58 protein-coding genes (1 of these 58 running past the window's edge) are annotated in these 57,671 nt (G+C 42.8%); 24 read left to right on the forward strand and 34 right to left on the reverse strand.

Annotated features, from left to right (window positions below; genetic code table 11):
• Window positions 1-170 precede the first annotated feature (170 nt).
• The 3 genes from GQF01_RS01890 to GQF01_RS01900 form a co-directional block, all read right to left on the reverse strand.
• A complete protein-coding gene (locus GQF01_RS01890) occupies window positions 171-2,153 on the reverse strand; it encodes a 5'-nucleotidase C-terminal domain-containing protein (protein ID WP_161405202.1) in 1,983 nt (660 codons plus the stop codon).
• Window positions 2,154-2,331: 178 nt separating this feature from the next.
• Complete coding sequence (locus GQF01_RS01895) at window positions 2,332-2,493, reverse strand: hypothetical protein (protein WP_161405203.1); 162 nt, start codon at window positions 2,491-2,493, stop codon at window positions 2,332-2,334.
• A 216-nt stretch (window positions 2,494-2,709) separates the two neighbouring features.
• The gene (locus tag GQF01_RS01900) at window positions 2,710-3,261 is read right to left on the reverse strand and encodes a TetR/AcrR family transcriptional regulator (RefSeq protein ID WP_161405204.1); all 552 of its coding nucleotides are present in this window, start codon (window positions 3,259-3,261) and stop codon (window positions 2,710-2,712) included.
• A 104-nt stretch (window positions 3,262-3,365) separates the two neighbouring features.
• Between GQF01_RS01900 and GQF01_RS01905 the strand changes: the two genes are divergently transcribed.
• On the forward strand, window positions 3,366-4,346 hold the full coding sequence (locus GQF01_RS01905) for an SDR family NAD(P)-dependent oxidoreductase (protein ID WP_161405205.1): 981 nt from the start codon (window positions 3,366-3,368) through the stop codon (window positions 4,344-4,346).
• A 108-nt stretch (window positions 4,347-4,454) separates the two neighbouring features.
• Here the strand turns inward: GQF01_RS01905 and GQF01_RS01910 are convergent, their stop codons facing one another.
• The gene (locus GQF01_RS01910) at window positions 4,455-4,790 is read right to left on the reverse strand and encodes a nuclear transport factor 2 family protein (RefSeq protein WP_161405206.1); all 336 of its coding nucleotides are present in this window, start codon (window positions 4,788-4,790) and stop codon (window positions 4,455-4,457) included.
• A gap of 162 nt (window positions 4,791-4,952) precedes the next feature.
• Here GQF01_RS01910 and GQF01_RS01915 point away from each other — a divergent pair, with 162 nt between their 5' ends.
• Together GQF01_RS01915 and GQF01_RS01920 are read left to right on the forward strand one after the other, a co-directional pair.
• Window positions 4,953-5,378, forward strand: a complete 426-nt coding sequence (locus GQF01_RS01915; RefSeq protein ID WP_161405207.1) for a MarR family winged helix-turn-helix transcriptional regulator — start codon at window positions 4,953-4,955, stop codon at window positions 5,376-5,378.
• 76 nt (window positions 5,379-5,454) lie between these two features.
• Window positions 5,455-5,796: a DoxX family protein gene (locus GQF01_RS01920; RefSeq protein ID WP_161405208.1), complete on the forward strand. Its 342-nt coding sequence runs from the start codon at window positions 5,455-5,457 to the stop codon at window positions 5,794-5,796.
• A 53-nt stretch (window positions 5,797-5,849) separates the two neighbouring features.
• Here the strand turns inward: GQF01_RS01920 and GQF01_RS01925 are convergent, their stop codons facing one another.
• Both GQF01_RS01925 and GQF01_RS01930 read right to left on the reverse strand, forming a co-directional pair.
• Window positions 5,850-6,758 (reverse strand): haloalkane dehalogenase, encoded by a 909-nt coding sequence (locus tag GQF01_RS01925; protein ID WP_161405209.1) that lies wholly within the window; start codon window positions 6,756-6,758, stop codon window positions 5,850-5,852.
• 133 nt (window positions 6,759-6,891) lie between these two features.
• Window positions 6,892-7,746, reverse strand: coding sequence for a helix-turn-helix domain-containing protein (locus GQF01_RS01930; RefSeq protein WP_161405210.1), 855 nt, complete (start codon window positions 7,744-7,746; stop codon window positions 6,892-6,894).
• A gap of 187 nt (window positions 7,747-7,933) precedes the next feature.
• Between GQF01_RS01930 and GQF01_RS01935 the strand changes: the two genes are divergently transcribed.
• The 7 genes from GQF01_RS01935 to GQF01_RS01965 all read left to right on the forward strand — a co-directional run bounded on the left by GQF01_RS01935 (window position 7,934) and on the right by GQF01_RS01965 (window position 17,060).
• Entirely contained in the window at window positions 7,934-8,899 is a 966-nt protein-coding gene (locus GQF01_RS01935) for a right-handed parallel beta-helix repeat-containing protein (RefSeq protein WP_161405211.1), read from the forward strand.
• Window positions 8,900-9,077: 178 nt separating this feature from the next.
• Complete coding sequence (locus GQF01_RS01940) at window positions 9,078-9,860, forward strand: response regulator transcription factor (RefSeq protein ID WP_161405212.1); 783 nt, start codon at window positions 9,078-9,080, stop codon at window positions 9,858-9,860.
• Window positions 9,857-11,578 (forward strand): sensor histidine kinase, encoded by a 1,722-nt coding sequence (locus GQF01_RS01945; protein WP_161405213.1) that lies wholly within the window; start codon window positions 9,857-9,859, stop codon window positions 11,576-11,578. Before GQF01_RS01940 ends, GQF01_RS01945 begins: the two co-directional genes overlap by 4 nt.
• Before the next feature lie 115 nt (window positions 11,579-11,693).
• Complete coding sequence (locus GQF01_RS01950; RefSeq protein ID WP_235958803.1) at window positions 11,694-12,653, forward strand: ABC transporter permease; 960 nt, start codon at window positions 11,694-11,696, stop codon at window positions 12,651-12,653.
• Between the two features lie 30 nt (window positions 12,654-12,683).
• Window positions 12,684-13,571 carry a carbohydrate ABC transporter permease gene (locus GQF01_RS01955; protein WP_161405214.1) on the forward strand — a complete coding sequence of 296 codons (888 nt, stop codon included), beginning with the start codon at window positions 12,684-12,686 and terminating at the stop codon, window positions 13,569-13,571.
• A 3-nt stretch (window positions 13,572-13,574) separates the two neighbouring features.
• Window positions 13,575-15,182 (forward strand): type 2 periplasmic-binding domain-containing protein, encoded by a 1,608-nt coding sequence (locus GQF01_RS01960; RefSeq protein ID WP_235958806.1) that lies wholly within the window; start codon window positions 13,575-13,577, stop codon window positions 15,180-15,182.
• Between the two features lie 42 nt (window positions 15,183-15,224).
• Window positions 15,225-17,060: a glycoside hydrolase family 97 protein gene (locus GQF01_RS01965; RefSeq protein WP_161405216.1), complete on the forward strand. Its 1,836-nt coding sequence runs from the start codon at window positions 15,225-15,227 to the stop codon at window positions 17,058-17,060.
• A gap of 296 nt (window positions 17,061-17,356) precedes the next feature.
• On the opposite strand, the gene GQF01_RS01970 is transcribed toward GQF01_RS01965, so the two are convergent.
• Window positions 17,357-17,788: an SRPBCC family protein gene (locus GQF01_RS01970; protein ID WP_161405217.1), complete on the reverse strand. Its 432-nt coding sequence runs from the start codon at window positions 17,786-17,788 to the stop codon at window positions 17,357-17,359.
• 134 nt (window positions 17,789-17,922) lie between these two features.
• Between GQF01_RS01970 and GQF01_RS01975 the strand changes: the two genes are divergently transcribed.
• From GQF01_RS01975 to GQF01_RS36565, 5 genes are all read left to right on the forward strand, one after another.
• Window positions 17,923-19,374: a spore germination protein gene (locus tag GQF01_RS01975; protein ID WP_161405218.1), complete on the forward strand. Its 1,452-nt coding sequence runs from the start codon at window positions 17,923-17,925 to the stop codon at window positions 19,372-19,374.
• Between the two features lie 18 nt (window positions 19,375-19,392).
• Complete coding sequence (locus tag GQF01_RS01980; RefSeq protein ID WP_161405219.1) at window positions 19,393-20,487, forward strand: GerAB/ArcD/ProY family transporter; 1,095 nt, start codon at window positions 19,393-19,395, stop codon at window positions 20,485-20,487.
• Window positions 20,484-21,578, forward strand: coding sequence for a Ger(x)C family spore germination protein (locus GQF01_RS01985; RefSeq protein ID WP_161405220.1), 1,095 nt, complete (start codon window positions 20,484-20,486; stop codon window positions 21,576-21,578). The genes GQF01_RS01980 and GQF01_RS01985 overlap by 4 nt, the downstream gene beginning before the upstream one ends.
• An 86-nt stretch (window positions 21,579-21,664) precedes the next feature.
• Complete coding sequence (gene gpmA, locus GQF01_RS01990; protein ID WP_161405221.1) at window positions 21,665-22,378, forward strand: 2,3-diphosphoglycerate-dependent phosphoglycerate mutase; 714 nt, start codon at window positions 21,665-21,667, stop codon at window positions 22,376-22,378.
• Between the two features lie 130 nt (window positions 22,379-22,508).
• Window positions 22,509-22,631, forward strand: coding sequence for a hypothetical protein (locus GQF01_RS36565; protein WP_268894315.1), 123 nt, complete (start codon window positions 22,509-22,511; stop codon window positions 22,629-22,631).
• 84 nt (window positions 22,632-22,715) lie between these two features.
• Here the strand turns inward: GQF01_RS36565 and GQF01_RS01995 are convergent, their stop codons facing one another.
• Window positions 22,716-22,859, reverse strand: a complete 144-nt coding sequence (locus GQF01_RS01995; protein WP_161405222.1) for a hypothetical protein — start codon at window positions 22,857-22,859, stop codon at window positions 22,716-22,718.
• A 136-nt stretch (window positions 22,860-22,995) separates the two neighbouring features.
• Window positions 22,996-23,163 (reverse strand): hypothetical protein, encoded by a 168-nt coding sequence (locus GQF01_RS02000; RefSeq protein WP_161405223.1) that lies wholly within the window; start codon window positions 23,161-23,163, stop codon window positions 22,996-22,998.
• Window positions 23,164-23,274: 111 nt separating this feature from the next.
• Between GQF01_RS02000 and GQF01_RS02005 the strand changes: the two genes are divergently transcribed.
• Window positions 23,275-23,694 carry a hypothetical protein gene (locus tag GQF01_RS02005; RefSeq protein WP_161405224.1) on the forward strand — a complete coding sequence of 140 codons (420 nt, stop codon included), beginning with the start codon at window positions 23,275-23,277 and terminating at the stop codon, window positions 23,692-23,694.
• 69 nt (window positions 23,695-23,763) lie between these two features.
• Window positions 23,764-24,195, forward strand: coding sequence for a hypothetical protein (locus tag GQF01_RS02010; RefSeq protein WP_161405225.1), 432 nt, complete (start codon window positions 23,764-23,766; stop codon window positions 24,193-24,195).
• A 142-nt stretch (window positions 24,196-24,337) separates the two neighbouring features.
• On the opposite strand, the gene GQF01_RS02015 is transcribed toward GQF01_RS02010, so the two are convergent.
• From GQF01_RS02015 to GQF01_RS02055, 9 genes are all read right to left on the reverse strand, one after another.
• A complete protein-coding gene (locus tag GQF01_RS02015) occupies window positions 24,338-24,772 on the reverse strand; it encodes a NucA/NucB deoxyribonuclease domain-containing protein (protein WP_161405226.1) in 435 nt (144 codons plus the stop codon).
• A gap of 194 nt (window positions 24,773-24,966) precedes the next feature.
• The gene (locus GQF01_RS02020; RefSeq protein WP_161405227.1) at window positions 24,967-25,116 is read right to left on the reverse strand and encodes a hypothetical protein; all 150 of its coding nucleotides are present in this window, start codon (window positions 25,114-25,116) and stop codon (window positions 24,967-24,969) included.
• Window positions 25,117-25,524: 408 nt separating this feature from the next.
• Window positions 25,525-25,809: a hypothetical protein gene (locus GQF01_RS02025; RefSeq protein WP_161405228.1), complete on the reverse strand. Its 285-nt coding sequence runs from the start codon at window positions 25,807-25,809 to the stop codon at window positions 25,525-25,527.
• Between the two features lie 312 nt (window positions 25,810-26,121).
• The gene (locus GQF01_RS02030) at window positions 26,122-26,919 is read right to left on the reverse strand and encodes a lipid II flippase Amj family protein (RefSeq protein ID WP_161405229.1); all 798 of its coding nucleotides are present in this window, start codon (window positions 26,917-26,919) and stop codon (window positions 26,122-26,124) included.
• A gap of 507 nt (window positions 26,920-27,426) precedes the next feature.
• Window positions 27,427-27,744, reverse strand: coding sequence for a hypothetical protein (locus GQF01_RS02035; protein WP_161405230.1), 318 nt, complete (start codon window positions 27,742-27,744; stop codon window positions 27,427-27,429).
• A 169-nt stretch (window positions 27,745-27,913) separates the two neighbouring features.
• Window positions 27,914-28,507 carry a chloramphenicol phosphotransferase CPT family protein gene (locus GQF01_RS02040; protein ID WP_161405309.1) on the reverse strand — a complete coding sequence of 198 codons (594 nt, stop codon included), beginning with the start codon at window positions 28,505-28,507 and terminating at the stop codon, window positions 27,914-27,916.
• Window positions 28,508-28,873: 366 nt separating this feature from the next.
• A complete protein-coding gene (locus GQF01_RS02045) occupies window positions 28,874-29,662 on the reverse strand; it encodes a hypothetical protein (protein WP_161405231.1) in 789 nt (262 codons plus the stop codon).
• Window positions 29,663-30,021: 359 nt separating this feature from the next.
• Window positions 30,022-30,348 carry a serine hydrolase gene (locus GQF01_RS02050; protein ID WP_161405232.1) on the reverse strand — a complete coding sequence of 109 codons (327 nt, stop codon included), beginning with the start codon at window positions 30,346-30,348 and terminating at the stop codon, window positions 30,022-30,024.
• A 29-nt stretch (window positions 30,349-30,377) separates the two neighbouring features.
• A complete protein-coding gene (locus GQF01_RS02055) occupies window positions 30,378-31,427 on the reverse strand; it encodes an alpha/beta fold hydrolase (protein WP_202556002.1) in 1,050 nt (349 codons plus the stop codon).
• A 371-nt stretch (window positions 31,428-31,798) separates the two neighbouring features.
• On the opposite strand from GQF01_RS02055, the gene GQF01_RS02060 reads away from it, so the two are divergent.
• From GQF01_RS02060 to GQF01_RS02070, 3 genes are all read left to right on the forward strand, one after another.
• A complete protein-coding gene (locus tag GQF01_RS02060; protein WP_161405233.1) occupies window positions 31,799-32,245 on the forward strand; it encodes a hypothetical protein in 447 nt (148 codons plus the stop codon).
• 1 nt (window position 32,246) lies between these two features.
• Window positions 32,247-32,471 (forward strand): helix-turn-helix transcriptional regulator, encoded by a 225-nt coding sequence (locus GQF01_RS02065; RefSeq protein ID WP_161405234.1) that lies wholly within the window; start codon window positions 32,247-32,249, stop codon window positions 32,469-32,471.
• A 68-nt stretch (window positions 32,472-32,539) separates the two neighbouring features.
• Complete coding sequence (locus GQF01_RS02070; protein ID WP_161405235.1) at window positions 32,540-33,250, forward strand: DUF4386 domain-containing protein; 711 nt, start codon at window positions 32,540-32,542, stop codon at window positions 33,248-33,250.
• A 601-nt stretch (window positions 33,251-33,851) separates the two neighbouring features.
• Here the strand turns inward: GQF01_RS02070 and GQF01_RS02075 are convergent.
• From GQF01_RS02075 to GQF01_RS02085, 3 genes are all read right to left on the reverse strand, one after another.
• Window positions 33,852-35,546 carry a hypothetical protein gene (locus GQF01_RS02075; RefSeq protein ID WP_161405236.1) on the reverse strand — a complete coding sequence of 565 codons (1,695 nt, stop codon included), beginning with the start codon at window positions 35,544-35,546 and terminating at the stop codon, window positions 33,852-33,854.
• Between the two features lie 122 nt (window positions 35,547-35,668).
• The gene (locus tag GQF01_RS02080; protein ID WP_161405237.1) at window positions 35,669-38,461 is read right to left on the reverse strand and encodes a hypothetical protein; all 2,793 of its coding nucleotides are present in this window, start codon (window positions 38,459-38,461) and stop codon (window positions 35,669-35,671) included.
• A 656-nt stretch (window positions 38,462-39,117) separates the two neighbouring features.
• Window positions 39,118-39,687, reverse strand: a complete 570-nt coding sequence (locus tag GQF01_RS02085; RefSeq protein WP_161405238.1) for a TetR/AcrR family transcriptional regulator — start codon at window positions 39,685-39,687, stop codon at window positions 39,118-39,120.
• 144 nt (window positions 39,688-39,831) lie between these two features.
• Here GQF01_RS02085 and GQF01_RS02090 point away from each other — a divergent pair, with 144 nt between their 5' ends.
• A complete protein-coding gene (locus tag GQF01_RS02090; RefSeq protein ID WP_161405239.1) occupies window positions 39,832-40,761 on the forward strand; it encodes a ketopantoate reductase family protein in 930 nt (309 codons plus the stop codon).
• A gap of 396 nt (window positions 40,762-41,157) precedes the next feature.
• On the opposite strand, the gene GQF01_RS02095 is transcribed toward GQF01_RS02090, so the two are convergent.
• The 4 genes from GQF01_RS02095 to GQF01_RS02110 all read right to left on the reverse strand — a co-directional run bounded on the left by GQF01_RS02095 (window position 41,158) and on the right by GQF01_RS02110 (window position 45,244).
• Window positions 41,158-41,820 carry an NAD(P)H-dependent oxidoreductase gene (locus GQF01_RS02095; RefSeq protein ID WP_161405240.1) on the reverse strand — a complete coding sequence of 221 codons (663 nt, stop codon included), beginning with the start codon at window positions 41,818-41,820 and terminating at the stop codon, window positions 41,158-41,160.
• Window positions 41,821-41,851: 31 nt separating this feature from the next.
• A complete protein-coding gene (locus GQF01_RS02100; protein WP_161405241.1) occupies window positions 41,852-43,261 on the reverse strand; it encodes an MFS transporter in 1,410 nt (469 codons plus the stop codon).
• 4 nt (window positions 43,262-43,265) lie between these two features.
• Window positions 43,266-44,012 carry a DsbA family oxidoreductase gene (locus GQF01_RS02105; RefSeq protein ID WP_161405242.1) on the reverse strand — a complete coding sequence of 249 codons (747 nt, stop codon included), beginning with the start codon at window positions 44,010-44,012 and terminating at the stop codon, window positions 43,266-43,268.
• Window positions 44,013-44,107: 95 nt separating this feature from the next.
• A complete protein-coding gene (locus GQF01_RS02110; RefSeq protein ID WP_161405243.1) occupies window positions 44,108-45,244 on the reverse strand; it encodes a Gfo/Idh/MocA family protein in 1,137 nt (378 codons plus the stop codon).
• A gap of 209 nt (window positions 45,245-45,453) precedes the next feature.
• Here GQF01_RS02110 and GQF01_RS02115 point away from each other — a divergent pair, with 209 nt between their 5' ends.
• Window positions 45,454-46,059, forward strand: coding sequence for a TetR/AcrR family transcriptional regulator (locus GQF01_RS02115; RefSeq protein WP_161405244.1), 606 nt, complete (start codon window positions 45,454-45,456; stop codon window positions 46,057-46,059).
• A 229-nt stretch (window positions 46,060-46,288) separates the two neighbouring features.
• Here the strand turns inward: GQF01_RS02115 and GQF01_RS02120 are convergent, their stop codons facing one another.
• The 5 genes from GQF01_RS02120 to garD form a co-directional block, all read right to left on the reverse strand.
• Window positions 46,289-47,056: a nucleotidyltransferase domain-containing protein gene (locus tag GQF01_RS02120; protein ID WP_161405245.1), complete on the reverse strand. Its 768-nt coding sequence runs from the start codon at window positions 47,054-47,056 to the stop codon at window positions 46,289-46,291.
• Between the two features lie 457 nt (window positions 47,057-47,513).
• Entirely contained in the window at window positions 47,514-48,248 is a 735-nt protein-coding gene (locus GQF01_RS02125) for an SDR family NAD(P)-dependent oxidoreductase (protein WP_202556005.1), read from the reverse strand.
• A 39-nt stretch (window positions 48,249-48,287) separates the two neighbouring features.
• Window positions 48,288-48,464: a hypothetical protein gene (locus GQF01_RS02130; protein WP_161405246.1), complete on the reverse strand. Its 177-nt coding sequence runs from the start codon at window positions 48,462-48,464 to the stop codon at window positions 48,288-48,290.
• A gap of 124 nt (window positions 48,465-48,588) precedes the next feature.
• Window positions 48,589-49,329 (reverse strand): SDR family NAD(P)-dependent oxidoreductase, encoded by a 741-nt coding sequence (locus tag GQF01_RS02135; RefSeq protein WP_161405247.1) that lies wholly within the window; start codon window positions 49,327-49,329, stop codon window positions 48,589-48,591.
• A gap of 392 nt (window positions 49,330-49,721) precedes the next feature.
• The gene (gene garD, locus GQF01_RS02140) at window positions 49,722-51,257 is read right to left on the reverse strand and encodes a galactarate dehydratase (RefSeq protein WP_328803382.1); all 1,536 of its coding nucleotides are present in this window, start codon (window positions 51,255-51,257) and stop codon (window positions 49,722-49,724) included.
• Window positions 51,258-51,385: 128 nt separating this feature from the next.
• Between garD and GQF01_RS02145 the strand changes: the two genes are divergently transcribed.
• Window positions 51,386-52,306 carry a LysR family transcriptional regulator gene (locus tag GQF01_RS02145; RefSeq protein WP_161405248.1) on the forward strand — a complete coding sequence of 307 codons (921 nt, stop codon included), beginning with the start codon at window positions 51,386-51,388 and terminating at the stop codon, window positions 52,304-52,306.
• A gap of 201 nt (window positions 52,307-52,507) precedes the next feature.
• Here GQF01_RS02145 and GQF01_RS02150 read toward each other — a convergent pair whose 3' ends face one another.
• Genes GQF01_RS02150 through GQF01_RS02165 form a run of 4 tightly spaced genes read right to left on the reverse strand, consistent with a single transcriptional unit; the run spans window position 52,508 to window position 55,377 of the window.
• Window positions 52,508-53,059, reverse strand: a complete 552-nt coding sequence (locus GQF01_RS02150; protein ID WP_161405249.1) for a D-glycero-alpha-D-manno-heptose-1,7-bisphosphate 7-phosphatase — start codon at window positions 53,057-53,059, stop codon at window positions 52,508-52,510.
• Window positions 53,056-53,760, reverse strand: a complete 705-nt coding sequence (locus GQF01_RS02155; RefSeq protein WP_161405250.1) for a nucleotidyltransferase family protein — start codon at window positions 53,758-53,760, stop codon at window positions 53,056-53,058. Before GQF01_RS02155 ends, GQF01_RS02150 begins: the two co-directional genes overlap by 4 nt.
• 4 nt (window positions 53,761-53,764) lie before the next feature.
• Window positions 53,765-54,349 carry a D-sedoheptulose-7-phosphate isomerase gene (locus tag GQF01_RS02160; protein WP_202556009.1) on the reverse strand — a complete coding sequence of 195 codons (585 nt, stop codon included), beginning with the start codon at window positions 54,347-54,349 and terminating at the stop codon, window positions 53,765-53,767.
• Window positions 54,350-54,351: 2 nt separating this feature from the next.
• Window positions 54,352-55,377 (reverse strand): GHMP family kinase ATP-binding protein, encoded by a 1,026-nt coding sequence (locus GQF01_RS02165; RefSeq protein ID WP_161405252.1) that lies wholly within the window; start codon window positions 55,375-55,377, stop codon window positions 54,352-54,354.
• Between the two features lie 207 nt (window positions 55,378-55,584).
• Here GQF01_RS02165 and GQF01_RS02170 point away from each other — a divergent pair, with 207 nt between their 5' ends.
• Window positions 55,585-57,671, forward strand: the 5' portion of a protein-coding gene (locus GQF01_RS02170) for a glycosyltransferase (RefSeq protein ID WP_161405253.1). It continues 55 nt past the right edge of the window; the window shows 2,087 of its 2,142 coding nt (coding positions 1-2,087); the start codon lies at window positions 55,585-55,587; its stop codon lies off the right edge, out of view.

A 57,671-nucleotide genomic window follows, 5' to 3' on the forward strand; every position in this document is an offset into this window, starting at 1 on the left:
ACTTTTGACTCCTTCAGTACCATTCTGATACCTTTGAATGGCCTTCAATTTCTCATCTAAACTGAAATTAGACAAAAAAACTGCACCTCCATTGTTAGTGGTGTCTAACAAATGGGGTGCAGTTCACTGTGGGATAGGCTGCCTTTAGCAATTGAGCTTACTAATTGGAATTACTGATTAAGAAGAGACGAGATGACATGTGCGACTTCGGCTCTTGTTGCTGCTTCCTTAGGAGCAAAAAGATTGTCTGGCCTGCCGCTTAGTAGCCCCGCTTTAGCCAAACTAGACACAGCCGGTTTCGCAATAGCAGTAATTTGGGCATCATCTGAAAAAGGCGATACTTCCGTGGATGTCAGCTGTTTGCCAGTTTTGGTTTCATAGATCCACTTCATCGTAAGTGCCATTTCTTCCCTAGTAAAGGGACTTTTCGGCTCTGAACCAACTAATCCAATTGCTTTTTCAACAGTCATTTGATCAACATTAAGAGCTTTGGCAAGGAAATCGGTAACTTCACCGTGTGTGACCAATTGAGTTGGAGCATAGCGTACATTGTCCACACCGCCGATGATACCTTTGTTGCTGAGTTGATAAATTTCCTTTGCTGCCCAATGATCAGGTGCGATGTCCACAAATCCCTTCACATGGATGCGACCTTCCGCTTTCGCTTGAATCGTTTCGAACTTTTTGGCGTAGGCCACAAGTAGTTCAACATCGGTAAGGGCTTCATTTGCTCCCACCAAAGTTTTCGCATCGCCGAACATGGTGTATTTATCTCCGCCTGTATACATGTAGTTGGAGAGAGCTAATTTATAGACCTGCTGCTTGTTCAAAGGCTGACCATTTATCGTTACATTTTCAACTCGTTGGCCAACGGGTTTGGTCGTATCGTACGAGTAGCTGGTGCCTGCAGATACCTGTAGAAAACCGCCTGCAAGCTTATCGACTGCGGAAACGCTCGTTTCGAGGGCAGCAGCTACCATATCTCCGGTCACTTCTGCTACCACAATTTTGTTGCCGAATGGCAGAATCGATTTCGCGTCTTTGAGTGTAAAATTCCCTTTGGTAGAACTTGCACGGATACCGCCGCCGTTCGCAACTGCGATATCGGTCTTATAGTAATCCTTATAAGCATCAGCAATCAAGTCGCCAATCGCCGTTTCTTGGTAGCGAGATTCATGGTTGTCCCCATAGATCAAATCATTTTCGGATATCGCGATCGTCTTATTTAATTCTTGATCAAGTTTGGATTGGTAATCCTTAGCCAGCGCAGCAAGCTTATCGTCTTCTTGAACAGTTTCATCTACCTTCAGGATCTCATTCCCGAGAATTAGTTGACCATCTGCTGCTTTACTTACATGGAGACGAATGATAGAACCCATATTACCTTGAGGTGAGAAAATATATCTTTTTCCGGAGCCATCGAAGTCATAGACGAACGATTTTTCTTCTGCTTCTTCTTCTGTGAAAATAACACGGATGTCCGGCACTGCCTGTAAAAGCAACTTATCTTCTTGAACAGACTCTTGGGTTAGAGCGACGATTAAATCAGGTTTTTGTTCTTGTTTCAGCTTCTCAACAGTGGCTTTGGCGGATTCAATGACATCAGATTGATGAACATTATCGTCCTGAGTCGTAGTATCCATCGCCGTTGTAAGACTGATGACGCCAATGCGGATGCCTTGTTTCTCATAAACTTTATATTGTGGCACATTGCCAAAAGGCTTACCGTCTTTTCCAGTTAGATTGGAAGAGACCCATGTGAATTTCGAGGCTTTGACTAACTCAAGTGTATTGGCAGTGCCTGCATCAAAATCGTGTTGTCCGAAGTTAGCGAGGTCAATCGGGATTTGATTGAATGCTTCCACCATCGGAAACCCTTTGAATACACCTCCAAACAGTGTTCCTCCGCCGAGATCGCCGCCGAATGCTATGATTTTGTCGCCCTGTATACGATCAATCAATGTTTTAATCCTCGCCACTCCACCACGTGTGCCGAGTTTGTCGACAACGGGATTGATTTCATGACCGTCGTTGAAGTACAGAAATGAAACATTGCCTGCAGGTAATGACTCTGCGTGGACGGTTCCATTGCTTCCGTGCGGCAGTGTGAGGAGGATAGAGGAAAGTAGGATGACAGGAATGATTTTCTTCATGGAGTACCTCTTTCTTTTCTAGTTTTATGGGCAGTTACTTTTTCCGCATGGTTAACTTTACCTTTTCTATGTTTGGGAGATGTATGTGCGTTATGAAGAATTGGTAAACGATAGCGTAAAAAACACGAAAGAGGCTGTCCGATCAAACGGCAGCCTCTTTCGTTAACTAGTAGATTTATTAAGATTTCTTTATTGTGTAGAATCCATACTGTTCGATTTCATCTATTGCCTTACGTCCAAAAGACTCAATAAGTTCATCGGCTCGGATTTTCGTACCTCCAAGTGCAATCCCGTCCCAGCGTACAATTCTTCCGTCCTTAACCAAATAATACTCATCCATATTGTAGCCTCCCAAATAACATTTTGGAAATCCGTTTATTCGCGTACGCAGAATAATCTGCCTATCCGTATTTTAACATTATTTTGCATTCCATGCACCCTGGAAAGCTGGGCCTGCTGGCCCAGTGGAGATATCGCTTTCGCCAATCTCCGCTATGTAACCAAAGTAATAAAAGGTCAACCATTCATCTGGCTGACCTCATTCAGCATCGCGGCCTTACTTACTGAAAAAAACGATTTGGAGCAAGTCCTGAATCAAATGCCTAAGCTCAATCGAACTCTTAGAAACTGTTTTATACCCTCGTAATGCACCTGTAACGAGTTGTGCCAACCTCGCTGAAGATACTCCATTTGCTGAACTGGGGTGAACTTCAAGTAAGGTAGACAGCAATGCTTCCAGTTTTCCATAGCTTGTGTCTAGCGCCTCCCGCGCAAACTGATACGAGCTGTCTGTTATTTCTTTATACTCCGGTGAAAGCAGTGAATTATCAAAATCACGAATCGACCATACTTCAAGCGCATACAAAATTTTCTCTTCCGTTGTTTGTTGGGACAACAGACCCTTATTGATCTCCTCCAGGAGAATATCGCCGTGATGAACAATCGCGGCGTTAAATATTTCCTCCTTACTTTTAAAATACAGGTAGAGACCTGCACGAGAAATACCTGCAGTCTCAGCAATTTCATTCATTGATACCCGTTTGTAACCGAACTTGAAAAACACCTTTAAAGCTACGGCAACTATATCCAATCTCTTATTAGTATCCATATCTCTATTTTAAACACTTTACAAACTTTGTCCACTTGTATAGTATAGACATATAGACATTTTATGATTTATGTCTAAAAACACTTTAAAGGAGCAAACAACCTATGATGACCGAACAAAAACAATTGCTATCTGGATTCGGGCCCGACACGACCGCTCAAGAAGTGCTTGCTGGACAAGACCTTAGTGGAAAAGTGGCCATTGTTACTGGTGGACATGGAGGAATTGGTTTAGAAACAACGCGCGCGCTGGTAAGTGCGGGTGCAACCGTCATTGTCGGCGCACGTGATGTGAATAAAGCACAAGAAGTTCTTGCTTCACTGAAAAATACTGAAGTAATCAAGCTCGACCTTTCGAATCCCGCTTCCATCGATGAGTTTGTCGCTATCTTCCTGCGTTCGAATCGCGCGCTTGACATTCTGATTCTGAATGCAGGTGTTAGCTTCCCACCGACAATAAAAGACGCGCGGGGATTTGATACCCATTTCGCGACGAATTACTTGGGACATTTTCAACTGACGATAGGTTTATGGGAAGCGCTGAAGCGCTCGGGGAACGCTCGTGTCGTTGCGCTTTCGTCGGTAGGCCATATGACAGGGCCAATCGATTTCGATGACCTGCACTTCACTAAGAGGTCATACGACAAGGCTGTTTCTTATGGTGAGTCGAAGACTGCGCTATCGTTGTTTGCTGTTGAACTTGATAAACGAGGACGCGAGCATGGCGTGCGCGCTTTTGCGGTTCATCCAGGAGCTATCCTGTCTGGGTTGACGAGACATTTGAGCAATGAGGATCTAGCAGCATGGGGCGTGATCAGGCATGAAGATGGTACCTTTACCTCATCCGGTGGCTTCAAAACAGCTGAACAGGGCGCCGCTACATCTGTATGGTGTGCAGTTAGCCCGATGCTATACGGCAAAGGAGGCGTTTATTGCGAAGACGGTGATATCGCGGAGATCGTACCGTCAGATAGTCCGATGTTTCGAGGTGTCCGTTCGTGGGCGATCGATCCGGCGTCTGCCGAAAGGCTTTGGACGATAAGTGAGGAGCTTCTGAACATTCCTCAAGGAATCATTCCTCGTTAAATTAGCGGGAACGCTAAAGAAGGAGCAAGCCTAAGTGGCTGCTCCTTTTTGGGTTCTGAGGATAATAAAGAATAAAGAAGCACGATAAATGGTAAGACTATTTTAACATCAATTCCTCAGAAACCAGACCTTAATAATGATATCATCCTTAACTTCATACATGGCCACTGCTTCCAAAATGGCGCCGTCTGCTAATCTGCCCGATATTTGCTCATGATCGATGACATATTTGCCGTGAATGATCCTTTTATCCACCGTTGCCAACATATCAGGGTAGGTTTCAAATAATTTTTGATAACGTGATCTCATAGCCTCTTGGCCTTCCATAGTAAGCGTGTCAGGAAAGTCATATATTTTCACATCTTCACTGTAGCATCCCATGAACAAGTCGATATTTTTATCGTTATAAGCTTGTAATTGTCTTTCTACTACTGAGTTTGCCATGTTCTTTCCTCCAAAATGATTGTCATTGTCAGTAGCTAGTATAAACGAATTAGACACTTAGTAGAAGTGGTGGGTTTACCTTTCCATTTGACAAACAAACGTATTTAAGATATTTTATATGCTATAGCATGTATTAATTTGATAGAGAAAGGAGCACCTATCATGGATTTAAATAATCTCACTGGTTTTCTTGTTCATCGTACAGATTTAAAAATGACTAATTTTTTCACGAAATTGCTTAAACAATATGAAGTAACGCCAGAGCAATGGGGGATCATCCTTGTCCTTGATACAGAAAGAGCAACGAGCCAGAAAGAGCTTGCTGAAGCCATTGATAGAGACCAAACCACAGTTGTGAGGATGATTTATTCGCTTGAAAAGAAAGAAATTGTGAGAAGAATACAGAATGATTCGGATAAACGATCTCATAACTTGTACCTTAGTGACAAAGGGATGAGTCTCAAAACCAAACTTATGCCCATTGTAACAGCAGCTCATGAACATATTACCAAATATTTAAGCAACGATGAGATTCAGCAGTTACATGACCTGCTTGCTAAACTATATTCAACTGTAAAAGACGAATAAAGCATCGGCACCTCAAATATATGCTATAGCATATAAATTATAAAAGATTAAAACCAGAAGGTGAGTGATAACAGGTATGATCATTATTATTTTACAAATTATATTGGGTATTTTCTTTATGTTCACAGGAACGAGAATAATCTCAGGCAAAATGGCCAACGAGTTTAGTCGATTTGGGCTTCCGTCCTACTTTAATTTCTTAACAGGATTTTTTGAAATCATAGGCTCAATTGGCATGATAGTAGGGATCTGGTATCCGATCGTAGCACTATTATCCGGATTACTTCTAGGAGCGACAATGCTGGCTGCAGCCTTCACTTTGGTTGTAATCGCGCGTGATCCATTTACAAAAGCGATTCCAGCAATCGTGTTATGTCTGCTTTCATTCGCGATTGCCCTTTATCATTTAGATCTCTGAAAGTGAATCTAAAGAGCGAGAAGAGGCTGCCGGATCATACGGCAGCCTTCCTTTCACACTTGGCTAACTTGTTGATACCACCGTTGCAGTTCTTGACCGATGTCATGGGGGTTCTCCTCAACTAAATGATGGTAACCCTTGCCGATATCAAAAGTTGTCAAATTCTGTAGATTTGACTTGCACCAGCTAATTTGCGGTTCGCGAATGGTACATCCAGGAGCAGCGTAAAACAGGATTTTCGGTATAGAGGTCTCTGTGAACCATGTATTGCGTAAAAGCACGGCTTGTACGACTTCACTTGGTTTACCTTCTATAGGTATTTGGTTTGGAAACACCCACATCGGTTTTCTTTTGTCATGATTCTTGAAAGGCTCGCGATAGTGCTCATGTTCGTCTGCAGTCAAAGTCCGGTTCATGATGATCGTAGGCATACCTTCAACGAATACGCTTTTATCCCGCATCAAAGGCCATCCTAGCTCGGGATCGCGCAGCGTCTGAAAAAGCTCTTTCGCTTCAGCAGGCGTAAACGCTGTCCAAGACGGACATGGATATAAGGCTTGCGGTTCAATCATCGCAACGGCTTTCACCTGATCCGGGTGATTCATAGCATACTGTAAACCAATCGCCATTCCCCAATCATGCCCGACGAGAACAAAATTCGTAAGACCTAATTTTTCGATAAACTGGCTAATATAATCGACATGCTCCAAGAAAGTGTAGCCAATATCTGGCTTATCGGATCGTCCCATCCCAATCAGATCGACAGCTATACAGCGGGCGGATTGCTGAAGATAAGGAATGATATTTCTCCACATGTAGGACCATGTTGGGTTGCCGTGCAAGAATAAGATAGGATTTCCTGACCCCTGATCGATATAATGCAATTGTTGACCATTTACCTCAAGAAAACGGGACTCGAAGGGATAATTTATTCCAATTGGAAGGTTCACATGGTTAGACATACTGCCGCAGCTCCTTTATATATGATGTTTCTACGTGATAATTGTAATCTTAAAAATAAGATACCCCATTGTAGAAAAGCGTCAATTTATAAAAAGTGAAAAAGTATTCCAATTGAAAAAGGGAATGCTTTTCTTATTGGTACATGGTATCTTTCGAGTCTGAAAGTCTGTTGTTTTCGCCAAAAGTTTGGGCCAACTCCGGCTGAACTTCATGACGGAAAAATTGTTCAGGCGAACAACCCGTGAACGCTTTAAAGTCGTGTACGAAATGAGCATGATCCGTGAAATTGCAAGCTTGAACGATATCCAGGTAATCGCGGCCAGACTTTCTCAGATGAATAGTGTGCTGGAAACGAACAATATTGGCAAATTTTTTGGGTGTGATCCCGATAATATCGTTAAATTTGCGTTCGAGCGTCCGTTTACCCACAAAAAAATCCTCCGCCAACTGCTTAATCGAAACATCCCCATTATGCGCTTGAATCTGTTTGGCGACTTGCAGAATCAATCGTTCTTCCGATTCCTGTTCCATAACCGATACCAAGAAGGCTTGTACAAGGGCAATTCGACCGTGCATATTCGTTGCTTCGCTAAGCCGCTCCTCCATCTCGGAAACCAGATGCTTCGGGAAAATAAGTGAAAGATCTAGGTTAGCATCCCGAAAATCGTGAATCGGATAGGAGGTGAAAGCCTTCAAACCACCTGGTTTGAACCGCACAATGATCGTTCCGACACGTCCAGTGCTTACATATTCCTTGAACGTAGTTTGCAGACCTGTTAAGCCGCTAGTACCTAATAAATTCTCTTTATTGTTCTCAATCACTTTCATTCGATTTCCATATTGGATGCCAATAACGGCAAGTGTTGAAGGCAGAACCTTAACGGGGTTCCGATTCGCATAATTGATCGAGTTAAAGTCCTCTTGAACCAAAAGGCTGTCAATATAATCGCTAAGCTGCGAAATGGGGCGGAATTGTTGTAGCAACATAGGCAAGCATCCTTTCTAAGTCCGGCAAGACCCTATAATTCTATAACAGTTATATTCAAAATCAAATGCAAGGATTTACTGCGAATTAAAAATAGTAAGTCATGTAGTCTATTGTTCCTGTCTAAGCAGCATCGCTCTGAATTTACTATATAACAGATAGTTAATTCTTATCGATTGAGGTGATAGAATGGCACTCATTGAGGTATTTCCCAATAGCCCGACAGCCATACAAGATGCGGTTACCTTATCGAATGAAGGCGATGTTATTTTGGTACATAGAGGTGTGTACCATGAAAATGTACAAGTTTCCAGTGTGAAAAACAACATTCGGATCATCTCCAAATATAAATATGGTGCAATTCTTGATGGAAACTGTATGCTGCTTGAAGCATTTGAGTTAAATAGTGTTGCTGGTGTAGAAATTTATGGTTTTAGAATTAAAAACTACCTTTCACGTGGTATTCAGCTTATTAGTGCGAAATCCAATCATATCCTTAGTAATAAAATAAGCGATATTGGCGGGGGTGTTAATCCGGTTGGTATTTATGCTACTAATTCCGTGGGTAATCTGTTCATGAAGAATGTCGTAGAGCGAATCGGAAGCACGGGATCTGGTACAGGTATTACACTTCAAGCTGTCACTGGAAATTGGGTGATTAAGAATAAGCTCAAGCACAATTCAGCGCATGGTATTGAGATCATAGATGGCAATCACCATGCGATTGTGGGCAATCAGATATCCAATAATAAAGGGGACGGAATTCTGGTGAATTGGTTAGATAATAACCTTATTTATGATAATAAGATAACTAACAATGGAAATAACGGAGTGAATGCGCAGTGCACAAATACGATCATTTTGAATAGCAAAATCAAGGGTAACCGCGATAATGGCTTGCTAATTTCGTTTAATTATAACTTTGCTGGATTTAATGAGATCAAAGAAAACAAGCAAAGCGGTATTCAAGTTTCCTCTGATTTAAATGACATTCAGAATAATAAAATCGAAAAAAATGAAGATAACGGCGTAGTCATTCATGATCCACATACAGCAAATTTGGTGTTCGAAAATCAGTTCAAACGCAATAACCCTCATAATATTAAAGATCAAGGCGAGAACAATACGATTATACAGAATACGATCAAAGAATAAGCATCATCCAAGGGGAGCCAAACAGGTTGTCGTAGTTATCACTGCGGCAGCCTGTTTGGCATACAACGAATCATAAAAAAACACAAAGGCCTTAAATTTATCACATGGCGTGTAGCATTCAATCCCTGTATGATCAAGTAACCGTTAATGGGCAAATATGGATGCGGATGGTGGTTCGATGTACAAAGCTCTGATTGTTGACGACGAAAAAATTGAACGCGAAGGCATCAAATTTTTAATAGAAACAATGGGGCTGAACCTGACAACGGCTGAAGCGGAAAATGGCGTCAAAGCCTTGGATTATTTACAAGCACACGAAGTGGATATTCTGTTTACGGATATTCGTATGCCATTTATGGATGGGCTGGCGCTTGCATCGCAAGCAAAGAAGCTTAACCCCAAGCTTAAAGTTATTATTGTAAGCGCATTCGGTGAATTTGAGTATGCCAAACAAGCCATTCAAATCCATGTCATTCACTATTTGCTGAAGCCCGTTGAAGTAGCTGAGTTTCTGGAGGTTGTCACTCAAGTTGTTACGTTATGCGATGAAGATCGGGAACAAAGGGAACAAACGCTTAAGCTTCAGCAAGTAAACGAAATGGGAAATCGTTACGTTCAGCAATCGTCTGCGGAGTCACCCAGGAAGGTGATAGGTGAGGTAATAAAGGTTATTCACCGCGATTATGGACAGGATATCAGCCTGGATTCTTTGGCGGAGAAAGCATGCTTGTCTCCGAGCTATTTGAGCCACCTTTTCAAGAAAGAAACAGGTGCTAGTCTTGTGAAATATATAACTTGTTACAGGCTAGACAAAGCGGGTGAACTGCTCCGGAGTACCAATAAGAAAATCTCCGATATTTCCAATGAAGTGGGCTATACGAACTTTGCTTATTTCTGTTCCATATTCAAAAATTATTACGGGAAAACTCCCGCCAAGTATCGGGAAGGGGATCCCGCATGAGCCGCTGGCTGGACGTGCTTAGAAATATGCGCTTTAAACAAAAGCTCATTCTTTCGTACCTCGTTGTAAGCTTGATTCCTCTGGCTTTGCTTGGAACCTATTCGTACAATCAATCCAAGCTGTTCATCCAAAGACAAGCGATTCAAGGCTTGCAGAATACCGTTGCAACGTTGGCAAGAGGGATGAATGATAAGACCGAACAGGTTGAGCGGACGGTCGATTCTGTCGTTATGAATACAGGTCTACAGCGCATTTTTGGTACAAATTATACAAGCCTTACGCTTCTTTCCGAGGACCTCAGAAATTATGTGAGTCCCTATTTTAGCATGATCAAAAATATGAACACGGACATCTTGCAGCTCACCGTATATACATCTGGCAGTATGCCTGAGTATGGTGAGTTTATTCTTTCGTTGAATCGGATTAAGGAGACGAGCCAGTGGTATAAGGACGGTGTAGAGCTTAAGAAAACGGGATGGTTTCTTGAAGGCACGGAACTTGCTGTATACAGACAGTTTCCAACGATTCTATATAATCAGATGACCGGTATCCTGTACTTGAAGCTGAACATAGAACGTTTTTTTGATTCGCTTACTTCGGTGACAACAGCGCAGTCCGCACGGGAGGGAATATTTATCTCCGACCCCAATAATCGTATCGTTTACTCCAAAAACAAAGATTCTATGGCCATTCAAAAACAGATGCTGCAGAACCCAAAACGCTCCACGGGTATGATCGAAGTGGGTGGGCTTCCTTACATCATGATTCAGGAGCCTCTTCATCAAGCCAATTGGACTCTTTATTATTATATACCCGTACAGGACATTTCCATGGATGCGACCAGTATAGTAAAAGCGACGATTGCGCTCATACTTACCTGCATGGTCCTATTAGTTGCGCTTATATCGATATTTTCACATTCCATGATCAAACGTATATATCATCTCAATAAATTAATGAAGCAAGTGCAATTGGGTAATTTGCAAATGGATATCCGAAGCGAGAGCAGGGATGAAATCGGGGAGTTAACGAATCGCTTCGGCGTTATGCTGCGACGTATTAATGAACTGGTGACGGAAGTCTATCAGAACAAGCTTATTCAGAAGGAAGCGGAGTTTAAGGCACTCCAGGCTCAAATTAATCCGCATTTTTTGTACAATACGTTGTCAGTTATTAACTGGAAATCATTGAAGATAGGTGCTACGGATATAAGCCATGTCGTTACAATGTTATCTAGATTTTACCGGACTGCTCTAAATCGAGGGGAAAGCTTGACCACTCTCAAAGATGAACTGCAGAACACACAGTCGTTCCTAGAAATTCAGTTAGTGATGCACGATTACAGCTTTGAAGTCAGCTACCAGATTGATGACGAGATTTATCAGTACGACACGGTGAATCTATCGATTCAGCCGCTTGTCGAGAATGCGATCGTGCATGGGATTGACCAAAAGCAAGAAGGCGGCGGTAAGCTGACGATTATGGCTCTGGCAAACAAGGACGCGATTGAAATTCATGTAACGGACAATGGACCTGGTATCGATAAGATGCTGCTCGGCGAAATTCTGATTAAACAATCTAAAGGGTATGGATTAAAAAATGTAAACGAGCGGATAAAATTAGTGTTCGGAAAAGAGTATGGCATTGATGTGATTAGTGAAGTAGGACGAGGCACGACGATGAAAATGACGATTCCGAAATATAGAAATACGAAATAGCAATAAATCGATATTTTTCTAAAAAATGAGATAAATCAATAAAAAAAGTGCTGTGCTATAGTAAATATCAAGTGAATGCGCATTCATTTCATAGCATGGGAAAGGAGAGGTCATCTTGCAGGATTCTGTTGTTGCTAACCAGAGAACCAAAACCATGTCCAGAACGAAAAGCGAATTCAGTCGGAAATTAAAAGGCTATCAAGTTCTTTACTTTATGCTGCTGCCAGGTTTGCTTTATTTTATTCTTTTTCACTATGTCCCGATCTATGGTGTTGTTCTTGCGTTTAAAAATTTCAAAATCATGCAGGGCATTTTGGCTAGCCCATGGGTTGGATTCGAGCATTTTCAGAAAGTATTTGCGGATCCGAACTTTTACCGAGTTTTAAACAATACCCTCATAATCAGCCTGTATAAAATCGTATTTGCGTTCCCAATTCCGATCATATTTGCCCTCCTATTAAGTGAAATAACGAGAGAACGGTTTAAAAGGCTTGTTCAGACGATCTCCTATTTACCTCATTTCATGTCTTGGGTCATATTGGCAGGGATATTCATTAGCATCTTCTCGCTGAACGGTCCTGTCAACGCGATTGTTAAACTCTTCGGTGGAGATCCTGTCCTATTCATGGCTGACGATCGATATTTCCGTTCCATTCTGGTCATGACGGACATTTACCAAGGATTCGGTTGGGGCTCCATCGTTTATTTTGCGGCGATAGCCGGGATTGATCCGCAGCTTCAGGAAGCAGCTATTATGGATGGTGCCAATCGTTTTAAAAGAATGATCTATATTACGCTCCCGATGCTGTTACCCGTCATCTCCATTATGCTTATTCTTCGAATGGCCCATGTACTGGATGCCGGCTTCGATCAAATTTTCAATATGTATAACCCCAAAGTGTATGGGGTTTCTGACATTCTCGATACTTTCGTGTATAGAAAAGGGTTGCTGGAAACGAATTATAGCTACGCGACAGCGGTTGGACTTTTTAAATCCGTCGTAGCCCTTGTTCTAATCGTGCTTGTCAATAAAGCGGTTCACATGATGGGAGGAAAGGACCATACCCTTTGGTAATCATGCACGAGGGATGGAGGACATCTGCCTATGAGATATACGAAACAAACTACCGCAGAGAAGATCGGTGAATTCTCACTCTACCTGGTTATGATTGTGATCACACTTATCACCTTGTACCCTTTTTGGAATCAAGTGGTAACGTCGGTTAGTGCTGAGAACACCTTATACACAACCGGGATGCTGCTTCTTCCGAGCAAGCTTTCTTTTGAAAGCTACCATGTTATTTTTCAATATAAAGCGATCTGGTCCGGTTATGGCAACACGATTCTTCGAACGGTTCTGGCCGTAAGTCTAAGTTTAACTTTTACCGCGTTGTTCGCTTATCCATTATCCAAAAAAGATTTGCCCTTCAACCGAGGCATTACATCACTTGTTCTGTTCACCATGCTGTTCAGCGGAGGTTTAATTCCTAATTATCTGCTCATTAAGAAACTGGGCATTTATAACTCCATTTGGGCTCTTGTATTGCCTAGTATGATCAGTGCGTTCAATGCATTAATTATGAGAAACTTCTTCCGATCCATTCCGGAGAGCTTGGAAGAGTCTGCGCGTGTGGACGGAGCAGGGTACTTTTTTATTTTTCGTAAAATCATAGTGCCTCTATCTAAACCGGTATTGGCTACTGTCGCCTTGTGGATTGCCGTACAACATTGGAACGCTTGGTTTGATGCATTAATTTATATCACTGACCCGAAGAAACAGGTGCTGCAGGTCGTCCTTCGAAAAATCATCGTAGATAACAATATGGATCAATTGAACGCAATGCTGTATCAGTTCGATCAGAAGGACATGTTCTCTACGCGCCAGTTGCAAGCTACGGTCATTATGTTTTCGGTCATTCCTATGTTGGTAATTTATCCATTCGTGCAAAAGTATTTTGTTAAAGGGATCATGATCGGTGCCGTGAAAGGATAAACAATGGGGATAGAAAGGATGATTACATTGAAGAAGATGATTCCAGTGGCATTAGGTGTAGCCTTGTTTGGGTCAGTTCTGGCTGGTTGTTCGACGGAAAAAGGCTTAAATGGGGAACAAAGTACAGCACCGCAGGTTGATAAAAAATTTAAGTTGAGCTATTTAAATCAAAACTACGATAAAACCGTCAAAGATTCTTATGCCATCAAATATGTAGAGAATAAATTTAATGTTGAAATTGAACAGCTTCCAAGATCGAAAGATAATTACAAGGAAGAGTTACTGCTAAAAGTGGCTTCTGGGGAAATCCCAGACGTTTGGGTGGATTTAGGTTTTCCCGAATATGAGAAACTGGTGAATCAGGGAGCTGTTGCCGAAATTCCGCAGGAGCTTATCGAGAAGAATGCCCCCAATTATTGGGCTTGGTTAAAGAAGCATCTGGGTGATGATCCTTTGAAGCTGTACAAGAGAGAGGGCAAGAACTATTCCATGCCGATCATCCAGACACTAGGGCCCGACCGTACGGTAGTTGGATTGCGTAAAGATTGGTTAGACAATGTTGGCATCACGAAGAGTCCTGAAACTTTGGAAGAATTCGAAGATGCTTTGCGCAAATTCCGCAATAACGACCCTGACAAAAACGGTAAAAAGGATACCTACGGTTGGACGGGTCAAGCTGTTGGTGTGAAAGATATATTTAGCCCGGTATTCGGAGCCTTCGGCGTATTCCCAGGCACTTTTACAGACAAGGATGGTAAAATCGTGCGGGGAGAGATTGAGCCAGGAGCGAAACAAGCGCTGACGATTCTCAATAAATGGTACAAGGAAGAACTGCTTGATCCCGAATTTGTTTTGAACAAAGGTCAGAATGTTGACGATAAAATTATTTCAAGCAAAGCTGGAATTGTAACCGCTTCCTGGTATCAATTTATTACGAAGGCCGCTTTTTTTGATGGAAAATATTATGATAAGCTTCGTGCCAATGTGCCTGCTGCTAACTGGGTGTTAACTGCTGGACCCAAAGGTCCTGACGGACAACAGGGCACCGTCCAATTGAACCCAATCGCAAGCTCGGGCGGCCAATTCGGCAAACATATGGAAAATGATAAAGAGAAAATGGCCAAGTATTTGCAGGTTGCGGATGCTACCGCTTTTGATGCGGAGACTTTTGAGAATATTGTGTATGGGGAAAAAGGAAAAACCTACAATAAAGGCGAGAAAGGTGATTATAAGTATCTTCCTCCATTCGATAAAGAAGAAGAGCAGATTAAGTTCGGAATCGGTCAACAATATACGTTCCTGGGCAAATCATTTAATGATTATGACTTCCAGACTCCCTATATGACCCTTAACGAGTTAATGTCCTTGCGGAAGGCCTCCGAGCATATTGGCAAAGGAAAATATGATATTATGCAGCCAATTGCGATTGCAGCTTATAACGAAAACGTCGATGCATTGGATCAAATGACACTGAAATATTACATCGATATGATTACGGGTCAGCGTCCTGTAAGTGATTTCGATAAGTATGTAGAAGAATGGAAAAAAGCAGGCGGTTCTAAGGTAATGGCCGAAGCCCAGAAGAAATATGAAGAAAATTTCAAGAAATAAATTGGCGCGATGATATCAAAGATTGGAAGGAAGGTGTTGTCGATGAACGAGGCAGTTCAGTCTATACGTAAGCAGATTTGGCACCTGTCATCCCCGGATGGCAGGCTGCAGGTCAACGTGATGTTGAGTGATCAAGGAAGCTTGTCCTATCAAGTGGAAATAAACGGTACCGAGTTGATTGCCACTTCTCCACTAGGAATTATTACAGACCGGATGGCTTTTACGGAAGGTTTAGAATTCATTGGCATAGCCTCTACAGAAATTAATGAGAGCTATTCGATGCCACATGGAAAAATGAAACATTGTGTCCATCAAGCCAATGAGATGGCGCTTCATTTTACTAAGCGTACGCATGCACTGCAGGTGTTCTTCCGGGCTTACGACGATGCGATTGCCTTCCGCTATCAAATGCCGGAAGAAGGTTACCTTCAGATACTCTCGGAACCAACGGGATTCGCGCTTCCTCAGGATCGTCTAATCAATGTGTGGGCGCAGAAGTTCATGGAGTGCTACGAGCGGACTTATGATCATAGCATGCTTGAGCTAATGGAAGAGGACGGCTATGCGATGCCTATGCTGTTCCAGATTGGCAACGATGGATGGATGCTTCTTAGTGAAGCCGGGGTCTACGGCAGCTACTGTGCTTCTCATCTGAAAGTAAGTAAGAAACATCCGCGTTTGCTTGAGCTTGCTTTTGCACCGGACCAGGAGGGACCGAATGTTACGGAGGGACCCTTCGCTACCCCTTGGAGAGTAGCCATCATCGGTGATGAGCTTTCGACGATTGTCGAATCCATGGCGGTCTTTCATTTGAATCCGCCGAGCGTGATTGAGGACATGTCTTGGATTCGTCCAGGCCGATCCGCCTGGTCATGGTATTCAGACAGTGCTTCTTGCAGAGATCAGGAGAAGCAGCTCCGATTCATTGACTTCGCAGCTAATATGGGATGGGAATATTCCTTGGTGGATGGCGGCTGGGACAGGGAGGAGAGCACGGTCAATGTGCCTGAATTGATCGAGTACGCGGAGACCAAAGGTGTTGGTATCTGGTTATGGAGTCATTTCAAAGGGCTTAAAGAGGAAGAAATGTGCCGGAGCAAGATGAGATTGTGGTCAAGCTGGGGTGTGAAAGGTGTCAAAGTCGACTTCTTCGACAGCGACTCGCAAGAACGGATTCAAGTGTATGATAGAATTGCTGAAGTAGCGCTTGAGAATCAACTCATGATCAATTACCATGGAGCAACGAAGCCCTCTGGCGAACAGCGGCGGTGGCCACATGTGATGACGAGGGAAGGTATATTTGGTGCGGAGTATTGGAAAAATCCGTTGAACGAAGGACCGAATGCTGTGCATAACTGTACGGTGCCTTTTACCCGCAATGTAGTCGGCTCTATGGACTATACACCTGTCACGTTCACCAATTTAACCCGCACCGGTCATTGTCATCAATTAGCGTTAGCAGTATTGTTCGAATCTGCCGTGCAAAACTTTGCAGACTCTATTGAAGCTTATGAGCAAAGTGCAGGGAAGCCTTTTCTACAGCAAGTGCCCACAACTTGGGATCAAACACTGCTGCTGGAAGGATTTCCGGGGCGATACGTCACGATGGCACGTCGGAGTGGCTCCGATTGGTTCGTAGGCGCAATCTGTGCAGCTAGCGGAAGAACTGCTTGTGTGAACCTCGATTTTCTCGAGGATGGGGTAGTCTACATAGCGGAGATATACGAGGAAGTGTTCGATAAGCTGGATCATTATCGGTTTAAACATGCCACCGAAATAACAATTCGGCATGAAACAGTCACCAAGAAGGATTCACTTCTTATGAAATTGCGAGTGAACGGTGGCAGCGTGATCCGGATTGTAAAAGCTTCTAATTGAAATCAAATACACCTATATTTGTGTCAAGAGTTAGCGACGCAAATGTAGGTGTTTATTCTATTTATTTTCATGTCGACATTTCATTGGTTACCAAGGGATTTTCTTACGATGCAAATACTATAACTTGGACGCTTCAAGTTGTACCCGAGCAGCTTGACTCCATGTTAGCTAGAATTCGTGTTGTGCTGGAAGATCATCAAAACTTTGAGGAGATAGTACCTCTCTGGTATAGAGAGCGTTAGTTCAGCAGGCGACAGGTCATGTCTGCCGCCTGCTGAACTAAATTCATGCACTTATTAATGCACTAGCGCTGCGCGTAGTGTCGTGATTCCGTGTTCAAGATAGCCTTTGAGACAAGTTAACGTATATACCCAACCTTCTTTGTTGCCTACAAGTAGTGGGACAGCATCCTTGTCATCTGCAAAACCTTCCTCGTTTATTTCAACTAGCGTGTTGCTCTCGTCTCTAACCGTGAAAGTTATGGAGACGAGGTGTACATCATTTCCATATTCCCATTCGAATGTAATTTTCTTATCAGTCTCAATTTCTTTAATTATAATTTCGCCATCTGCGTTGTATTCATCATAGCGCAGCTTGATTGTCTTGCCAGATGCCCAACGTTCGGAACTGGAAGAGAACCAGAAATTACCTATTTGATCAGGATCAACAAATGCTTCAAATACGTCATGAGCAGGCTTTGTAATTAGCATTTTTGTTAAATTGTTCATTCGTTACCCTCGCTTTATTCGATTAGTCAGAAGTAATACTGTTCCTCTGTATAGTATAAACACTTGTTTGTATAATTTTCCACTTAAAGTGACACAATGAGGTGAGAAATTATTTGAGAAAAGAGTGATTAGAAGTGAATTCATTCCCTCAATTATGGAAGGAGCTGAGCCAATCAGCGGATTTCGTATGCTACGAACATCGAATGAGTTCTAATTCTTTGTTCATCGGTTATTTTAAATCTCTCATAGAGCCGGATGTCTTGCATCAGCACATTCTGGGCTGTTTGAGCAGTAGAAAGGACCTATCCTTTGAGGATTTGTACACTTTAATACCCGTAGCTGAGAAAGAAATATCTTCCGATTGGGATCTCATCCAGAGCAAACTTTATATGGGATATGTAGCCATTCAAAAAGGTCAACACAGCCAACATTGCATTATGGTCAACGCGGCTGCATCCAAAGGGCGCAGTGTAACCATACCCGAAATCGAATTCACAGTGGAAGGACCGAGAGAAGCCTTTGTTGAATCTTTAGACGTCAATCTTAACTTGATTCGCAAGCGGGTTCCTTATCCTGACTTACGTGTAAAAGAAATCACCATAGGGGACATATCCAAATCAAGAGTTGCGATTGTTTACATAGAAGGAATAACGAACGAACAATATTTAAATACTTGCATTCAGCGCATACAGGATGTTCAATTCGATCAAGTTACAGATAGCACGTTACTTCAACAAATGATTGAAGATAATTCCAATTCCATCTTCCCACAAACCATTGGAACTGAAAGGCCTGATTACGTTGCCTGGGCCTTATCTTCGGGGCAAATATGCGTATTGAAGGACGGATCTCCCACGGCTTTTTTTGCGCCGGTCAACTTATGGCTATTTTTTATTACGTATGAAGATTATTATTTGCCATGGATCATTGGCTCAGCATTACGGATGATCCGCATGTTATCTGTCCTGTTTTCCGTCTATGCCTCATCCTTCTATGTAGCTGTTATGACCTATCACGGTCAAAGTATCTCTACGATATTCTTGCCAACAATCGTTTCCTCAAGGATCAATGTACCATTTCCTCCAATCATAGAAGTAATTATTATGGAGCTTGTTATAGAGTTGTTACGGGAAGCAGGAGCCAGATTGCCTACGAAGATTGGTCAAACCATTGGTATTGTTGGAGGTATTGTGCTCGGTACTGCAGCAGTTGAAGCTGCCCTTACGAGTAACTTTTTATTGATTATTGTAGCGTTATCGGCGTTGGCTTCGTTCACAACACCTATCTTTCGAATGAGTGCGACTATTCGAATTCTTCGCTTTCCCTTTATCATCGCAGCACAGATATGGGGACTACTTGGTATTTTTATCTGTACACTTGCACTAGTTGCACATCTTTTGCGACTAACATCACTCGGTATGCCTTACTTGGTGCCTTTTTATCCTTTCCGTACATCCGATTTATATGATACAGTGATTCGTCCACCTTATTCAAAATATCATCATCGATTTAGCTTTTTGAGATCACCAAAACCTGAAAGATTCAATAAGAAGAATGCTAACTTAAAAAGAGACATCGATGAATGAATCAGCTCTGGGAGTGAAATGAAGATGAAGTCAACGGAACATCTGCGATTTACCATATCACCCTATCTGGTATTCGTTTTGATTCTATCGATGCAGTTCGGACCTGAGTATCTCTCCATGTCTAACAGGCCGATTCAAATAACCGGCCAAGACACCTGGATATCTGTCATCCTTTGCGGTGTCAGTTTCCAAATCGTGATTTGGATGATGTATCGAGTTCTTAGCCATAATGAGACGGATCTTACCCATATTCATCAACAATTTTTTGGAAAATGGGTGGGAGGAGGGCTTAACTTTCTCTTTATCCTTTACTTCCTGCTGAACGCAAGTTTTCAACTGCGTTTCTTTATAGAAATCATACAAGTCTGGTTATTTCCTGATCTTAAAACATGGTCGTTGGCACTAGTTATGCTCCTGCTTGTTTATTATATTGTTGCGGGAGGTTTTCGAGTCATCATCGGTATATGTATGTTCAGCTTAGTACGAATTGTGACCTTAGTGGCCATGTTTTTTCCAGCGGCGATGTTTCATTATAACAATTTAACCCCCGTATTCGATCATTCGTTAAAAGATATCATCCAAGCAGGTAAGGAGATGACCTTTCCCTTTTTAGGCGTAGAGATCCTTTTATTTTGTTATACATTCATTAAATCACCAGAAAAGTCTCATAAATGGGCCTATTTAGCTAATATAACTACAACCGTTTTTTATCTTCTAATCATTTTCTTTTCGTTACTTTTGTTCAAACCGGAACAATTAGCAAATGAAATATGGCCACAATTGACTAAATACAAATTTATACATTTTCCATTTATTGAACGATTTGAATATATCGGAGCTGCCTCACAGATCCTATGGATCATTCCAATCATTTGCCTCAGTCTGTGGACTTCAAGTCGAATATGTAAATTTGTTTTTACAGTGAAACAATTGTCTATCTTACCGGTTTTATTAATACTGGTCTTTATTGCAGTTAGTATTATTCCAGGGCGTAGTCAGACGGAAAGTGTTCAAGCATTGTTATCGAAGACCGGATTTTACTTGGTTTATGCCTATATACCATTTGTATTTATATTTGACTTTGTCAGAATGAAAGTGAGAAGAGCTGTATGATGCGGTTTTTTTACTTATTATTGCTCATTAGTTTCCTTCTGACGGGGTGCGTAAAACAAGAGGTTTTAGAGAAAATCACCATTTCGTTTGTATGCGCCTTCGATGAAGCTTCTGACGATGAAATTGAATTTACCTTAGCAGTGCCTAAGTTTCAGCCCGGCAAATCTGGCGTCGTTTCCAATAACTTGTTTTCTAAAGTGGGGCATACAACTAGGAACATTACAGAGTTAATGGAAATGCAATTAAACCGGCCAATTAAACCTGGAAAACTTTCAGTGATTTTAATTGGTAAAGACTTAGCAGCCAAAGGTTTAGCAGACAAATTGGATGTGATCTTGCGCGATGCTCAGGCATCACGAAAGATCTACATAGCTATTGTTGATGGAAAAGCGAAGGATTTACTGGAAGCGGATTTCAGTTTAAATGAAGAGAAAGGGATGTTTCTCTATCACTTACTCGATACCAACATACGTACGGGACATCTACCAAGGCAGAATATTCATGATTTTGAGTACTCCTATTTAGGCAAAGGCTTAGATCCTTTTTTACCACTTCTTACTTTGCAGCAAAATAATCGTGTTCAGATCTCTGGTTTAGCTTTATTTAAAGGTGATAAATATATCATGTCATTAAACGAATACCAGATGAGAGTCATGAAACTTCTTCTAGGCAATGAGCGGTACGGTACCCTTGAAACAAAGCTGGAAAATGGACCTTACATTGCTGTGAAAAATATAGCTTCAAAAGTGGATTACCAAATCGGGGAAGAATCTGAGAAGGCGGAAACGAAAAGTCCTAAAGTGACGATAAATCTTAGCCTAAAAGCAGAAGTTATTGATTCAAAGGGGATTCAATTAACTACCCAAGAGCAACAGAAAATCAAAGAGAGTCTAGAAGAGGATTTAACAGAGACGGGAAGGGATCTTCTGCAGCTATTTAAAAAAGAAGGAATTGACCCGCTGGGACTAGGTGATTTCGATAGAAGTAAAACACGAAAGTGGAACGAAGAAGCGTGGATAGAAGAGTATCCAACGATGAACATTAAATTGAATGTTAAGGTGAATCTTACAGAGATGGGGATTCGGAAATGATTTATGTGAACGAACGAGAAAGAAAATGGGGAAAGTAATCCTAAAAAAACTAGAATACCGTCAGTCGGTATAGAAAGGACTTTATTATGATCAAACTTGTGCTCATTCGACATGGTCAAAGCCAGTGGAACGTTGAAAATAGATTTACCGGATGGGCTGATGTCGATTTAACGGAGAGTGGGTTAACTGAGGCAAGGAAAGCGGGCATAATCCTAAAGAACCATGGATTCATCTTTGATGTAGCCTACACATCTGTTCTGAAAAGAGCAATTAGAACCTTATGGATTATTCTGCATGAAATGGACTTGATGTGGGTCCCCGTTTCCAAAACGTGGAAGTTAAATGAAAGGCATTACGGTGCTCTTCAAGGATTAAATAAAGAGGAAACAGCCGCCAAGTTCGGTAAAGATCAAGTGAATATTTGGAGAAGATCGATGAATGTGAGACCACCTGAGCTTGCCGCGGACGATACGAGAAATGAGACTTCAGAGCCCAAATACCAGGAAATAAAGGAAGGCGAATTCCCGCTTACGGAGAGTTTGTTGGATACGGAGCAAAGGGTGTTGACATATTGGCATGAAATCATTGCACCAACCCTTAGAACAGGCAAACGGGCAATTATATCATCCCATGGAAATACGATAAGAGCATTAGTACATTATCTTGATCATATATCTCCAGACGGGATTGCAAGCTTAAATATCCCCAACGGCATTCCGCTTATTTATGAACTGGATGATGAGTTAAAACCGATTAAACGTTATTATTTGGGAGGCGAAGGCGATAAAGACAGCAGTTAGGTAGAAGTTGGTGTTTAGAAGTTTGGTGTTTGATGCTGGATGACATGTTCACAAAACCCGTATTTTATACATATGTACACAATTGTGTTTTAAGGGGTACATCGATATTTTCCACTGTGTTCCGATAAATGTGACAAGAATCTATTCCGATTCAATTCTCCGATTCTTTAAGTTAAGTTTTGAACAAGTATTTGCCCCCTATACAACGTCAGCAGCCGGCATTATTAACCGGCTGCTGCACTGTCCCATTTAACTTAACGTGACCTTGTCTTATTCATGATACAGTAGTAATGTATTTAATGTATCTAAACCTTAGGCTGCTCCTAATTACTATGACTCACTTGTGTTCGACGAGCGCATCCAGCTGATCCTGTGTCACTTTGCCTGTATCGTATAAATTCCGCGTCTTCTCGTGGTAACGAAGCGTCTCCGTTGCGCTTTGCAAATCCTTCGCGAGCTGTTCCTTCGTTGCTGCAAGCACAGCGATTTGCTCTGCTGCAGGGTGCTAATTCGGGATTGCGCTTGCTCCGTTACCTTATGCGCCTGTTCAACAAGCGCGACGGCCTAGAGCAAATCCTACGAGCGGCTGCCCGCCTTCGCCTCTTCCCACTTCGCCTTCACTGCTTCAACAGCTGCGGCCGCTTCCTCGACCTGAAGGGCCGCCATTTTACTTCCTCAACCGATAATTGCTGAACCGTTCCGCCAAGCTCGTTTTGAATCGGGACCCTCCCAAGTACTGCAGCTCCTTCGCTTACTCGATCCTGCTTTAATTTGCAGATCTCCATCCATACATCCTCCATATCGTAAAAAAATGCTTATTCGTCTAATCGCAACACCGTCGCTATGAATATACTGTCTACGATCCGAAACTATGAACGTAAGAGAGAGTGATTCATATGGCGCCTGTACAGACTTATTACACATACCTCGATCCGAAGTACAAATTCAGCCTCCAAATCCCAAGCTGGTGGAAAAATTACATTGTCGTTAAAAGAAGAAGCCTGCCTCGTAATAGCGACAACATCATTTACATCGTTTCGTTCAACTTTAAGTACAAAGGAAAGGTGTATATCGATGCATTCAGCCTCGTCGTGTTCCGAATGACGCTCCGAAAGTGGCGGGAGGACGGCTATGACGAGTCGCCTTATTCGTTTCTTAAATCGCGAAACGGGCTTATTTTTGCGGGTTCGGTGCCGGGAGAGCCGCCAGACGAATTTTTCGAAGATGAGAAAAAATATCGAATTCCAAGTCGCCTGCTGAGCCGTATGGTCAACGATGACGTTCCAAAAATCGAGAAATCGTTTAAGTTTGTATAAAAACGGTAAGGACTCGCAACAGTCGAAACCCGCCAGAAATGGCGGTTATTTGGGGAAAGGATGAGGAAAATGGAAAAGATGACTTTCACGTACCGCGACCCGAAGTATAATTTCAGCATCGACATTCCTACCTGGTGGAAAAAATACATTGTCATTCGCACACACACACCGCCAGGCAATAGCTATAATGTCATTTACGATGTAACGATTGACTTTAAATACAAGGGAAAGGTATATATCAGTCCATATAGCCTCCTCGTATTCAAAATGAGCCTGAAAAAATGGCGTGAAGGCGGCTATGATAATTCCTATTATAAGTTTATCACATCACAAAGAGGACTTATCTTTGCGGGTAACGTACCGAGCGAGCCCCCTAGTGAATTTCTAAAACAAGACGGGTCTGACTATGATTACAAAAAATACGGCACACCGCTCCGCCTGCTTAGCCGTATGGTGAATGAAGATGTTCCGAAAATCAATAAATCGTTCCGGTTTGATTAAAAGTTAAAAATTTCCGGCCCTGCAATTGCAGGGCCGACAGGAAGAATGTTGATTAAGTTTCATCTATCGTTCGCCGTTAGCGGAATTCGCACCCGAATAACTCTCAGGTGCTTTCTACTTTATTACTTATTTCAAAGCTAATTCACTTCACTACAATCAAAATTCTTGTTCCATTCTCATATTTCTCTAGCTGATTGGCAATCCAAGACCCAGCTCCACGATTATCAGCAGGGGTTACATACTCTATATCTGCACCTTTCCCACCTTCAGCACACATAGCCATAGGGAATTTATCGCGATCATAACCCTTTTTAGTTGGAACGCCTTTGAGTGATTCTTTCCTGTTTTCTTCTGCACCTTTTCGGTCAATCGTGCAGATATTTGATTCTCCATGTTCTTTGGCTGCCTTAATATGTGCCGCGGTCTCAGGGAAACGATCTGATGGTATAGCGACTGTGTATTGGATTGAAGTATCGTTAGATGTAGGGGAAGTACTTAGTAAATGATTCTTATAATAATATGACAAACCAAGTTCCAGCAATATGATAAGTGTCAAATATATTCTGAACTTTGTCATATCATTCGATATCTACTTCAAGTTCGAGTTGTCCCTTTTCTGGCATTACTATTTGAATGTTAATCGATGTACCATCTTCTAATACAAGAACTAACTCTTCCTTGTATTCCTAAATTGAAGCTGCAACAATCTTCTTATTGAGTATCTTATCGAACATAAAGCTCTCTCCTATGAAACTAGTATTTCAAAACCTATTAAATCGTTCCTTTGAGCATTTTCTCAAGTCTTACTTTCTCGGATTCGATTTCCTGAATCCTCTCATCCAATTTATTTCTCTCCGCTTCGGCACTCTGTTGCTCATCAATTAGTTCTGCTAATTTTAGTTCAATTTCGAATTTTGTCATTTAAGTTCAGCTCTCCTTTAAGGTTGTTAGGCGATAAATCCCACAGCGATGGTTTTGACGTAGGAGTTGTCAATTCGGTAGAATTGTCGAAGATCCTTTATGAAAGACTAATAGCTTTTTTCAGTCAAGCATATCCCATACGCACCCAAATGCCGATGCCATTTTCATTTTTGTTCATTAAAAACACTACACACAGAGATTATACTACCCTCCATTATTTCTAGAAGATATCCCCAGTATCCTGCCATTAGCTGAGAAGACTACCGATTTATTGAAACTACAGCCTTCTCATGATGTTCATTGAGCTATAGTTCGCCGTTAGCACCATGATTCGTGCCAAATGCCAGAATGTGAACATGATGTTATTCCATGTCGCTACCCCTACCTACAATCAAAGCAAACTTACAATCACTCCTTAATCTTTCGTGCGATGATTTCATAATTCTTAGCCAATACCCAACCATTCATTCCATATGCTGACATAATAATAATGTATTTATAACCACCTTCAATTAAGGTTTGTTCCATTTCATCATCTGAATCATACATCATTGGCCATCCAGAGGATTTCTGCTTTCTTAATAGTTCAGAATTTCCTTTGATAAACTTAGGAATATCTGATTCATAAATTTCAAGAATAATACTGCCTTTCAATTGGTGTTCAAAAAAATGATTAAACACTTCAGTAAACACAATATCCGTTTCCTCAAATCTCCGACCTTGGGCCGTCGGGAATGAGTTCAAGTTCTTGTCAAAATCGGGAATGGGATCAAGTTCTTGTCACCCGACATGCCATAATTCAGATAATGATTCAAACTGTTTGGATCAAAGCCACTTAAATTAATAAGTTCTCGCCTCTTATCTCAAAGTGAGCAGATAAACGTCTCTCCTGTCTTCAGACCAGCAGAATAACACCACATACTGGAACTATCGTTCTTTCGTTAGCTCAACGTTTATCTGTTGTCCCCGATTATTACTAATTCAGACAATTAGCCTCTATAAATTCTATAAGTATGGGACAATTGTTTTTATCCAATATGCTGCAGGTATTAATATTATTTGTGCTAATAACGTACCACAAAATCTTGAGAACATAAGAGCACCAAAAACTTTATTAATTGATGATAACTTCGCTTTTTTACTCAGAGCTTTATCTGTCAGTAATGCAACTTGCGGATCGATCAGTAAAGTCAATAGAATAGTAGCCACTCCGTTTATTAGTCCCGAAGATTGAGAAGCCCCAATGCTATACTGCCCAGGTAAAAATGTTGCATATAAAGCTGCCAATACGCCTACGGTATAAATAGCGGTCACAAAACAGTTCATAATCATCAATCGCTTCGGGAGCCCACCTGCACGGAGACGTTGAACCATTTCCCACTTCGGCATTCGAAAATGATAGAAAGAATGTTGAATGACATCAACTCGGAGTACGTTTTGAATCATTTTCGGGACTGATCCGGCTTTCTCCAGATGTGATACCATACGTCCAGCTAATGCTGTAATAGTAGGATATAATGCTATTGCAAGTAGAGTACCAAGGGCAGCAGCAGTTAATATAATCCTAAAGCTCCCAACTAAGTTATACTCTAAATGCTTCTTGGCAAAATCAACGACTTTGCCGGTCATCGTTCCCTGAGCAATATTTGACGTTCTCGATATAAGAACAATCATACCCGTTAAAGAAAGTGCTATTGCTAACTTTCCTGATCGAATCCCCGCCATTCTCACCGCGTATGAGAGTGTTTCAGCAGAATGGATAATCAACGTAAGCAACGATATTAAAACTATACGTTCAGTCATTGTGAATGGCCTCCCCGTTTGTTGCTTTTATTTATAAATCTCTCTCAAATTTAACTTCCTTACATATAATAACCTAGCTATTTCTTCCAAAAAAGAGAAACTCGCTTAATATTTATTTCTTATTTTGTTCTTAGTGCCAACTCCGTTATCCATGACCTTGTATTATGAGGTCTCCACATCTTTTAATTAGATCTTAAAGTTCGATAAAAAAAGCAGGATGCCGTGGCACCTGCTCATTGATAATCTTATTAAACAAACGTTCCCCGTTAGCTTAAATCTCAAATTGTCTTTTATGATATTCCATACCCAAATGTGCAAAAGGAAAATGGTCCACATATGATTCTTCTACATAAACCATACCATCATTTCTCCTCATGAGGTATGGTTTTTCACCGTTTGATTCTAAAACAAAATTACCTGTAAATATTTCGAGTAAGGGACAGCTGCCTGCCGTGGCGAGCTGTCCCTTGTTTTTGCACTATCGTTTTGCGTTAGTTCAATCGCTGACTAACTTTTACTTTCAGAACCAATACTCATTTTGCTTAGATAGTCATCTAGATGCACATAAAATTTATCGAATGCTGCTTCATCATCAATGCAATTACTTTGTATTATTTGTGCCCAACTATGGACTCCATGGAAATTATAAATATCCTCTATATATTCCTGAAATCCGGGCATATTGTAATAATCCCCTTCAATATCAAACAAACAATACTGATAACCATGAAGAAAGTGCCAAAGAGGTATTAACGACTTTGTTCCGATAAATAAACCAGGTTGTTCTTTAATTTTATTTAACAGTAAAATTAACCTACTATCCAAACTAAAGCTATCATTCCTTATTTTACCACATATATTGGAAGTAACTGCCCATTATTCCAACGGATAACGGCAGACGATCGTAACTAGCTACCATCGTTATTGAACTATAGTTTCTCGTTAGCTTAAGGACCGAGGGTCAAATATGTTGTTATCTGATTGATTCGCATTATTATGAAACACTAATCTCTTTTTTACTAATTTTTTTAAATGCAGAGTAATCCCGATCAGACTTAATAAAACTTAATATCTTTTCGGCACACTCTATTGGATTCAACTCTTCAGTATTTACTTCAAGGTCATATTCATTAAAACGATATACTTTGCTAAACTGTGAAGCTGCTAGTCCAATCTGTCTATCTCCTCTTGCTTGCTCTCTTCTTATGAGTTCTTCTTTCGAGCATATTACTCCTATAAATAATGTTGGCTGATCAAAAAATTGATCAAGAAACGCATTAAACCTTTTGTCATTGTTGAGTACAGTATCTGCTACTACATTAAAACCCAATTCTAATAACAATTTAATTGTCGCAAGGTACAATGTGAGAATGGAATCATCAAGTATTTGTGAGACAACTTGATGATCTATTCCTCTTGGCGGTTCATCTGGAAATTTATTATTAATAAAATCATTGTAATTATTAAAAAAATCATCAATTGATAAATGATAAAAAGGAATCTCTTTCTGATTTATCAATTCTGTCGATATGGAGGTCTTTCCAGAACTTGAAGTTCCATTTAGAAAAACTAATATCCCTTGCTTCAAATTAATCATCCCTTCAATTAATAATCATTGCATATCTTTAAGATAACGACCATACGAGCTTACTTGTTATGGGTTCTTCTTCTAATTTCATCCAATAGCAAAGCTAATCTAATCTCTATTCACCATACTACTAATAGCACTTTAATTAGTAAATCTACAATTTTCCATAGAATAGATATACACTTTTCCCCTATATGCATGTACACTTTTTTAAAATAGTGCTACTACAAATAATTAATTGCCAATGTGACTACTTGCTTACTGTCATGTAAATCGAGACCACGGCATAACTGCCCGTTAGCACAGCGAACAAAAAACGGATGCATTGGCAATGTGAATTAAACTGTTATTTGCTTATCCTCAGAATTAACTTTTCGATTTAATTTCAATCGTTTCATTCTTTGGTCTTACCCAACGTTCACCTTGAGGGAGGTTAATCTTATACCAAGTAATTACATTAGCGGGTAACGGAGCATATTGCCACTTAGCAATTGCTTGTACAGTGCCAGACTCCAGTATTTCTCCCTTGCCATCTTGTTCATAAGGTGTTAAAAAAACGGTCTCAGATCCCATTAACTTTAGTTTAAAATCGATTGTTTCGGCATGAACATCCTCCATTAGGGCTGGATTTACAATCCATTTTGGTCCCAACCACGTATCAACTTGATACCACGTTCCAGCTTGCCCAGCTGCACTCATGGCATTTATAACGTATTTTGGTCCGTAACGTATTGTAGAAGTAGAGAGTATCCCTTGAGGTGCAAGCATTAAATTTGTTTTAGTATTGATGTCTGGCTGGTTAAATAAACTTACCGTGTTTAAGAGCGTTAGCGTGCTCTTTCTTTCCTCAAAAAAGCCATATATGACTTTATCATCATCACGTATCCAACGTTCTCCTAGCCAAGTCTGCACCTTTAACCAATCCTCAGGACCTATTTTGTCATAGAAACTGAAAGGTGAGTTCGGGGCAAGCTGCACATTCTGATAAGGCGATATGGCACCAAGATGATTGCTGCCTCCATCATCTTCAGAATATAAGTTTGTTTCTTGGATAATAACAAAGTTCATGGGGGGTGCTTCAGCGTGTGTAGGATACGTTGAGCTCATAGTCAACAAGAAAGTCGTTAGGACTAGACCAATAAATTCCTTTTTCATTCTAACTACACTCCTTTATAATCTTGATGACAAAAGGCAATTGCAGAACTCTGTCACTTCACAAATACCAATAAGTATGCACCCTAAAATTTTCCATTATAGAAATAGACGCAAAATTCATATATAAAGTTTCGAAATAAGAGCTCAGTTAGAACTTTATTAAACTGCCCGTTAACGTAATGGAAGCTACCGTTCATGCCGGCAGCCTCCATTAGTTGTGTTTATTGAGCTATAGTTCTGCATTAGCGTAGAAAAGTTCTGTCGCTATGTATTTTTATCTGGATAATTTTCAAGATCTTCTCTAATTTCTTTTAAAATGAACAAAAAAGTGACCCACAGCAACGGGCTGTGGGTCATAACTATTTATATTTTAAAGGGGGTGATGGTGTAAACCTCTTTAGATTTTCATGAACACTTAGAACTCCTTGTTCTTGCAACATCAATATAGCCATCGCGATAAACTCTTTCGTTATTGATCCAATTCTAAATTTTGTTTCCGTAGTATTTATTACCTGGTGCTCTCGGTTCGCGTAACCATAACCTTGATTAATTATGATTGCATCACCTTTTGAGAGTAGCGCACTTCCGCTAAATTCATCTCTACTCTGTAATGTGGATAATAACTTATCTAACTGATGTCCGAATAAATGACGACAAGCTCCCAAACGGCGAAACGCGGCAGCCATTCAGGGGCTAGTAGTGAAGCAGGGAGGGTTTAACGGAAAAACTCTCTGAACAGCTTAATGGCGGCTTGCGGGTTCTCCTCCATGATCCAATGTCCAGTTTTCTCCAGCTTCACAGTCTTTGAATTCGGCGCATGCTCTTTTAAGAACTGCTCCAGCATACCGTAACCGGACACGCCACCGATACCGAGCGCGGGCACGGACAGCGGCTTGTACGTTTTAAGCGTTTCGATATCATCCCTAAACGACTTGTACCATTCATTACCGGCACGAAGCGCATCGGGCTGGGAATAAGCTGCGAGGTAAACCTCGCGTTCCTTCTTGCTGAGCGCATCCTTGGTGTAGCCCATATAATCGTAAATCCAATTATAGACGAGATCGAGTTGTTTGCCCTGCAGCATCTGCTCTGACAAGCCAGGGATAGTATTAACAGCAAACCACCAGTAGAACTTAGCTCGTTCGGGGTTGCTCTCGTCGTACACGCCAGGAGGCGGCAAGATGGGGATTTTCAGGAAGTTATCGTTCGGATGGGAAGCATCCATTAGGACGACTTTCTTCGTGGCCTGCGGGTAATTGGCTGCATATGCGTAAGCGATCGTCGCTCCGATATCATGTCCTGCGATGTTGATGCTCTTGTGGCCGAGCGCTTTGGCCAATTCATAAATGTCCTTTGCCATCGTCTTCTTGTCATAGCCCGACTGAGGCTTGTCCGAGCTGCCCATGCCCCGGTATTCCACGACATAGACATGATAGTACTTGGCCAGCTCCGGCATCATTTTACTGAATGAATACCAAGTTACAGGCCAGCCCGGCAATAGAAACAGCGGTTCGCCCTTCCCGCCCTCGACATAGTGAAGCTTAACGCCGTTCGCTTCCATGTAGCCGTTCTTGAAGCCCGGAAGCTCTTTGATGAGCTCCTCGTCGGAATACGCATTACCGTGCATTGGCTCTCCTGCAGTGGTTATTGCCATTTTCTTTGGATTGACATCGGCGGCGCGAGCGCAGGCCGAAAGCAGCATAAGCGCCGTGATCAGCAGTATTGCCACGCACTTGGCCGGCCATCTCAATTGGTTCCCGAACATCGTATTCCCCTCCTATGTACATTCATCAAGGTTATGCTCATACGCTTAACTTACATCTGCTATCATTTCCCTTATCGAACAACGTATGCAGAGCCTAACAAGGTTATTTGACTGGGTGTCGATTGAAGACGTCTGAAACCATAGCTATGGTTGTAAAATTGAGGTCCAATTCCCGAAAGGCGGCTCAAATTTATAAACACTCATAATTTTGGTAAGGGTTTTTACGATCTAATCTTATAATGTCTTCACGTATTGATCTTTCAGCCATCAATCATGTAAATAAAACTTGACTTTATGGTTAATAATGGTAATAATATGTATATAAAACTTTACTTTATGTAAAAAATATTATACAGGAGGCGAATACCACTTTGACCTATCAAGAAAAGAAGAGCATTGTATCGTTGATCAGCACCATACTTATTTTCGGATCTTATTACTTGTACATGTATCCGCAGTTCCCAGAAGGGACACAAGAGTCGACGGAAACCTTTCACTTTTGGGGTTCTTTCGTTCTGATGCTGATGTTGGTTTCAATAATTGCTCATATCATTATCAGCATTATTTTTAACATTATCTTTCGAATAACGACCAAAGAAAAGGAACCGAAATTTGCGGATGAATTAGATAAGCTTATTGAATTGAAAGCGAACCGAATTTCTTTTTTCGTGTTTATTATCGGCTTTCTTTTTGCCATGGTTTCGTTGGTCATAGATCAGCCGTCGCAGGCAATGTTCATGATCCTGATTGCCTCCGGATTTCTCTCTGATTTAACCGGTTCAATTACAAAACTTTATCACTATCGGAAAGGAGTCTAATATGGGCAAAAAACTTGTCAGCAATCACATACGAAAATTACGATTCAACCATGATGAAATGACCCAACAGCAGTTGGCTGACAAGGTGGGCGTAACCAGACAAACGATTGTGGCCCTAGAAAAGGGCAACTACTCCCCCTCTCTTGAATTGGCTTTTCGTATTGCTCTCGCCTTCAACTTACCTTTGGAAGAGGTATTCTTTTACGGGGATAGCACACAGATATAAGAACTAGGAATATAGGAATATCATTACTCATACTGACTATGTATTTAGAGTGAAAAAGGAGGTAAATAATGAATTCAAACAAAAAAACTGCAAAAATTGTGGGAGTACTTTTTATACTTGCAGCCGTTAGCTCGATGATAGCTGCTTTTGTTTTATACAAACCTATCCTAAATGATCCCGATTACCTGATTCAAGGTTCTAAACATGCCAACCAGGTGATACTGGGAGCGCTTATGGAGTTAATACTTGTTGTATCAGCGGTTGGTACTGCAACTACAATGTTTCCGTTATTAAGAAAGTATAATGAAACGATAGCTCTTTGGCATCTTTGCTTTAGGTTTCTTGAAGCGGTTATCATTACTGTTGGTGTAATCAGTGTATTGTCTCTGGTGACGTTAAGCCGGGAGTATGTAGCCACAGGAGCCTCGGAAATAGCCTCTTTCCAAGTTTCAGGCACTTTATTAAAAGCGATACATGACTGGACATTTATGCTTGGCCCTCTTTTCATGCTGGGCATCAACACGATGATGTACAGTTATATTTTTTATAAATCTAAGCTCGTACCTAGGTTTATATCCTTATTAGGTATGACAGGCGCAACTCTTGTTTTTATTTATGCCTTGTTAGTCATGTTCGGTGTAATTCAACAAGTATCTGTTTGGGGTGCTATTTTAGCGCTACCAGTAGCAGCCAATGAAATGATTCTCGCGGTATGGCTCATCTTGAATGGATTCAATGAGAATGCACTTGCTTCTATGCCACGTAAATCAACCCATTAGCTGAGAAGGCTGCCGTTCTATGCTGTCGGCAGCCTTCTAATGGTGTAAATTGAGCTCATAGTTTTCCGTTAGTTAATAAGGCAACTGTACGCACTTACTGAGCAAATATACTAATAAATAAAATAGCTCCAAAAAAAACCGAAGTCGCGAATATGAGAAAGTCACCTTTAACTTTGTTTAGAATTGCTCGAATTGTACGAATGCCTTGTCATTAAACATTGGATTGCCTAATATATCACAGAAATCATACTTCTTACCCCTTTTATTATATTCTTCTACCGCTGGAGCAACCCAAATATCTTTCTTACTCTTACCTTTAAATGTTGCCAAGAACTTTATCCCAACTTGAGGACATAAAAAGAAAAAGCCGCAACACATGCGACTTTTAATATAACCATGTTCTTGTCAACCGACACATCCGTTATCCGGACCAGAATAACAAATTTCTCCAAAAAGAGTACAAATCAAAGTAGGCTACCTCTACTCCCACGGACAATGGCAGCCGATCATGTACCGGCTATCGTCAGTTTAATTCCCTGCTCAAAATCGAAAACACACTTCTTAAGAAGCGAGGCGTGTTTTTCCACGTGAATTCCACCGTTTATTTTCTCCGAGCTGCAGCGTAACCAATGCCGATTTCGTATATTTTGTTGTGTGCTTTTTTTCCTGCCTCTTTGTCTTTGGCATCTACAAATTGAGGTATATTTGATTTTTCTGGAGAGGCTGATTGTAAATATGTGTTAGACATCCTAAGCCAGCTCACTTGATCGTCATTTCCTTCTTCAATCCATCCTGATTTACCAGATCGTGGGGCGGAAATTCTCCTCTTGTCGATTACGCCAGGCAAGTCTTGTAAACTTAATCCTGCCTCCGCATATACGAACTCCAATCTTCTTATCATAGTCGTACCTGTTTCTTTGCGCCAGTTATCCCAGGTCTTAGTTGTATCGCTTCCAATCTTAGGCTGACCATAGACCCCACCACTATCCCTTCCCACCCCATCAATTACCCATGTGTTGATCCAATTACTATTGCAATATTCATTGCCGCCTCCATATAACGAGCGAGAGAATTTCTCAGGCCATTTTTGATAAGATTTAGGGGCTGCTAGTAACAACGTAGGGATGACCGCTGCACTATGGCAAACTACTGTTGTAATGCATTTTTCAGGAAAGCCTACGGGGCCCATGATTGAACGGGCCTCCTCTATTCTTGGATATGGAGGTTGCAAGCGTATTTTGCTCGTTCCCATATACTGCCGGCTTAATGTGAGCTTATTGCTCCATAGGAACCGTAGTACTTCAGCAATTAATCTACCGGCACCGTCACGATGAGTGAATGGGTCACGAAGCACTCCTGAACCATCGTTCAATAAAGGCGGCGATATGGTGATTACGATCGGCCCATAGGGTCCTTGAAACAAGTCCTTCCGAGAGGCATATAACTGATAAACAATTTTGTATTCAATTAAACTGCGATTTGAGGTTAATTCTACATATGCCTGCCTGCATTGGCTCAGTTCATATTCACCCTTGTTTTTGTTTTTCGGTATTTGACCCTCATTAGCTACACAACCATAAGGATAGATGCCAGTAAAATTCCGTTCATCGGCCGGATACCTCGGAGAAGATGTATTCGGGAGGATTTGCAAAACAACGGGAGGAGAATCTCCCATATAGTTGTGGGGTGCCCACACCCCAATTAAAAATCCAGGGCCTGAAAACTTCCCATATTCGAGCACGAGCCAGTTCCCTCTATCCGCGAGTCTGACAGGAATCTTTTCTGTTTTAAATCGATCCCAATCTGGACTATTCGGATCTCCGATTGCAGGCTTCTGAAGGACTCTCATGTGAACATCTGCGTTTAGCAAGTTAACTCCCCGATAAATATTATCTGTTACCAATACGCCCATCGGATTAAACGTAGGCTTTACGATCGTATTTTCTGGAATGTTCACTATAGGTGCAAATCGAATGTTGCCGATCGGGATCTGCAGGTTTACGTTCATGTCGTTTTCAGTGAGCAGCCAATCAGGTTTAGTGCAAACCCATCGAAATGCCGGTGTTTCTGAATTGAACTTTAATGTTCCCCATTCGGAAATGTAATCTGACGATTTTACTGTAATATCTATCATGGTAAACCCCGGTTGGAGATCAATCGTCGTTGGCGTTCTCAACTCTTCCAGAGATTGTATTGCATCAGCACCTCGCCAGATTTTTACCTTTACGGATGCATTAGAAATAAGCTGATTGACAACATTTCGAATTTCAATGGTTATTCTAGAAGGAGTCGGCATTTTGGCATGCACCCTTATAAGTTATTATTCTTCATCAAGGACTAATTTGGTAGCTTCATAGTCACCGCTAAAATCTGGTCTCTAGGCAACATAGTTATAGATTGCGAGTTCGAAAACACTTGCTAATCTTCGTCTTCGACGAGCAGATTCATCGGCTCGTATTCGACAGCGACAATCTGGTCGGTAGGCAGGATAGTAATCGCTTGGGTGAACGGTTTGGAGGAATCCAGACTTTCGTCGAAGCCTCCGGCCAAATGGCTGAATCCATGCTCATAGACTTGGTCGGATTCCAATACGCTTTTGAAATTGCGATTGGCTTGCTCCATCTCATCGGCGACGATCTCGAGTACCTCGCCAATTTTCTTGTCTACGAATCTTGATTCGGTCCCAAGATAATCGTTGTCCCAACCGTCATTCTCATGATCGTTAATCGACTTGAGCCAATTGAGGGCTGCCTTCTCTCGTCCCGAACGAATGGGAATAACCGCTTTGACCCACGGGGCATTCAAGAACGCATTGCGCAGATTATCGCCATCCAGCTGAAGCAACCAGCCTAATGAGCTCCCCAATCGAGCCGCAGACGATTCTTCGGTAATCCGATAATTCGCGTCGCGGCTATTCTTGCTGTCCGTCCATTTTACGACGTCTTTCTCGGTCAGAGTAATCGGAGTTTGGTTCGTAATATTATTGATATCCGTGCTCGTGGTGATTAGGTCCGTCGAGAGGCTCATCTGCGAGGAATGCATGCGCGGCATCCACCATTCCGGCGCGACGAAATACAGCATGCCGTCTACATCGAAGAGCGAGCGGACGATTTCGGAACGCACGTGAGCCAATCGATCGTTCGCCGGATTGTTAGAGCTTTTCTTTAAGTCCCAACTATCCAACATGAGGCGTTCTATTAATTTCCGATAGACGACTATACGTTCTTCTTCGCGCAGATCCCAGGAAGGACGCGGCTTAATATTGCTGGCGTCGCTAATTCGTTTGCGAACGGCATCAGCATAGGCTTTGCGCGTAATTTCGTTCCGATCGGAATCGTATTTGCTCCTGTTAGTAGTGTTCACCATTATCACGGCATCTTTTGCGGCTTGACTAGGTGTATAGACCATCTCGAAGTCCAGCTTCACGAAGTTCTCGCCGGCAAAGTGCACTTGATCCAGAACGATATGGAGATTATTATCCCCTACGATATCAGCCGTACGAACGACCGCCCTTTGATGAGACGGAACTCCCTTCAACCGAATGCTGTTTTTATCTAATTCGTAGTCCTGTTTCGGAGGCGCATCAAGCGTGCATGTGAATTCGATAATGAGCTGACTGTCATTGTCGTCCCCGACATCGTGTCTGCGGCCGAGCAGCGGGCTTTTGTCATCAGTCGGGATCGCATGTCCTTGGAATAAATACATACATTGATTATCGTGGTAGTCGAGGATGGGCATGTAGGGAAAAGGAACGGTGAAAGTCTTCAGTTCGTTCGTAGGAGGTGGAATTTCAACAGGCACGGACAGATTGGATAAGTCGGGTGATTCGCTCATGTGCACCAATTCGGCCAAGCCCAATTGCGCGCCCGGATCGTCGATGAACATTTGCCAGCAAAGCTGCTGCCCGATGTGTTGCGTTTGGACGCCGATTCTCCTCATTTTGCGTCTGAGCTCGTAGTTGATCAAGGTATTGTTAGGATTCACGATAATGTGCCTACGGCTGGTCATATCCGTCACTTCGGTCGTCGTTTTGAACGTGGATTTGAAACTTTGCTTGATTTCGTTGGACAATTTATGGGTTTGCTCCCGGCTTTGCTTGTGCATCGTTTCTTTCGCGTTCGATTGGTTGGTTTCATTGCTGAAGTTCGCCGAGGCCGTGCTTTGTCCGAAGAAGGTTTTACCGGTCGTGCTCGCCGAGACGCCCATCTTCGTGCTGCTGCGGTTTTCAGCCTTGACCGCGTCGCTGATCTCGTCTTTGTCCGTGGTATCGTCATCCGACCGACTGGTCGTTTCCGTAGAAGACTCCAACGTACGTTCGATGACGGTTTTGCGCGTGCTGACTTCATAGAGCTCGATCGTCGTGCCCGGTGCCAGCCATACGTGCTCCACAGGCTCGCCGAGGAACGATCCCAGATCAAAGAAGCATTGGCGGAACAAATCGATTCTACCGATAGGCGACAACGCGCCGTCTTTGTTCCTAGGGTCGATCGCGGCTAACGGGTCGAGCAGATTGGCCAATGGATCGTTTGATCGGAAGATGTCGCTGATCGGAGCGGCCGTTTTGACATCGAATAGCTTCGTTAAATCATCTGGGCTAAGTCCGGCCTCCTTATTTATGCACATGAGCAAAAAACCGGCGATCTGCGACTCGTATTTCATAATCTCCAGATACTTCTGTCTGTACTTATTGCTTAGTACGGCTGCGGATTGATGAGTACGCGCCGCCTCAAAATTCAATTGTTCTTTAACGAGCGCGGTCAGGGTCTGGCTAACGGTACGCAAGGCGGTCGTATGTTCATCTTTCAGCTTAAGCTCTTTGACGATCTCCTCCCATTGGTCACCCGAGGGAAGCTTTCCATTATTGGCAGGCGCATCTATGAATGCTTGAACCTTCTCTCTTAGCAAGTTAAACAATTCGCTCTTCAGATCTTTGGTCAGGAACACTTTATAAGGAGATTTCTCTTTTCCCGGAAGCAGCGACGTAATTTCGAATACATCCAAAGCGTCGCTGATAAAATTCATCGATTCGGGAGCAATGCGACCGTCAAAAATCTGCTTCATGCGAGAATCGACGACGAGTCCACCGCGCTGGATCCATTGCTTGGTCAGCTTGGACTCCCATCCCAAGAACGGCGTGAAATTCCCGTACATCTCGCTTGCGTACGGAGGTGTGCCATTATACTTCTCAATACCTTTATCAAGCTTGATCATGAACGTCATCTCCCCTTGAATTGGATGATACATTTTGGATCAGCACAACTTCAGGTTACTTGAAATCAATTGAAAAAGGTGTCGAAACTAGGAATGGGTAGGAATAAAGATGGGATGCGGTTTGAACAAATATTAGTTGACATGCCTCGGACATCTTCGATATGCTTGCAAAATTCCTTCATTAGTTCTTAATCTAGTTGTCAGTTGATCAAACCACAAATAAAAAATCACTCCATGTTTCGGAGTAGAATTTATTACTTGATCTCGTCTATTATGAATTAATTTATTAAAAAATTTAAATAAAGCTCTTTATCATTTATACTCATTCTCGGTTCACTCCACATAAAATGCTTTTTACAATCTTTCCGAGGTTTCACATAACGTTGTTGTATTCACGAACCTTCTCTGGCTTAGGCCGAATAGCGGCGGGTCCGACGCACTTAGCCAGTGCAGGGTTTGTCTGCCTGATCTACCTTCTCCGAAATGCCTCGGGCAGACCAAGGGGCATTAGCCCCTCAGTGTGAATACGGTGTTATATGCTGTTGCCGTCTTCTTTGAGTTGCATACATACGATCTTTAGTTGCTCTTCATATTCTTTCTTATCGAATTCCAATTGTTTTAAATTAGTGTAATCCCAATACCCTTTTGATCCGCCTTTACCCTTCATTGACTGTGCCAAAGATATAATACGGTTTTATCCCATTTGCAAATAGGCTATCGATCAGCTTGACCAATTCTTCCGACGATAAATCTTTGCCGTTGCGTATCCAAAGGCGAAACAAAGATATTAATGTTGATATGTAAAACTCAATTAGGTATGGCGCTAAGTTATCATTTGTTGGAAAGTCCGCAATCAATCTCTCAAAGGGAATTTCTCTTTTCAGGCGTTCAACAAAATGAACAGAACCATAGTCACCCAAGAGGGCTTTAAGGACTGAAATTTCTTCGGTATTTTCCAAGCATTGAAGTGCATCTTGGAAAGTATGCGTAGAAAACTCTCTGCTTGTTATCTCCACGTTAATGGATTTCAAAACATTCTCTTCAACGTAGTCCAACAACGCATAGATATCTGTAAAGTATTGATAAAATGTACTGCGATTATATCCTGACTTGTTAGCAATCTCTTGAATAGATATTCTTTCAATTGGTTTTTGGCTATATAAATCACAGAATACATTTATAAATGTTTGCCTTGTTTTGTCCGTAATTTCAGGTTGCTTGTTCATTATTTGCCTCTTTTCTGTTCAATCGATTATCCGACAGATATTAAAAATTTGATGGTTGATGACCGTTTAGTGAATGCATAAAATATTATACAACACGTTGTTGGATCATCAACAAGGATTATCAACTATTATAGGGAGGCTAACATGAGAATTTTATTCTTCGGTAGAGGTGTAATATCGACCCAATATGCGTGGGCTTTTGAACAGGCAGGGCATACAGTTGATTTTTACGTTAGAAAAGGAAGAAAAGAAACCTTCGGAAGCAGTATAGAGCTTGAAATGTGGGACGCACGAAAAGGGAAAAAGCTCATAAAAGAAAGCTGGAACGTCAAACTACATGAGGAGATGCTTCCAAATTATGATCTTATTATTGTGAGCGTCAACACGGAACAACTTTCGGAAGCTGTACAATTCCTATCAACTGCTGCAGGAAATACCCCTATCCTTATATTCAATAACATTTGGCAAGATTTGAAATCATCGATCGAACCATTGTCTATGAACAATGTTGTCTTTGGCTTTCCCGGAGGAGGCGGCGGCATAGCGGACAATAGGCTTAGAGGTGGCTTTTTGAAAATGATATTTCTTGAAAAACCACGGGCAGGCACTGAGTATGTTAACCAATTGGTCAAGGAATGCTTTGAAAGTGCCCATTTTAAAATTAGTTGGGTAAAGGATATGCAAAACTGGCTATGGAATCACTTTGCCATGAATGCAGCTATGGAGACCGAGGTGTTAAAACGGGGAAGTTTTCCAGCGCTCTTGAACCATAGGGACTCATTTGCAAATGTTGGGTTAAATATGAGAGAAATGATCCCTCTACTTAAAGCAAGAGGTGCAAAGCTTGATGCCATTTCTCTCCTGCTGACTAAAATTCCACCGGTACTTCTCGGCACACTTTTTAACAAGGTTATTTTTGTAAAAGGCAGCTTACCGCGACTTTTTGTGGAATACAACAACAGCAAAGCAGGTTTTGCGGTACTTGAAGTTGTGAGAGCAGCAAACAAGGTAGGCGTACCTTTGCCACGTCTTAGATTGGCATTTGAAAATACCGAATATGCAAAAGAAATATAATGAAGCCTTCGATGGTTTCTAGTGTAAGCCAAATCTGCTTCTTGGCATAAAAATACACGCCCAAGCATGCATCGGATTACCCATAATGAAAGGCCGCCAGATTGGCAGCCCACATGATGTTATGCTCTTTCCCGTCAGGAAATTTAACGGTCAGAATTGATCATCCAATTGCCCAGACTCCCTTCGCGTTATCCATATCGATCAAATCAATCTCGGGCATATGTCCGTGATGAACCGTAGGCGCCGCACCGATGACAGCTCCCGCCCCATTGGCGAATGCTTCTCCGCCGGTAAATACAACAAACTTGTTTGAAACATTTTTCTCTTCAACATATCGTCACGTCCTTATTTTATTTACGAATTTAATTGTTAGTTCATGGTGATGGCTTACGAACGTTACAGAATCCATTCGGATACTTGTTCCATCGTTCTTCTTGTTTTATCACGCGGCTCTTTTGCCCGATAACCGAAAGCGACCATAACGCTTATTTCATACTCGTCGTCTCCGAGCAATCCTCGTTTTGCTAAAATTTCGTTGACTCTATCAGGATCGAAGCCTTCGATCGGACAAGAATCGATTCCGATCATCGCCGCGGAAGTCATCATATTCCCTAGTGCAATATAGGTTTGCTTAGAAGCCCAAGCTGTTCTCGCTTGTTCGTTATCGAGGTGGAACGAATCGAAGAAATTGTGCCATGCTCCAACGTTGTTTCGCACCATTTCGGCGGGATATTTTTTAACTTTTGTCAGCTGTTCATAAATATAAGGGGATTCCGGGATAAGTCCTTTACGAGCAAGAATAACGACCATGTGACTCGCGGTGGGCAGTTGATTGTACGCGCCGTAAGCGAACGGCCGAAGCTCTTCCCTAAGTTCAGGCTTTTGAACGACTAGAAATTTCCACGCCTCAAGACCGTTGGAGCTAGGCGATAATCTCCCTGTTTCCAGGATAAACCGGAAATCGTCTTCGGAAATTTTTTGGGTTGGGTCAAATGCTTTCGTTGCATGTCTAAAATGATATGCTTCCAGCACTTCTTTTTTTGTCGCACTCGTATTCATGTCGTTTCCTCCTTGGTGTGGTTAACAATTATTAAGCTTGCAGCAACGCTGCCTTTTTCTTTCTTAAGCTAAGTAAGGCCAGGAACAAAGCGAATAATGCAAAGCAGCCGCCAACGACTAATGCTGTTTGAAATCCCGACAGCATCGCTTCGTTGGACGATGGATCGGTTGCCGAAGCGGTCACCGAGCTCGCGACCGTAGCCAGAATAGACAATCCGAGGCTGCCTCCTAGTTGCAAGAACGTATTTACGATACCGCCTGCCACACCGTGCTCCTCAAGTCGCACATCCCTCACGGAACCTACGATGATAGCCGTAAATCCGGCTGCCGTCGAGAGACCTAATAGAATGAAGACCGGTAAAATAAATGCAGCATAGACGCTGTTCATGGACATGGTACTTAACCAGAACAAGCCGAGCGCATTAACGAGTTGCGAAACAATCAACAACATTTTCGCTCCGAATATACGCATGAAGTAAGGCGTGATTTGGGTGGCTAGAACGGACGATAAGCCCAGCGGTAGAAAAGCCAAACCCGTTATTAATGAAGAATAGCCAAGCGCATGGAAATACAGAGTTGAGAAATAAATAAATGCGGTCATGAAGGAATACATTAAGAATCCGATAATGTTCGAAGATACCAGCGAACCGATACGGAACAACCGGAGCGGCATGAGCGGGTTTTTGGCGTATTTCTCGATGAAAACGAATCCGACCAGAATAAGCGCTCCGACGATTAAGGTTACGATTTTCGTGGTCGACCAACTGCCATCGACATCAGGCATGGATAACCCGTAGACGAGAATGAATATGCCTAACAGCACAGCAATTGCGCCGGGCAAATCAATGGATTGCTTGTTCTTTTGCTCCATCGGCCGTTCTTTAACAAACACTAACCCGATAATGATCGCAATCCCGAGCGGGACGTTCAAGAAAAACAAGGATCGCCAACCGAGCGAGTCTGTCAGCAGCCCGCCAACGATTGATCCCGCAGCGAAACCGCCCGAACCTAATGCGCCGAAAATGGCAAAAGCTTTATTTCGTTGCGCGCCTTCGGGAATAGACGTACTAATCAACGACATGGCCGCAGGAATGGACAGCGCCGCGCCGATCCCCTGAATCGCCCTGCTCGCAATGAGCCAAACCGGATTCATCGCGAATCCGCCGGCGAGCGAAGCAGCCGCGAAAATTGCTAAACCGAGCGTTAACACGCGTTTCCTCCCGATCAAGTCGCTTGCACGTCCGCCGACAAGCAGAAAACAAGCGAAGGTGAGGACATAAGACGTGACGATCCATTGTAAATTATTTGTATTCATATGCAGCGCCAATTGGATCGCGGGTAACGCAACGGTCACCGTAGAGGAATTCATGACTTCCAAAAATTGTGCAAGACAAACTAAAATCAATAACAACATATTCGCTTTAGAAATCCGATCGCCCACGTAATTAACTCTCCTCTCTTAGTTTATTTAATTCTTGGTGCTCCACTGCGCATGAACCGTCTAAGCAGACGAGCTCTTCCGTATCCCCAGATGCGGAACGAAATTGAACGACGGGATGCTCTTCCGCCCAAGCTTTCTCTAGCGCCTCGACGAAAACTTCCGTCGTCTGCGCCCCAGAGATAGCGTATTTTCCATTAATTAAGAAGTAAGGAACGCCTCGAACACCTAACTTTTGCGCTTTAAGCTCGTCCGCTCTTACCTCGGCAGCGTATTGCTCACTAACTAACATCGCGGTCGTCCCAGCCGCGTCCAGTCCGACTTCAACAGCAATCATCACAAGTGTATTGTCGTCCCCGATATGCAAGGAATCGGTAAAATAAGCTTTGTACAACCGTTCCAACAATTCGTTCGTTTTTCCGAATTGCTTCGAATAATGAAGTAGACGGTGCGCATTAAATGTATTCGTGTGTATGGTAGAATCATAATTGAACGTCAGACCGTCTAGTTCTGCACGCTTTGTGATATCATCATGTACAGCTTTCATATGTGCTCTCGTCGATCCGAATTTCTTGGCCGATAGCCCATAAATATCATCGTTTACGTGAACTGCCATTTGCGGATCAAGTTCAAAGCTGCGATATACGATTTCCACTGAATCGCGATACTTGAACTTCTTTAACCCTTCTTCAAACTTCCGTTTTCCTATATAGCAATATGGACACACGATATCCGTCCAGACCTCTATCTTCATGAATTTCTCCCGCTTTCTGGATGTTTGTCGGAAAGGAGAAATACTCTCTCCTCTCCGGTTGCATCATTCCCGTTATGTTTTAATGCAGTATTCGTTTAGTTCACTTTTTGCTCGACTCCGGTACGAGAAGCCGTCATGATCGTGTCATATAACTGGTGGCGTTTGAGAGCATGAGCGAAGTCCGGCGTTTCATTCGTGCCTTCGCGAAGATCTTTAGCCAAGCTCGCATAAAATTTCCCGATGTTGCTTGATCTTGCCGGTCCTTCGGGAATCATTTTGATATCTTCGGTATATTGGCTTGGAATGACGATCTCGCCGAGCGTCTTGTCTTCGCCTTTGCCGCCCCTCAATCTCAGCTCGGTATTTTGCATATTTCCGTTGAAATCGGAGGTGATGACAAGCTCGCCATCCGTGCCGATAATCTCCCAACGCAAGTCGAAGTCCCGCGAAGTTCCGCTGCGGTATAAGGTTGTCGCCAACACGCCACTTTCTAACGTGCCGATAATGGCCATGTGATCCGGAGCCGTCACTTTGATTGTCGTTCCATTATCTATGATTTGAACTTCAGGGTGACGAACTTCAAGCTTCGCGGACACGTTATCGTAATCGCCGAGCACGTAATTCAGCCCGTCGATGGCGTGAAGTCCTGCGGACGCCAACATAGTCGCGCCGGCGTTCACGTCGTACGTATAAGCGAATTTTTGGATCGTGACGGGTTCCCAGATCAAGGCCGTACCGGATAATGTAGTTGCGAGTACGTTGCCGATATAGCCTTGAGTGATCAAATCACGGGCGTATTGGATTGCGGGAGAGTAACGCGCCTGCAAGCCGATAAACGTCCGAACGCCAGCCTCCTTGGCACGGTCCGCCAAGTCTTGCGCCTGTTCCGTGGATATGCCAAGCGGCCATTCGCTGTATACCATTTTGCCTGCTTCAATAGCAGCTCGAGCGATATCGTAATGGTATTGCACATTAATAGCGATCACGACAAGATCTACTTGAGGATGCTGAATCAAATCCTGGTAATTATCGAATCCAGGAACACCGAACGCTTCAGTAGCCGCATCCGCGGATTCGCGGTTGCTCGTGCTCACCGCAACCAGTTGGAAGTCAGGCAAGGCTTGAACCGCCGGGATGTGCGCTGCGACAGCCCACCCTGGGTTGGACGGACTTGCTCCGATAATACCTACACCGATTTTCTTATGATTGGCTTGCTGTTGATGATTGGACATTGTAGTTCCTCCTCAAATCTAATTGGCAATCGCGAACCTCGGACTCTATTTCCTGACAATATTGGCCCACCTGTACAAGATGGATAAGATATGTTCTAATAAGAGTTATTCGAGCGCGTTAGTGGACAGCGGTCCGCTTGTTAAACAATATAACCGGATCGCAGTCCGGTTGTCAAATGGATAATATTAAAAAAAAAGGGGGAAATATAATGTTGGAGAAAAACCTTCGCAAAGATGCGGAAAAACGCAGACAAGTCATTTTAGAAAAGGCAGCTGCTTTATTCGCCGAATATGGGGTCGAGCATGTCAGCATGCGTCAGATCGCCCGAGAAGCTGGAGTCGGTCAAGGCACACTTTACCGAAGCTATAACAACAAAGGGGAATTGTGCTGGGATCTCATCGGCGAAAGCTGCATCCAGAACTACGATCGGATCCAATCATTTTTAGGGGACCATACTTCCAGCCCGATTAAAGATCGTTTGGAAACTGCACTTCTGTATCATTTGGAGTCACTTGAGACGCATTCTCCCGTTCTTGCAGCCATCCAGGCGAACAGTGGCGGTGATGAGCAGCAAAACGTCCCTTTCTATTCAGAGCATTACGAATCCATTCATTCCGTTATCGTCCAATTATTGAACGAAGTGGCGAAGAAAACCGAGAACCTCGACCTCGATCCTGTTTTTACGGCGGATGCCATCATGGCGATATTGCGTCCTGATGTTTATATTTTCCAAAGACAGCATCGCGGTTATTCACCAGAAGAGATTAAAAACAAGCTCTTTCACGTGTTTATTGAGCCTCTATTCCATAAGTGATGAACATGGTACTGCATGCAAAAAAACAGCCAGCTACGCAAAGTAGTCGGCTGTTTTTTTTCTAGGAACAGTTGCTGAGGCAATCTGCTCCCTGTTTATTTTCTATAGTTCCCAGTTGAAATATAGTTGTGAGGCTTGCCGAACACCTAACGCATCGACGTCCCGACGAGCTTAGGGGGCTGGATGTGGTCACTCGTTTCTCAGAGTGACCCGGAGCGTCAATAAGGTGTTAGCCGAAGGAAGTTCTGGAAGCAGCCATTGCATTTAAGGCGTTCTCAAAATAGCTATATACTTCATCAGCAATTCCCAGAAACTCTTCAACAAGTACATGACTGTCCAAGTAACAAGCATACAGATAATCAACTAAAGCGGGGTCAATCTCACAATAGTTTAATATGGCATTCTTCATCTCAATAATGTCATCTTGCCATACACCTGTATCTTCTAAAACCAAAGAGTATAATGCACGAATTAATCTCTTAGAGTAACCTTTTATATATCTAGTTTTCATTGTGTAATCACTAGCATTAGAAAGTAAACTATGTATACGATTTACTTCCTCCTTGGTCTCTGTATTTAAGTCTAAAATGAACTCTGGAGAAATAATTATTGGTGGTACTTTTTCACCCACGTCATGACCATATATGCAAACACAAATTATCTTTACCCAAAAACCCCACTCATTTGGTTTACTTAATACATCGTCAATCGAGCAAATTATCGTATCAATCTTAGTTACTACTGGATATTCTTCCAAAAGCCTGTCTTTAATAGTTGACAATCTTTCGTAATCAATTTCTTTGGGATTTACACATACAATAGTAAAGTCTGCATCTGACTTAAAAGGTTTAGCAGTTCCTTTTGGAATCGAGCCACACATATAAATGCTATGAACCTTACCTTTAAATTCGGTAAGTATATTATCTATATACTTATCAATAAAATCCTTATATTCACTTTGTATTACAATTCTATTTATAACTTTTTCTAATATCATATAGACTCCTCCTAAACTAAGAACTTCTTTCGGCTAACGTCTTTTTGCGAACTTCGTAAATTCGTCATGACTTAAGTTATTCGCAAAATCATTCAACTATCCTGCCCGTTCGTATTAACGTCTGCTTGTTGAAAATTGATCGAGTCTTTAACCTGTCTAGAGATCGGTGTCTAGAATGTTGGGAGATTTGTGTCATTGGACAATTATTGTTGATGATTGTCAGTTGATCTTGAAGCTCGTTTGCCAGCGTCCCGCCTGCTATCCAATAGATAATTCCGCCGATGATTGATCGACTTTTGATTCCATTCAACATCTTCATCACCTCGTAAATCTTTGAATAGCTCTTCTGCAAAGAATGTATGCTTACAAAAATGAAGAAGTCCTTGATACTCAAGGACTTCTTTTCTCCAGCCCAGCCGCGTTAGACACGGTCAGCTTATTTTTCTGCTTTCATAAGTTATATAAACATCCCGCCGTCTACTTTGAGGATCTCTCCTGTCACAAAATGCGAATGCGCAATTAATGAATAAGCGACTTCAGCCACATCTTCCGGAGTTGCAATTCTACCAAGCGGTGTTCCCTCTGCCAGTCGCTTGATATGATCCTCCTGCCCCTCAACCCATCGGGTTTGTACAATCCCAGGCGCAATACTATTGACGCGAACTTCAGGGGCCATGATACGGGCAAGCGATTTCGTTACACTAATAGCAGCGGCTTTCGAGGCGGCATAAGCGATCGAACTGCCTAGCCCCGTCAACCCTGCGACCGACGTAATGTTTACGATACAGCCTTTCTGCTTTTTTAATTCGACAGCTGCGGCCCGGCTGCAAAAGAAAAGCCCCTTTACATTGACATCCATGACCCTGTCCCAATACTCCTCTTTCAACCCCTCAAGATCATCATGACTAACAAAATCGGTCACTCCTGCATTATTGACTAAAATATCCAATCGTCCGAATGAACCTATGATTTCTTTAATCATTTGGCGTACCTGAAGATCATCGGAAACCGTAGCTTTAAACAACAGACATTTTACTCCTAAAGCCTCAATTTCCTTTTGGGTCTCCAATGCTTCATTTTCCGATTTGGAATAATTGATTGTAATATGGACGCCTTCCCTTGCTAAACGAAGAGCGATGGCTTTTCCGATACCGGTTGCAGAGCCGGTAATAACAGCTACATTTCCTCTCATAATTCACCTTATCATTTTTTTATTTTGCTATTAACTTAATCATTCTGTTCCCAAGGGCAACAGCATCGGGTCTTCCGGACCGACTACCGTGGTCAACGGTTTGAGAACCAGGATCGGCAAGTCTGGAATTGCTGGCTTGGATATTCCTTCGCCGGAAATCGTAAATCGAGCTAGTTCATCTGTATGATCAACCGTCATGTTCGTTATTATGAACATTGTTCTAAATGTTGCTTCAAGAAAATATTCCCACAGTTTTCTGCTTGTGTCAATCGAATTTCAGGAAATATATGAAAGAAAAAAATCCCTATTCACCAGAAGTGAACAGGGATTTCTATTGTTTCTAGCCTCTCAGCTGAATCTCATAATCTGTGACAATCTTTCCATCGTACTGAATAATTTGTCCATTTTGATTCTTACCAGACAGGATAATGTCGGTACTTATCTGCCCAGCGGCTTCGGGAGACTTGACGAATCCGCCGTGCGCACCAGCTTCCATGCCGTTCAAGTCAGTTGCGACTGCGCCAGGCATGATGCCGAAAATCTGGCGATGGCTGCCCATTTTTTCAAACTCGTAAGCGTAAGTCAGTGTCATCACGTTGAGTGCTGCTTTGCTCGTAATGTAAGCGAGCGGGTGCCAAAAGTCGGTCGGCGAAATTGGAACGGTGATATTGACGATTTTCGCGTTGTCTGTCAGAGATGACAGCAGACTTTTGATGAGCTCATGTGTGCCGAGAAAATTCGTTTCCATCGTCGTACGTAAATCCTCTGTTGTATAGTCAAATGTGTGCTTTGCGAGGTCGAGCGCCGCGCGCCCAGGCTTGACACTATCAGGAATTCCAGCATTATTGACCAAAATATCGAGCGAATTAACCATTTTAGCCGCTGCGTGTAAGCTGTCAAGATTATTCAAATCAATCTTGATGAACGTTGCTGATATGTCTTCTGCGGCAAGTTTTTCGACTGCTGCCTGCCCACGGGCTTCATCACGCGCTCCAACGAGAATATCATAGCCACGCTTACCAAGACTTCGAGCGATTTCGAAACCGATTCCTTTATTTGCGCCAGTGACAAGTGCTTTCATAGTGAGCTCCTTTTCATTTTTTATTTGATACAAGCATATTATAACTTAACGATAGAATAATCAGCATCCTCCATTACGTCTCAATTCCTCTGATACGATGCGTTTCTGCGTTGTAAAAGGCAGCCGCTTGTTGTGACTTCCTTCCTGGTGTTTTTATTAAGAAATAGTTCCCGCTAAATCATACCTCTAGTAGGATACCCTATTGGTCTATAGTAAAAACCTGTACCCTTTGAATGTTTCCCTGATTGCTCCTCAACAAGAACTTGTTTACTTCGAGTAACGATTCCTAAAACATTGGCACGTGGATACAAGTATCTCCCTCCTCAAACCAGAATTTCTTTTATTCAATACTACCACAATTTGGATGAAATTCACTCCACTAATGCCCGTTATCAGGTGACGGGTGCAGGGTTAAATAAAGCGAGGTCATTGTGCAGCCCCCAATGGTCTGCCCAAGTTCGCTTGTTCCCGCTCGCAACATCCAAAATGAGATGGAACAGCTCCCAGCCCACTTCTTCAATCGTCGCATCCCCCGTCGCAATGGTTCCTGCGTTTAGATCTATCAGATCATGCCATTGCTCTGCTAACGCATTTCTCGTCGATACTTTGATGACCGGAGCGGCAGCCAATCCGTAAGGCGTGCCTCTTCCAGTTGTAAACACCTGTACATTGATGCCGGAAGCTAGTTGCAACGTACCGCATACAAAATCGCTGGCAGGCGTCGCTGCGAAGAGCAGCCCCTTCTGGGTTGCTCTTTCACCAGGAGATAGGACACCGGCAATCGGACTCGTACCCGATTTGACGATAGATCCGAGGGACTTCTCGACGATGTTGACTAAGCCGCCTCTTTTATTCCCAGGTGTCGTATTCGCGCTGCGATCCGCGCTGCCACGATGCAGGTAATTATCATACCAATCCATCTCACGGATTAAAGCTCGCCCAACATCCTCATTCACTGCACGGGGTGTTAATAAGTGAATGGCATCCCTGACCTCCGTAACTTCGGAGAACAACACCGTAGCTCCAGCACGTACGAGCAAATCAGCAGCGTATCCGACAGCCGGATTCGCTGTAACTCCCGAGAATGCATCGCTTCCCCCGCATTGCAAACCAACTACTAGCGCCGATGCAGGACAAGTCATGCGTTTCCGGCTGTTCAATCTGTCAAGGCGCTTCTCCGCCATCGCCATAATCGATCTGACCATTGGCATAAACCCGTGGCTCTCCTGCAGGGTTACGATCTGATCAGTGGCACCTCCGGGGACGATCCGTTCGGGAAGCAGCTTTTCACACCCCAGTCCGACGACCATGAGCTCCCCGCCGAAGTTCGGATTTTGCGCGAGATTCTGAATGGTGCGTATCGGAATAATGGCGTCAGGCGCGTTAATCGCCACCCCGCAGCCGTAGGTATGGGTTAGTGCGATCACGTCTTCGACGTTCGGAAATCGAGGAAGGAGCTCTTCTTTAATTTTCTTCACTGCGAAGTTCAACACGCCGGCTACGCATTGCACACTGGTCGTAATGCCTAAAATATTTTTACTTCCAACACTTCCGTCCTCATTCAAGTACCCCTCGAACGTATAGCCTTCCAACGGAGGAATGGTTTGTTGTAAGTTGCTTGCTATTGAGAGCTCTAACAATTGAGGCGGTATCGGCATTCTCACCAATGATTCATCGATCCGGCTCCCCCTCGCTATCCCTCTCATCGCATACCCGATTATCTCTCCATAACGGATAATCGCCTCATCTGGATTTAAATCAGCAAGTGCCACCTTATGACCCTGTGGAACATTTTGCAGGAGCTTAAGGCCGCAGGGAAATACCGTTCCTTCCGGCAGTCCGCCATCATTGGCAACAATCGCCATATTATCCTTCGGATTAACCTGAATATACAGCGGCTTTTCATGTTCAACACGTTGAACAGTCACATGGATAGTCCCCTCTCATAAGCACTTGTTCCTGAATTGAACTTATAGTAATCTAGAATTATCGAAAAGTAAAAGTGATTAAAATACGTTTTCCCTAAATTAATTTAAGAGTTGAGGAGCGACTGTATATGGAGTTGAAGCAGTTGGAATACATCATTCAAATTGCCGAAGACAACAACATAACCAGGGCTGCGGAAAAACTATTCATTACGCAATCTGCTCTCAATCAGCAGCTCCTGAAGCTTGAGAATGAGCTGGGTACGCAGCTCTTCGTTCGCTCCAGAAATAATTGGCATCTGACTCAGGCAGGCACCATCTATGTTGAAAACGCCAAAAGTATCCTGCTGATCAAGAAAGAGACCTACAACAAAATCAATGACCTGCTTGAGATCAAAGAAGGAACACTAAAGATTGGTTTAACTCCTGAAAGAGGTACCGACATGTTTGCAGCCATTTATCCGGGTTTTTATAATAAATATCCCAAAGTCAAGATCGAGCCCCTTGAAATGACCGTCAAAGAGCAGCAACATGCCATATCTCAAGGTAATCTGGATATCGGCTTTGTCACGCTTCAGCAGACTCAGAAAACGAAAGATGCTTATATGCCGATCTGTTCTGAGGAGTTGATCTTGTGTATTCCCAGCTCCCACCCACTCGCGCATTTAGGAGGCCGCCTCGGGGAACCACTTCCTGAAATCAGCCTTAACCACTTTGTAGAGGATTCATTCGCCGTCATGCGGAAAGGCTCCACATTACGGGAAATTTATGACGATCTCTTGGCCGAAGACGATATTTCACCTCCAATATTATTGGAAACGCGAAGCTGTCAAACTTTGTTCGAACTTGTCGCCGAGGGCATTTGTTGTTCAGTCCTTCCAATCAGTTATGCCAGCTCCTTGTCGAATGTCTCCTATTTCTCTCTACTTCAGCATCCGGTGTGGGAAATTGCCGCCAGCTATAAAAAAGACAGCTATCTGAATCAAGCAGCGAAAGAATTGATCGCCCTTTGCAAAGAATATTGGGAAAGAAAGATGAGCAGCATTAGATAAATTATCGGCCAACACACTATAATGTGTAGGCCGTTTTCATGCACCTTGTGGGTAACTATTTCCAGCACCAGCATCACAACTACCTAAAATAGTGACTTCCTATTGCAATTCTATAAGGAGTAACGATAGCTCAATAATAATTCAAGCTGCCAATTTTCTTGGCAGCCTGATGATGTACCGGTCATATTATATGAAAATGTTTTAATTGCTTTTGTCAAAAAAATGGTCAGCTGCCTCTCGTATATGCCTTACTGTAAATGTAGCCGCAGTAGTCGAACTTTCATCACAGCCACGAATCAAGATCGTGGTCCCGACTCCCGCCCGCAAACCCGCTTCAATGTCACTCTCTTTATCACCTATTAACACCGATGAGGCTAGATCCAGCTGGAACTCCCGCATTGCTTGTAAAATCATACCCGGATTTGGCTTTCGACATAATGCGTCTTGTTTGTATTCGCCTATTCCGTGTACCGGATGATAGGGACAATAATATACTTTGGCCATCCGGATACCGTGTGCCTCGAATTTCCCCAACATCCATGTCGTTAACTCCCAAAAGTCCTCCTCCGTGTAATATCCCCGCCCAATTCCTGCTTGGTTGGTTACAATGATAAGTAAAAACCCCGCTTGTTGAAAACGTAAAAGGTTCTCGAATATTCCCTCGTTAAACTCGAAATCCTCTACTTTGTAAACATACGATTTGTCAATGTTAATTACACCATCTCTATCAAGCAAAAGCGCCTTCGGTCTCATCCGTTTTCACCTGCAGTGACAAGCTCGGATTTCGCACGCTCATAGTCTTCCGGAATACCGATATCGATAAAATATCCTTCACTTGGGAAGCCATACATGTTAAGCCTCTGTGCTCCGGGGTTTTCCAGAAATCGTTCAAATGAAAATTTGCCAGTCAGCTCAAATGGATCCCATAAATCGGTACGAGCTACGTATACACCACCATTAATCAAGCCGGATTCACACATACGTTTCTCTTGAAAGTTGTAAACCCGATAGTCCGAATTTACGATAACGGTACCGTATCGGTCAAACTGCTTCATTGGTTTAAGTGAAAGCGTCAAGTCGGCAGCGCGTTCTTGATGATACTGTACCAGTTGCCGGATATCAACTTGGAACATCGTGTCTCCGTTTAATAACAGCACCTGCTCGCCGGAGATCTGATCCATCGCCTTCTTTAGAGCCCCTCCGGTTCCTAGTGGTTCTTCTTCCACCGAATACGTGATTCTTATTTCTCCGCAGCGATGGCCGAAATAGGAACTTATGGTTTCATGTTTGTATCCTACTGCGAGTACCACATTGCGAACCCCTTGCATCTCCAAACGTTCAATAATGTAACGAAGAAATGGTTTGCCCCCTACGGGAGCCATCGGTTTTGGTACATCCCAGATAACCTCACGCAAACGGGTCCCGAGCCCACCAGCTAAAATGACTGCTTCCATATGCCTAAAATCCCTTGCCAAATATGGTTTCTTCGACAATTGCACATAAAATATGGCCAATCAGAATATGTGCTTCTTGGATTCTCGGGGTTTCTTGGGATGGGATACGAATACATATATCGCATAGAGCTGCCAAACTGCCTCCAGTTTCACCGGTTAAACCAATGGTCGTGATCCCCATAGTTCGGGACATTTCTAAACCTCTCAGAACATTGGGAGAGTTGCCGGATGTGGATATGCCAATAAATAAGTCTCCGGTTCGGCCGAGAGCTTGAATTTGCCGTGAAAACAACTGTTCATATCCGTAGTCGTTTCCAATTGCAGTAAGCACGGAGGTATCCGTCGTAAGTGCGATGCAGGGCAGTCCGGGACGATCGAAATAAAAACGGCTGACGAATTCGCCAGCAATATGCTGAGCATCTGCCGCACTTCCACCATTGCCGCCGATAATGATTTTATTTCCCTTTTGGTAAACCTCAATCATTTTTCTAGCTGCCTGCTCTATCAAACTCAATATCGCTCTATCTTTAGCAATCGCCCGTTTAATCTCAATCGACTGTAAAATATGGCTGCTAATATACGTCTTCAAATTTATACCCTCCACCCTAGCGTTCCGTTCTTTGTAAAATGAACTTGAAACACTTTGCCCCCTAGTTCGTTCAGTCGATGAACGACTTGAATGCGTTTGACGGGATCGACGATGAACATCATAAATCCGCCCCCTCCAGCTCCGGATACCTTGCCTGCATAGGCACCGGCTGTAATAGCCGTATTGTATATGAAGTCAATCCGGTCGTTCGTTATAGAGGCAGCCATCTTTTTTTTGGCATTCCATGATTTCCCCAAGTGATCAGCAAACTTTTTGATTTCGCCCTTTAATATACATTCCTTTATGGCATACGCCTCCGCTTTCAATTCATGGGTCGCTTCCAGAGCCGATTGGTTCTTTTCAAGTGTATTGCGCACTTGTTCGTCAATGATCACGGAAGATTGCCTTGATGCTCCCGTGTAATATAAAATCATAGAACTTTCCAATTCACTTATAATCCAGTTTTTCACCCGAAGTGGGTTCACAATAACCCGATTATTCTCGTGAAACTCAATAAAGTTGAAGCCGCCGAAGGTGGCCGCATATTGATCCTGCCTTCCTCCGCCCCAGCCGACATCGATACGTTCGATTTCATAGGCAAGCTGAGCGATTTCGTATTCCCCGAGCGGCAGATTAAGCCATTCCACGAAAGCTTTCAACATGGCAACCACCATCGTAGATGATGAACCTAGACCGGATCCTGCCGGAGCGTCAGAATAGGTGGTCATCCGAAAAGAGAGTGGCTTGTCTTGCATAAACTGTTTGACAATCCGGTTGTACACGCCTTTATGCAAGCTTAGACAACCATCCAATTCCAGCTCCTGGCGAGCGTCCGAATGGAACTCTTCTTTGAGATCCGAAGCGACAAAAGTAAGGTTACCGTCATCAATGACCTCAATCGTACAATAGGCGTACAAATCAATCGTCGCATTCAGTACGCATCCTCCGAATAAATCGCAATAAGGCGAGACATCTGTTCCTCCTCCGGCTAGCCCTAATCTTAAAGGGGCTTTAGACCTAATGATCATGTGATACCTCCGTTCATTTATTGTCCAATCTGCTTATAACCAATTCAGCATATGTGCGAATAATACAACTTGTATGGACACATGGTGCAGAGCGGGAAATTTTCCAACCACCTTGCTTCTTGGAAATAAACGTTTGTCCCATTCACACCCTTTGCAGAGGGAATAGTATAGGTATGTGATAATGAATTACGTCCAGGAGGTGTTTAGGTGAAGCTAGCGGCTAGGAGAAAGAAGAGAAAGACAGTTGCGTCTGCACTCGTTCGAAAGCTTCGTACACGCAAACAAACAGCAGCTGGCCGGCGACTATTGCTCAAACGTGGAAAATCCGCACGTGCCCGTTGGAAAAAACAGTCAGTTGGGAAGCTTAATAAACGCAAACGGATCCGGCGCTTGAAGCGTAGTCGGATCCGTAAAGGATTACCACTTGTTAATAAGCTGTCGGTACCGGTCTGGGATCACCCATTGGTTAGCATCATTATTCCTGTTTACAACAAATGGGATTTTACCTATCCATGCTTGGTGTCCATCGTTGAGAACACCCGTGGAATCCCTTACGAAATCATCGTGGTGGATGATATTTCCGACGACTCAACAGCTCGTATCGGACAATTTGTCAAACATGTCACTGTCATCCGCAATAAGGTGAAGAGGGGATTTCTTCATAACTGCAATCGTGGGGCAGAGATCTCCAGAGGAAAGTATGTATTATTTTTAAATAACGATACCAAAGTGACTCCCGGTTGGTTGGAGCATCTGCTGTCTTTACCGGAAAAAGACCCAACTATCGGAATCGTAGGCTCTAAGTTGATATATCCGGACGGAAGACTTCAGGAAGCCGGCGGTATCGTCTTTAATAACGGGTATGCAAGGAATTATGGTCGTTTAGATAACCCGAACAAACATGAGTACAACTATGTCAAGGAAGTGGATTATATCTCTGGGGCATCGCTAATGATTCGTAAAGACTTATGGAATCGAATGGGCGGTTTTGACGTGCTTTTCGCACCTGCTTACTCAGAGGATGTGGACATTGCTTTCCAAGCAAGACAACTCGGATACAAGGTCGTATTGCAACCCAAATCTGTTGTCGTGCACTACGAGGGAGTATCCCACGGCACAGACCTCAACTCAGGAGTTAAAAAATATCAGGTGATTAACCAACAGAAATTTAGAGAAAAATGGGCGGGAGTACTCGAGCGGGATCATCTTGCCGACGGTGAACACACCTTTTGGGCAAGGGAACGCTCTAAGGATAAGAAAACCATTTTGGTCATTGACTACGGTGTTCCAAGTTTCGACCAAGATGCGGGCAGCCGAACGACGTTTATGTATCTGAAACTGCTTGTGGATATGGGCTTAAATGTAAAGTTTATTCCAGACAACTTCACCAAACTGGAACCCTATGGCTCCGAACTCGAACAGCTCGGTGTCGAGATCATCTACGGAACACAGGATCGCAGGTATTACGAATACTGGATCGTTAAGCACAAGGATTACATTGATTATGTCCTATTGAACCGGCCTGGCATTTCACATAAATATATCGATCTAATCAAAGCCCTTACCCGCGCTAAAATCCTGTACTATGGTCATGACTTGCATTACGTTCGTGAGCTGAAGCGCTTCGGATTGGACCAAAACCGCGGGTTGCTTCAAGAATCAGAGTACATCAGAAGACTGGAGTTCGACTTGTTCAGCAAAGCAGATACCATCCTGACCTGCAGCGACTCGGAAAAACGAATTATCGATGGGAACTTTCCAAATAAAAGTACCTTATTGCTGCCAGCCTATTACTTTGACCAAACGATCCCGAAAACAAAGTCGTGGGATGAACGCACTGGTCTGCTCTTTGTTGGGGGCTTCAAACATAGTCCTAATGCCGACGGTATTTTGTGGTTTTGTCGTGATATCCTGCCTATTGTGCAGAGATCCATTCCTGACATACAATTGTTCATCGTCGGTTCCAATCCTACGCAGGAGGTACAAGGATTACAATCGGATCGGATTACTGTCAAAGGATTTGTATCCGACCAAGAGCTTAAAGAGCTGTATGGAAACACAAAAATTGCCGTTATTCCTCTTCGCTACGGAGCGGGTGTGAAAGGTAAAACGATAGAAGCAATGTGTCATCAGACGCCGTTAGTTACTACTAGTACGGGGATCGAAGGGTTGCAAAATATTAGGCAATCGATTGAACCTAAGAACACTCCTCAGGAATTCGCCGAAGAAATCATCCAGTTATACCACAATAACAGTCTATTAGAGCACAAAGCCGAACAAAGTAAACAGTACGT

Source organism: Paenibacillus silvestris (genome assembly GCF_009882985.1).
Classification (GTDB): Bacteria; Bacillota; Bacilli; order Paenibacillales; family NBRC-103111; genus Paenibacillus_E; species Paenibacillus_E silvestris.

Excerpts from the sequence above, each read along its gene's own strand:
- GQF01_RS01890 (WP_161405202.1), bottom strand. The coding sequence starts at position 2,153 with ATGAAGAAAATCATTCCTGTCATCCTACTTTCCTCTATCCTCCTCACA.
- GQF01_RS01895 (WP_161405203.1), bottom strand. The coding sequence starts at position 2,493 with ATGGATGAGTATTATTTGGTTAAGGACGGAAGAATTGTACGCTGGGAC.
- GQF01_RS01900 (WP_161405204.1), bottom strand. The coding sequence starts at position 3,261 with ATGGATACTAATAAGAGATTGGATATAGTTGCCGTAGCTTTAAAGGTG.
- GQF01_RS01905 (WP_161405205.1), top strand. The coding sequence starts at position 3,366 with ATGATGACCGAACAAAAACAATTGCTATCTGGATTCGGGCCCGACACG.
- GQF01_RS01910 (WP_161405206.1), bottom strand. The coding sequence starts at position 4,790 with ATGGCAAACTCAGTAGTAGAAAGACAATTACAAGCTTATAACGATAAA.
- GQF01_RS01915 (WP_161405207.1), top strand. The coding sequence starts at position 4,953 with ATGGATTTAAATAATCTCACTGGTTTTCTTGTTCATCGTACAGATTTA.
- GQF01_RS01920 (WP_161405208.1), top strand. The coding sequence starts at position 5,455 with ATGATCATTATTATTTTACAAATTATATTGGGTATTTTCTTTATGTTC.
- GQF01_RS01925 (WP_161405209.1), bottom strand. The coding sequence starts at position 6,758 with ATGTCTAACCATGTGAACCTTCCAATTGGAATAAATTATCCCTTCGAG.
- GQF01_RS01930 (WP_161405210.1), bottom strand. The coding sequence starts at position 7,746 with ATGTTGCTACAACAATTCCGCCCCATTTCGCAGCTTAGCGATTATATT.
- GQF01_RS01935 (WP_161405211.1), top strand. The coding sequence starts at position 7,934 with ATGGCACTCATTGAGGTATTTCCCAATAGCCCGACAGCCATACAAGAT.
- GQF01_RS01940 (WP_161405212.1), top strand. The coding sequence starts at position 9,078 with ATGTACAAAGCTCTGATTGTTGACGACGAAAAAATTGAACGCGAAGGC.
- GQF01_RS01945 (WP_161405213.1), top strand. The coding sequence starts at position 9,857 with ATGAGCCGCTGGCTGGACGTGCTTAGAAATATGCGCTTTAAACAAAAG.
- GQF01_RS01955 (WP_161405214.1), top strand. The coding sequence starts at position 12,684 with ATGAGATATACGAAACAAACTACCGCAGAGAAGATCGGTGAATTCTCA.
- GQF01_RS01960 (WP_235958806.1), top strand. The coding sequence starts at position 13,575 with ATGGGGATAGAAAGGATGATTACATTGAAGAAGATGATTCCAGTGGCA.
- GQF01_RS01965 (WP_161405216.1), top strand. The coding sequence starts at position 15,225 with ATGAACGAGGCAGTTCAGTCTATACGTAAGCAGATTTGGCACCTGTCA.
- GQF01_RS01970 (WP_161405217.1), bottom strand. The coding sequence starts at position 17,788 with ATGAACAATTTAACAAAAATGCTAATTACAAAGCCTGCTCATGACGTA.
- GQF01_RS01980 (WP_161405219.1), top strand. The coding sequence starts at position 19,393 with ATGAAGATGAAGTCAACGGAACATCTGCGATTTACCATATCACCCTAT.
- GQF01_RS01985 (WP_161405220.1), top strand. The coding sequence starts at position 20,484 with ATGATGCGGTTTTTTTACTTATTATTGCTCATTAGTTTCCTTCTGACG.
- gpmA (WP_161405221.1), top strand. The coding sequence starts at position 21,665 with ATGATCAAACTTGTGCTCATTCGACATGGTCAAAGCCAGTGGAACGTT.
- GQF01_RS02000 (WP_161405223.1), bottom strand. The coding sequence starts at position 23,163 with ATGGAGATCTGCAAATTAAAGCAGGATCGAGTAAGCGAAGGAGCTGCA.
- GQF01_RS02005 (WP_161405224.1), top strand. The coding sequence starts at position 23,275 with ATGGCGCCTGTACAGACTTATTACACATACCTCGATCCGAAGTACAAA.
- GQF01_RS02010 (WP_161405225.1), top strand. The coding sequence starts at position 23,764 with ATGGAAAAGATGACTTTCACGTACCGCGACCCGAAGTATAATTTCAGC.
- GQF01_RS02015 (WP_161405226.1), bottom strand. The coding sequence starts at position 24,772 with ATGACAAAGTTCAGAATATATTTGACACTTATCATATTGCTGGAACTT.
- GQF01_RS02020 (WP_161405227.1), bottom strand. The coding sequence starts at position 25,116 with ATGACAAAATTCGAAATTGAACTAAAATTAGCAGAACTAATTGATGAG.
- GQF01_RS02030 (WP_161405229.1), bottom strand. The coding sequence starts at position 26,919 with ATGACTGAACGTATAGTTTTAATATCGTTGCTTACGTTGATTATCCAT.
- GQF01_RS02045 (WP_161405231.1), bottom strand. The coding sequence starts at position 29,662 with ATGAAAAAGGAATTTATTGGTCTAGTCCTAACGACTTTCTTGTTGACT.
- GQF01_RS02050 (WP_161405232.1), bottom strand. The coding sequence starts at position 30,348 with ATGGCTGCCGCGTTTCGCCGTTTGGGAGCTTGTCGTCATTTATTCGGA.
- GQF01_RS02055 (WP_202556002.1), bottom strand. The coding sequence starts at position 31,427 with ATGTTCGGGAACCAATTGAGATGGCCGGCCAAGTGCGTGGCAATACTG.
- GQF01_RS02065 (WP_161405234.1), top strand. The coding sequence starts at position 32,247 with ATGGGCAAAAAACTTGTCAGCAATCACATACGAAAATTACGATTCAAC.
- GQF01_RS02070 (WP_161405235.1), top strand. The coding sequence starts at position 32,540 with ATGAATTCAAACAAAAAAACTGCAAAAATTGTGGGAGTACTTTTTATA.
- GQF01_RS02075 (WP_161405236.1), bottom strand. The coding sequence starts at position 35,546 with ATGCCGACTCCTTCTAGAATAACCATTGAAATTCGAAATGTTGTCAAT.
- GQF01_RS02080 (WP_161405237.1), bottom strand. The coding sequence starts at position 38,461 with ATGATCAAGCTTGATAAAGGTATTGAGAAGTATAATGGCACACCTCCG.
- GQF01_RS02085 (WP_161405238.1), bottom strand. The coding sequence starts at position 39,687 with ATGAACAAGCAACCTGAAATTACGGACAAAACAAGGCAAACATTTATA.
- GQF01_RS02090 (WP_161405239.1), top strand. The coding sequence starts at position 39,832 with ATGAGAATTTTATTCTTCGGTAGAGGTGTAATATCGACCCAATATGCG.
- GQF01_RS02095 (WP_161405240.1), bottom strand. The coding sequence starts at position 41,820 with ATGAATACGAGTGCGACAAAAAAAGAAGTGCTGGAAGCATATCATTTT.
- GQF01_RS02105 (WP_161405242.1), bottom strand. The coding sequence starts at position 44,012 with ATGAAGATAGAGGTCTGGACGGATATCGTGTGTCCATATTGCTATATA.
- GQF01_RS02110 (WP_161405243.1), bottom strand. The coding sequence starts at position 45,244 with ATGTCCAATCATCAACAGCAAGCCAATCATAAGAAAATCGGTGTAGGT.
- GQF01_RS02115 (WP_161405244.1), top strand. The coding sequence starts at position 45,454 with ATGTTGGAGAAAAACCTTCGCAAAGATGCGGAAAAACGCAGACAAGTC.
- GQF01_RS02120 (WP_161405245.1), bottom strand. The coding sequence starts at position 47,056 with ATGATATTAGAAAAAGTTATAAATAGAATTGTAATACAAAGTGAATAT.
- GQF01_RS02125 (WP_202556005.1), bottom strand. The coding sequence starts at position 48,248 with ATGAGAGGAAATGTAGCTGTTATTACCGGCTCTGCAACCGGTATCGGA.
- GQF01_RS02130 (WP_161405246.1), bottom strand. The coding sequence starts at position 48,464 with ATGTTCATAATAACGAACATGACGGTTGATCATACAGATGAACTAGCT.
- GQF01_RS02135 (WP_161405247.1), bottom strand. The coding sequence starts at position 49,329 with ATGAAAGCACTTGTCACTGGCGCAAATAAAGGAATCGGTTTCGAAATC.
- GQF01_RS02145 (WP_161405248.1), top strand. The coding sequence starts at position 51,386 with ATGGAGTTGAAGCAGTTGGAATACATCATTCAAATTGCCGAAGACAAC.
- GQF01_RS02150 (WP_161405249.1), bottom strand. The coding sequence starts at position 53,059 with ATGAGACCGAAGGCGCTTTTGCTTGATAGAGATGGTGTAATTAACATT.
- GQF01_RS02155 (WP_161405250.1), bottom strand. The coding sequence starts at position 53,760 with ATGGAAGCAGTCATTTTAGCTGGTGGGCTCGGGACCCGTTTGCGTGAG.
- GQF01_RS02165 (WP_161405252.1), bottom strand. The coding sequence starts at position 55,377 with ATGATCATTAGGTCTAAAGCCCCTTTAAGATTAGGGCTAGCCGGAGGA.